The organism is Fibrobacter sp., assembly GCF_017545445.1.
Lineage (GTDB): Bacteria > Fibrobacterota > Fibrobacteria > Fibrobacterales > Fibrobacteraceae > Fibrobacter.
Genome location: NZ_JAFWOM010000067.1, coordinates 57,672 through 115,342, shown reverse-complemented (window position 1 = coordinate 115,342; position 57,671 = coordinate 57,672). Strand labels below are relative to the sequence as shown.

The following is a 57,671-nucleotide window of genomic DNA, read 5'->3' as shown; positions in this document are numbered from 1 at the left end:
TGATGTTCAAATTTAAATAGCTGGAATTTAGGTAGTCCGAAAGGTGCATTATATTCGTTATCTCTTTTTTTACTAGAAAATTCTTTGCATATTCGCTTTGATACAGGTGCAAAATGTTGTTGCTTATATAAGGATGTCCTTTAATTTCGCTAAGAATTGTATTGACGATTCGCTTAATGCCGTTGTAGCCAAACGTAGATAGGGATTTAAAAAAACAATGATCCATGTAATAATTGTCAACGCTCATCCACCAGATGCATTTTTGGACATTCTTATACCAATTTAAAAATTCAGGACGTGTTTCAGGAACAACGACGATGTTTTGTGGCTCGTCGATTATTTTCTTTGCATCGGTAAATGAATCAACATAGCATTTGAAAGAATCGTTTATTTTTAAATCTTTGTTATCGATGTCATAGTATGCGATTTCCGCGTGGCCATTAAAATCATTGATTTGCTTTACCAACTGATGTGCCAGTTCTGGCCCACCTGATTTGATGTATGATGGGCATAATACGTAAATGATGGTGTTATTTGTTATACGAAGCATTAGTTTGTTTCTTTAATGAAGTATGTTCTGAGCCAATTGTTGATGTCGTACTGATTTGCAATGGATTCATCAATTTCATGAAAAGGCTTGCTCATGAAATCTTCTATGCCATCTAAACAGGGATTGTTTATGTCAATGATGAATATGTTGTCGGGATGATAAAAATCGTATTCTTTTAAATCTTTACAAGTGGTTAATAATTTTTTCTTGAAGAATAAAGCTTCTAGAGGTCTTAATGTTAAGCCTGTTTGATTGTATTTTGTAGCAACGACGTCAACGATACAACGGCTGCTTGCAGCTTGCCTTATATATTCTTCAAAGGTCACGAATTGCTTTGGCAAATCCTCGTATAGCTGGAAATTGACTTTATATTGCCTTTGCTTTAGATTTTCTTCTAATTGTTTCAATATAACATCGCGCCCTTTTGTTTTTCCAAGGAAGAAAAAATCGCTATTGATTGTGGATTGTGTAATGTTCCAATTTTTCCTATAGACTTGCGTTGTTAAATACATGTTGTATTTTTTTGCATCAAATGGATTCATCGTAAAAAAACGAATGCCGATTTTTTTTGCCTTGTTTATGAAAAATATTTTTCTGCTTAGGTGACTGCTTTCTTCTACGGGCCCCCACGAAAAGCAATATTTCGATTTGGCTTTAAATAATTTGCTTATGATGTACCAATGTTTGGTGTAGTCGGAACTCCAGAATAAAAAGGAATGATTGGTGTTTTTGCAAAGATCTCGAATTTCGTTATATTTTTTTTTATTCGTCATGCATAACAATGCTAATGAATGCATTTTGAAAAAAAGAAAAAACATTGAAAGAATTCTTACTAAAATATTTCTGTTGTCTTCAATTACTATGAATTTGACGTTTGGCAAGTTACATCCGTCGCGGATTACATTTAACATTGGCGAAAAAGGAAATGTAAAAACAATTAATTCTTCCGGCATGTTTCTATCTCCTTTTTATTTCTTCTAAAAAATGATTCCATTTGTCAAATATCGGCTGGGCTTTGAACTCTTTTAATTTTTCTTTGCCGTTCAAAATGAATTCTTCTGATATTTTTTCGAATTCTATGAGTTGGTCCATTTTTTCGGCAATGGCGGAAGCGTTACCGACGGGAACGATGAATCCGTTTTTCCCGTCATTGATGAGGACGCGGGCGCCTCCCGGGCTACAGTCTGTGGATACTACAGGAACTTCCATTGCAAATGCTTCCATTATGACGTTTGGAATGCCTTCGTAGTCCGACGTTAGAACTAGCATTTTTGTATTTCCAATTTTATTGGCGACATCGACTACATCTCCATGGAATATAACGTTGCTTTCGATATTAAGCGTCTGTGCTAGCGAACGGATTTTTTCAAAATCTGGCCCACTTCCGTAAAAAGACAAAGTATAATCGGGATGCTTTTGTAAAAAAATCTTGAAGGCTTTTAACATGACATCTTGACGTTTTTGCACGATCATCATTCTTGCGATATGCACGATTTCTTTTTTTCTATTTGCGAATGAAATGGGCGCAAGATTTTGAATTTTTTTGTCGAACGGGTTGTGAATAACGACGCTTCGAGAACTTAAGCGTTTATAATATTTTTGTACGGCTTCTGTTTGGAATACGCCTCCATTAGAAAAATTACATATGAAAGCAGAAATTTTTAGAAGAAAAGAAGTCTCTGTATAGGGGTCGCTTCTTTCGCTGAAAATTGTTTTTAATGGCAAACCTAAAGCTGCAAGCACTGTGAAACAGCCTGCATTGCATCGCCAGGATATTGCAATATCTGGCTTTATTTTTTTCATTTGCTTACGAATGTTCGGGACGGAGAAAAGGTATTCTTTTAATTTGGTGCTAGGAACTGGGTCTTGGGCGATATATGTTACGGTCGGATGTAAATAATGTTTGCAATCGCCGCCGAAGTACGAATAAATATAGATATCATGACCTTTTTGCAACAATGCGTTTGCAGTCAATGCAAGTTGCTTGCCTGCACCACCAATAATCATGTCACGAATAACAAAAAGAATTTTCATTTTACGAGGTTGTTTTGTTGTCGATGGTATTAGATTGCATACAGCAAATGATAACGAGTTCTAACCAGAAAATAGAGAACGATAAATATCCTACAGAGGTGCACATGCCAAATAGAATTACCCAAAGGCTCAATTGCATTTTTATTTTTCTTCTTTTTAAATATTTTATGATAAAGAATAGCCAGCCTATAAACAAGGCGCACCCTAAAATACCGATTTGTCCTAAAAGCGTTAATGCAAGTCCCGAGCCGTTTGATGCTCCTAATCCAATACCGCAGCCGCTCGTTTCTTTAAAAATTTTTAAACCAGACATCATGATTTGGGTTCTGACTTCGGCTGATTCGGAACTTGTTTTATAAATGGTCATGTCGTAAACGACGTCCAGCAAATTTAGTTGAAGTGCGGTCCAGTAAAGGATTGCTCCCATTACGATTAATGTGATGATGAATTTTACGTTACGTTTTGTTATGAGGTAAATCAAGAATCCAAAGAGTATGCCGAAAAAACCTGTCGAGGCTACGGTGAGCAGCAAACAGATGAGAATAACTGTTAGAATAATGGCCTTGTTCTTTATTTTTAAATAAAAAACATTCCACCAAAAAACGGCCAAAAACAACCCGCAAATGGAGGCTTCGATAAATAGAGAGGTAAATCTCAGTTTTCCGCCTACGGATTGAGATAAGTTGCCAAGATCATAAGAGGTGTTGTTGAAGAAGAATGTTTCGGGGAACCATCCTCCAAAATTATCGGCAATATATTTCCATATCCCGATAACGACGATGAATATGATGGATCTTTTTGTCAGGTTCCTTGAAAAGTTTTTCTTTAAGTAATTTTTGTGTTTTATGATGGAAATAAGTCCACCCATGTTTAGCATAAGGTAAATCCATTGAATGCATTGTTTCATTGAAAAATGATACGGCACCATTCCTTTGGCAATTGCGGTTTCCATGCCGCCTTGCTCATAAACCATGACATTCCCTTCAAAGAAGTATTTTGCAAAAAAGGATTGTATGATGATAAACGCAATGAAAATGAACGACATTGTTTGTATATTCTTCACATCTTGCGGAACTTCTTTCTTGAGGTGGAGTCCCTTGATGATGAGAAGTATCGGAGCAATGAGATAAGGCATGAATCCCGTGTTGCCGATAGAAAATACAGCTGTTGTTTGAAACAGGTAGGAAAAAGCAAAAAGTGCTGCGACTGCTTGGTATGACCGGCAAAAAGCAATGATTGCGCAGACGATGTAAATGATGCCGAAAGGTGTTATTGCAAGGGCGCTCATTTCTGCATTCCTTCGATAATGTTATTGAATACTTTATTTGCGCTTTGATTCCAAGAAAATCGGCTGATGTTGCGTATGCCCGATTCTATTAATTGGTTTCTGTGTTCTGTGTTTTTTACGAGGTTGTAAATTGCTTGAATCCAATCATCGATGTTGTGCGGATGGACTAAGTCCGCAGAATTGGCGAGAACCTCCGGCATGGATGCCGCATTGGAGGCTATCACGGGGCAGTGGCATGCTTGTGCTTCTAGGACGGGAATACCGAATCCCTCGTACAGAGACGGAAACAGGAATGCGATGGCGTTCGAGTAAAGCTCTACGAGTTCGGCATCGCTTACGCGCCCAAGCAACTTTATTTTGGGGTTGCTTGTTAATGTATCCAAGTTTATGCTTGAAAAACTTCCACTTTTCAAATCGCCTACAATAAAAAGCTTGAGGTTGCCCATTTCTTTGGAAACACCTTCGAAAGCTTTCACGATCATCTCGAAATTCTTGCTTTCCTTTACCGATGAAACTGCAAGCAAGTAATTTTCTTTGGTTAATTTTTCGTTTGACTGTGGATGGAAACTGTCGTTGACAGCGTTGTGAACAACAGTGATTTTTTCATCTAAAAGATGATAATAGTTGCAAATTTCTTTCTTTGAAAATTCGCTGACTGTAAAAACATGCTTGCTTGATTTAAGTACTCGTGGGATGATGGCTTGATAAAACAAGCGAAAAGCTATCGAGTAGGTCTTTGGAAAACGGATGTATGTGATATCGTGCAGTGTAGAGATTTTGTTGCTGTAAAAAACGGGTGCAGTGTTACAAAAATTTAAAAGGAGTGGGCTTCCTTTTTTCTTGAGATGCTGGGGCAAGTCGAACTGTTCCCACAAATGCCCAGTATGTGAGCCAATGATTTCTACGTCGAACTCATTGGCTTCCGCTTCTTGTAAAATGTTATGCGGTGCGAAAAATTTAATTTCGTTTTTATTGCAAAGTAATTGTAACCCTCTTGATATTTCAAGGGCGAATCGCTGGACTCCGGTGATGGGCTGTGTAAGAAACCTTGCGTTTACTGCAATCATAGCTATTCTGCCATCACGGTTGCCAGGTTGCTTTTAAATTGATTGAAAAGGAATTTTTCCATGATTCGCAAATAAGCTTTGGGACCGTAATAATTTTTCTTGTCCGTACTTGATAGTTCTTTAATGGCGTTTGCAAATGCTACCGTATCTCGATTGGGGACTTCCAATCCCGTTTCTCCGTTTAGAGATACGTAGTTTACGCCGCTTCCGGGAATTGTGTATGTGACGGTTGGGAGACCGAAATACATGGCTTCTGCAAGCGCGATTCCAAATGCTTCGTTTTTTGTGATGGAGGAAAAACAGAAAATGTCTGCCGCAATGTAATAGGCTTTTAGTTCGTCATCTGTTAATTTTCCGAGAAACTTTACGGAGGGGCAATTTTTGCTTTGCCGTTGCAATGCTTTTTTCTGTTCCCCGTCACCGATGATATAGAAAATGTAATGATTGTCGAGTTTTTGGGCCGATTTAATTAAATAGTTGAACCCTTTATAGGGGACCAGACGACCGACGGACAGGCAAATGGTCTTGCCCATATTTTCTTGTTTGATTTTTTCTGCAATTTCTTTTGCTTTGGATGTTTGCGTCAAACGGGTTTCGTCTATGCAATTAGGGATGATGACGCATTTAGACTTGAATTTGGATAAGTACTTGCTTCCATCGATATAGTTTGGGCTTGTGGCTATGATCTTGTCGGCTCGCTTCAGCAAAGCCATGTTCTGGAAATGGAAAATCTTACCTAGGATTTTTTGGCGGATGATATCCAGATGCCAATAAAGGATGAGCTTGGTTTCTTTAGGAATGTTCCGCAGCAGAATGCTTGCGAAAAAAGGATTCGGATAATGAAATATGATATAATCGGGCTTGAAATATACTAGCAAGTCCTTAAATCTCCAATTCATTTCCAAAGAGATGGACTGGGAGAAAATTTTGCATTGGCATTTACACCGAATAACTTCGACGTTGTCAATTATCGTCGGATTTTCGTTTTTTTCGTGACCGAAACAAAGAACCTTTTGCTCAAATTTTCCCTGTAATGCGCGCACAACATCTCTTGCGACTTGTTCTATGCCTCCGATAAAGGGATAGTAGTATTTTGATATATGCAGTACTTTTTTCACGTGTGAAATTCCGATAGTCAAACCTCTTCAAAACGCAAACCTTGAAATGAATGATTTGCGCTTTCTCCTAATCCTAACACCCCCTACTATAATATAGTATTACTTGTATTGTAAAAAATTCAATTATTGTTGATTTTTTTCTATTAAATTGTTGTTGTGTTCTTTTTTTGTTCCCAAATTTTGCAAAAAAATGCCGCATTCGGGGAGAATGCGACATATACAGTTTCTAGTAAAAGAAGCCTTATTTTTTGTGAATAAAGTCCTACACTATTAGGCTTCGGTTTTGTAATACTTGGCGTACCATTCTGCGAATTTCCTTAACCCTTCGCGGAGCGGCGTGGCGGGCTTAAAACCGAAATCCTGTTCCAATGCGGTCGTGTCGGCGTAGGTCACTGGCACGTCGCCGGGCTGCATCGGCACGAGCTCCTTGTGGGCTTCGAAGTCGTAGTCGGCAGGGAGCACATGCGCACGGACGAGCTCTTCTTGCAGAATCGTCACGAAGTCGAGCAAGTTTTCCGGGTGGTTGTTGCCGATGTTATAGACTTTGTAAGGCGGCAACGGGAGTCCGTCTTCGCCGTTTTTCTTTTCGGGGGCGTGCTGCATCACACGGACAACGCCTTCGACGATATCATCGACGTAGGTGAAGTCGCGCTTGCACTTGCCGAAATTGAAAATCTGGATGGTCTTGCCGGCTTTAAGCTTGTTTGTAAAGCCGAAGTAGGCCATGTCCGGGCGGCCCGCAGGACCATACACGGTAAAGAAGCGAAGCCCCGTGCTCGGGATGTTGTAGAGTTTGCTGTAAGCGTGAGCCATGAGCTCGTTACTCTTTTTGGTGGCGGCGTACAGCGAAACCGGATTATCGACCTTGTCGTCGGTGGAATACGGAATTTTCTTGTTGCTGCCATACACGCTGGAGGAACTTGCATACACGAGATGCTCGACTTCAAAATGCCTGCATGCTTCGAGAATGTTGTAGAAGCCGATGAGGTTACTCTGAATGTAGGCATCCGGGTTCGTGATGGAATAGCGAACGCCAGCTTGGGCCGCGAGGTTCACGACCACCGCGAAATGATACTTCTCGAACAAATTGTCAATTTCCACTTTGTCCGCGAGGTTCGCTTTGACGAAAGTCCATTTTTTGCCAGTCGAGGTTGCGAGTGCTTCGATTTCTTTGAGGCGTTCGTACTTGATGTTCACGTCGTAGTAGTCGGTGATGGAATCAAGCCCGACGAGTTCTGCGCAGTTGTAATCGCTCAGCAACTTCTTGCAGAGATTGCAACCGATAAAGCCTGCGGCCCCCGTGACGAGAACGGCTTTCCCGTTGAGATTAACGTTTTGGTCCAGCATGATTTTTCCTTAGCGTCGAAACCTTAGCAACCGATAGCGCTGTATTCAAAACCTGCTTCGGCGAGTTCCTTCGCGTCGTAGATGTTGCGGCCATCGATGATGAGGGCATTCTTCATGGACTTCTTCATCACGCCGAAGCTCGGCATGCGGAACTGCTTCCATTCGGTCACGAGCAGCAAGGCGTCGGCATCGAGCAATGCTTCGTACATGTCTTTGCAGTAGGTGACGATGTCGCCCACGCGGCGCTTGCATTCGTTCATGGCGACCGGGTCAAATACGCGGACCGTAGCACCGGCCTTCGTGAGCTTGTCGATAAGCACGAGGGCGGTCGCTTCGCGCATGTCGTCGGTTTCCGGCTTGAACGCGAGACCCCACATGGCAATCGTCTTGCCCTTGAGGTTAGCTTCGCCGCCAAAGCGCTTCGCGAGCTTGTTGAAAAGAACTGTTTTCTGGTATTCGTTCACGTCTTCGACTGCCTTGAGAACGCCCATCTTGTAGCCGTTCTTTTCGGCGGTCTTGATGAGGGCCTTCACGTCTTTCGGGAAGCAGCTTCCACCGTAGCCGCAGCCCGGATAGAGGAATTTGCTACCGATACGGGTGTCGCTACCGATGCCCTTGCGGACCATGTTCACGTCTGCGCCCACGAGTTCGCAGAGGTTCGCGATGTCGTTCATGAAGCTGATGCGGGTCGCGAGCATGGAGTTCGCAGCGTACTTGATCATTTCGGCGCTCGGGATGTCCGTGAAAATCACGCGGAAGTTATTGAGCATCATCGGGCGGTAGAGGCGGGTCATGAGTTCCTTCGCCTGTTCGCTTTCGACACCCACGACAACGCGGTCCGGCTTCATGAAGTCCGTGATAGCGGAACCTTCCTTGAGGAATTCCGGGTTGCTGGCCACGTCAAACGGAACGTTCACGCCACGCTTGTCGAGTTCTTCCTGGATGGCGGCCTTGACCTTCTTGGCTGTGCCGACCGGAACCGTCGATTTCGTCACGAGAACAGTGTATTTCTTGATGTTTTGGCCGAACGTGCGTGCCACGGCGAGCACATACTGCAAGTCTGCGGAACCATCTTCGTCTGGAGGCGTGCCCACGGCGCTGAAAACCATTTCCACATCGTCAAGGATGCTAGCGAGGTCCGTCGTAAATTTCAAGCGGCCTTCACGCTGGTTCCTAAGAACCATTTCGTCGAGACCCGGTTCATATATGGGAATTTCACCTTTCTGGAGCGATTCGATCTTAGCTTGGTTCACATCAACGCAAGTGACGTTTACGCCCATTTCGGCAAAGCATGTGCCACTTACGAGACCCACATAACCCGTTCCAACAATTGCAATATTCATAAAGAAATCCTTGATGAAATGTCTGTTTTGTTAAATCGACGAAAAATGTAATAAAATGATAAAAAGGTGGCTTGCAGTTGGACTGTAAATGTTGGGTATTCGTTGTTGGTCGTTAGTCGTTGGTCATTAGTTGATTGTTATCACAAAAAACGCTGCCCCAAATGATGAGGCAGCGGTTGATGGTTGAACGAATTTACTTTATTAGTTTTCGCCGTTGCGCATTTCGGTTTGCTCGCGGTCCATCGTGTAAGTCAAGTATTCCCTGAAGTCACGATTGATATCGACTCCTTCAAAATCGATACCGTTGTTTTCCAACACGAATATGGCACTCGGGTTGTCGATCCAAGCTTCAATACCGATGCTGTCGAGCACTAATGATTTGTCACCAGGCCCTTTGGCAACATATTCAACTTTGGATTTTTCGACCCAGCCTTTTCCGCAATTGCCTTTGACGAAAACTTTTGTGTCGGTTTCGCTGAGAATCGTAAGTTCGTCGTTGAAGTTAGCCGTGCAGACTACAGAGCCACCATCTTTATGAGATGTGACATCGAGGTCGCCCCGTTTTGATTTAACGACTTTTGCTGCGAATGATGAGGTGACCATAACCGCAAGCGTTACGGCCATCATTATCTTGATGGTTTTCATGATTGCCTCCTGTTACTTGATTTTTAGAGACGAACAACTGTCTCTATTGCTTAAATTACAAAGTAAAGTTTACACAGAGTAGTAATTGTATAATTTAGTTTAGAATAAAAATTAATTTGTAATAAAATAGCTGCCTAGAGTGGGCAGCATCTAATTAGGGGAACGATTTGTTCCCGCTATCTTTTGAGTTAAACTACAAAATGAAAATTGCGCAGACAAGTGCCGCGCGAAAAAATTTGGAATACATGGGGGAGGCTGCGTTCACCTAGATTGTTGGCTTATTCTTGCGTGGAGATATTGCAATGAATATAAGTACGCTGGCAAGTAACAAGAACGGATAGAACATATAGGGGATGAGGTTAAACGCGCTGATGTTTGCGTTCGGGATTGCCGTCGAAATAGCCGCAAGTGCTACGAGCATCTGGGCACCATATGGCAAAATGCCCTGCACTACGCAACTGAAAATATCCAAGAGCGAAGCTGTCTTTTTCGGCGAGATTCTGTATTCGTCGCCCATCTGCTTTGCAATCGGGCCTGCCATCACGATAGCGACCGTGTTGTTTGCTGTTGCAATGTCAAGTGCGCTCACCAAGAGGCCGACGCCCACTTGACCGCTGCGGTGTCCCTTGAACACTTTATGGATAAAGTCTAACAGAGCCGCAAAACCGCCGTGAATGCGGATGAGCCCGCACAAGGCGCTCACCAAGACTGCCACGAGAATTGTTTCGTACATTCCCGAAATGCCGTTCCCGATATTCTGCAAAAGGCCTACCATATCAAGCGTGCCGGACCCCACCATAATGATGGATGCCGCAACAATGCCGATGAGCAACACCGCAAAAACGTTGATACCCGTGAGCGCGAGCGCCAGCACAAGAACATACGGAATAAGTTGTACGAGATTGTAGGAATTTTCGGCAACCGTATTAGCCTTAGTTGCAAAAGAAATTGCCGTGATAATGATAATCGCAAGAAGTGCCGCTGGAGCTGCCACTAGGAAGTTCACGCGGAACTTGTCCTTCATCTTGCAACCCTGCGTCGATGTAGCCGCAATCGTCGTATCCGAAATAAAGCTCAAGTTGTCGCCAAACATCGCGCCGCCAATCACCGTCGCTACGCAGAACGGGACGCCAAAGCCCGCCATCTGAGCGACCTCGACAGCAATCGGTGAGACCACCGCAATTGTGCCCACGGACGTACCCATCGCCGTAGAGACGAACGCCGCAACAACGAACAGCACCACCACCGCGAATTGCGCCGGAATGAAATTCAAGAGCAAGTATGCCGCCGCCGAAGCGCTTGAACGCCCGAGAATCCCCGCGAAAATGCCTGCACAAAGGAAAATCAGAATCATCAAGAAAATGTTGCGGTCGCCAAGCGCCCCCGCCATCACGTTCATCTTGTGGTCGAAATTCAGTTTGCGGTTCTGCACGCACGCCACGAAAATTGCCACCAGGAACGCCGCGACAATCGGGATGTTGTAAAATCCCATCGGGATCTTGAGGACGTATTCAAACGTGATGCCGAGCCCCAGATAAAGCACCAGGAACACGGCGATGGGCAAAAGGGCAATCGGGTTGCCCTTGATCTTTTCTTGTGAGTTTTCGTTCTGCATGTAGGATAAGATAGAAAAGTTACTTGCCGCTTTTGGTCAAGGCAATTTCAGCATTGCTATCTTCGTCACGCGATGGTACCAACTTTGGTCAGCACTTTGCAAGACATGCATCAAAAGGGACCCGTAACAATTCATTTTTTAGCCATATAGCCTCCATTAGTCGCAATTTGCGACCGGTTGATTATTTCCCATTTTAGGTTGTGGCTATTTCGGCATTTGTTGATTCCCTCGCTTTTTCAACTTCAATTTGTTTATCACCTTCGACACCTCTAGCACCACATCTGTGTATTTAGTTTTTTTAGTGTCAAAGCAAAGCGTTTTATCAAAATCGGTAAATTTGATACAGGTGCCAGTACTCCAATAATAACTCACATTTTCGTATGTATTGCTAATTTCTTCAAAAAAATCTACAACCTTTTGCGCATTATTTTTTTCTTTTTGCAACGGTGTGAAAATCCGCTCCAATTTATCGTACAATTTTTGTTCATCTTCATTGAAGCCGCTTTCGCCATCAGCATATTGGCCCCAGTAATACATCCATATGGTGAGTAAAACTCAATTCCAGAAATTCGGAGAAATCCAAATCGTTCGCCATTGGCGAACGATTTATATCAAGAAGTTCAAAAATCGGTATTTTTGCCGATTTTTCGCTATTTTCGGCATTTTCCAATTCGCCAGCCGTCGGCTGACGATTTAAAACGGGGAGCCATTGCTCAAAGAAAATTCTCATTTTTTTGATGTTTGATGCCGAGAAGCCTCGCAATCCAGGCATTTCTCGCCTAAGTTGGGCACTGATTGTATCAATCGCCCCTGTTCCCCAGGTTCCCTTGCGGGAATTCTCGGAAACGAACTTGCCTACCGCATAATACAGCGAAAGCATCTGCTTGTTGGCGGCCCGAGCCGCCTCCAACTGACTTTCGAGAATTGCGGACTTAATCTGCTGAACAGCTTCATTATAAAAAGGGCTTATTTTTTCCATTATAACCTCCTAGCCATTTTTTAGACGCATGGAAAATTTTCCAAATGCGTTAAAAACGGTTTTAATTGCGTCCACACTGCGGACACAATCTTCGTTTGTTGATGTTTGATTTGGGATGCTCTTGCGATGCTGTTGGCGAGGGTATTCCTCGGCGTTACTTGGCATGGCTTTCGCCACACACTCGAGCAGGCTGTTTCTCCTGCCAGCGCAACGACCGTTCGGCTTTATGCCTCACTCTCGCATCCGCCCTTGATTAAGATCAAGGGCTTGATGCTCACACAACATCACCCACAAGAAAGTGGATGCGCCCCATCGCGGATGCACGTACGGGCCAAAGGCCTATGCCGACGGTCACGGGGATTGTCGTAATACAAGATTAAATATATAAAGGGGTCAGAGGAAAGTCAACACCGTCTCTCGTCACCCACATCTGGACTCGATTTGGACAGCGATTGGGTGGCCGACAGCTTGCAGAGAGGCGCATTGACCGATGTAATCAGTGAGTATAAATTGTACACGAGAAACCATCCAAATAGAATAATTTTCAATATGGAGGAAATATGTCCGGCGGAGCTTTTAAATACCGCGAAATGTACATCGAGGAAATCGCAGAGTGCATCAGAAACATATACGTAAAACAGAAAGACAAAAAGTGGGTTGCATGGGCACGGAACGAAGACACTTACTTTACCCCGCACACAAAAGAAGTCCTAACCGTGTACAAGAAAGCCTATAAGACCCTGCGTGTAGCGCATATCTACGCAATGGCTGTTGACTACCTAGAGGCTGGTGACTACAGCGACGAGGACTTTTTATCGAAAGTCAACACGCAACTTGAAAATTTGGATAAAGAATTGAAATCTGGGCTGGAAAACATTGATGAAAGCGAAATCAGCCATGATGGATATGAGCTGCCAAGAATATATTGGGAAAAAGCGGATTAAGCATGGGCGTTCCCCGGCTCCCGCCGGGTCGGGCTATATTTTAACGCGCTCCGGTCGGCCCTGACGGCCCACCCGCAGCACTGTTAAAACGGAGCCGCGCCAGCGCGTCTCCGCCCTGTAATGACCGTTCGGCTTACGCCTCACTCTCGCCAATACGACTCGTTAATACGAGTCGTGTTTGGCTCACAGGGTCACTATCCCTAACGCGAATGCAGGGCGAGTCAGTCTTCTTTGCACGGAAGGTAATAGTATTCGTCTAATGGCGACTTCTGAATTCCAATTCGTTCTAAATTGCAATCACCAAGAACAGCTCCAGTCAATTTCCTTCCGTTGATGGTTCCCGGCAATTTATACTTTTCGCCAATCTTTTTCAATTCAAATACATCGCGTCTTATGGAATATGCGAACAAACGCTCGTTGAATTCTTCAATTTCATCGTTCGCAAAAGTCGCCTCAGGCAAGTTGACCTCGCCTATTGGGAAAATTTCCTTAGGAGTGATATGGAAATATTCGCAATCCGAGTTTATCTCATCAAACACTTCCTCGTCCAAACACTTGAACGTATCTTCTGGTGCGCGAAGATCCCTTTCCAAGGCTAAAATCAAGCATCTCATGTCATCGGGCTTGAATATTTTCCCGAGAAGTGTTCTAAAATGTTTATCGACAAATTGTTTCTCGGTCAAACCATTACTAGGCCATACCGCCCAAAATACGTATTTCTCGTTTAGCAATTCCAGAAAATTCTCGCGGAACTTTTTGCGGGCGTCTCGTTTGAATTCTTCGCGCAATGAGGAACGCTTTGATGTGTAAGCCTTCAGCACATACAAGAAGTTCACATTGTACACTTGCAACAAAAGCGTGTCACGGTCAAAAAGGCGGTTTTCAAAGTGACGGTTGCGCAGGTCCCAAAGAGATTGCCTGTCGTTTGAACCGATTACATTGCCATCATCATCGACAAGTTGATAGTTCTTTGAATCTTTCTCGTTTTTTATCAACTCTTCCGAAGTATTATTTCTGAAATATGGTTCACGGAACTGCGGCGACTCCTTGTCGATTCCATTTTCGCCTTTCGGCAGATATCCGCGAATAAAGAAGTTTGGCGTTACGGAGTAACCTTCAGTTAGTTCGTCGCGATAACGCAAGCCTTTGAAATTCGTACCATCTTCCAACAACTCGCCGATGTTGTACTGAATGATGTTCTTCGCATAGGTAAACTGCTTATATATGGAAGAACCCTCAATTTTTTTGCCTTCGCTATAATACTTGCTATCACCAATGAACCAGATTTTCTGTTCTTCATCAGCAAATATGAGCTGGCGGTCTTTGTATAAATGATCGATGATTTTGCCGTCTTTCTGGTCCTTCAAATATTTCATGCCATTGGGCAAATCATCCCCAACCAGTTTGTCAATCATCGCCTCGAACACGTTGTTGTACTTGCTCGTGAGCAGGTATTCGCTGCTGTAATCGCTTGCGCTGAAGTTGCCGCCCCATTCGAAGAACGCCTTCACGATGTTATAGAGTTTCAGGAACTTGTCGGCAAAATACTTGTGCTTTATGCGGCGCAGTTCCACGAGGCCGCGGTGACCCAGCAAGCGACGGAATTCGTTCACGCGCATGGGGACGTAGAATTCCGAATGCGGCATCTTGAAGCCGAAAGTCTCTTCGATGTAGTGCATCGCCGAAAAGTACAGCACCAGCAGGCGGTCGTCCAGGTCGAAAACTTTCTTCTTGTTTTCGAGTTCCATGTAGATGGGCGCGTCACCTTGCATAAAGGGCTGCGTATGCGCCACCGTGCGACGCCAGTCGATGCGGTTGTTGCCGCTGTGCTTGTTCTTGGCCGTGAACACAAACAGATTCTTGTTTTCGGCGTAGAACAGCTTCATCGCATTCATCACGTCGATGAGAGTCGGGGCAGCGGCATCGCTACCGAAACGGTGGACGTTCGGAGATTCTATAGCTCTGTCATTCGGATGCAGTTTCTGGTATTGCGCAATCGAGGAGCAGACCCACATCGAAAGATTTGCGAGGAAATCCTTGGGCGCATTCTCCAAATCGCAATCTGGCGAAACAGGCAGCCCGAACGCCTTGCCGCCCTCTTCCAAGAACACCTTGGGCAGCACAAAAACGATTTTATCGTCAGAGTTCTTCGCGGAGCCTTTTGCGGACTTGTTATAAAGATACCCTACGCCGTCCAGCACGAAATCGCCGGACTTGCTTTTTGTAACAAAACCCTTCGGCAAGACCCAATTACCGCCCTTCTTTTCTAGCGGAAGGACATCTTGCAGGAATTTTTCGCTATAGGCAAACTGTTCGAACAGGAAAATCATGCCTGTCAACTCTAGAAAATCAAGCTTTCATAGCTGCGGAGTAAACGGCCATTTCTTCGTGTACGGACTGGATGCTGCCATCAAGATAGGGAATACCCATATCCCCGTACAAGTTAATTAGCGTTTCTTTCGATATGCCAAGTAGTTCTGCCGCGCGACCATGGGAGATTGTCAAATCTTGTATGTAGGGCAAAAGGATCAACGCATTACGAAGTAATTCGCTGCGGCAGCCATTTGCCTCAACGAACGATTCCATCTCTTTGGGAACCTCAAATGCCAATGTGCCCATAGTCATCTTGAACTCCTATATCACCAATATAATATACAAAAAACGCAAAAACAAGTCACATATCAAGAATTATCCTTGCTGAGCCCCGTCTTTGTATTCAATGTCAAGATTCGCCAGCATTTTCTTTAGGATTTCAACAAAGTCACTGTTGAAAAGACGCTGGAATGTGACATCGGGGCCCTTTTCGGGATATGCAAAATGGAACACCAGCTTTGAATCAAGTTCATCCTTATAGACGGAATCCCACAGATAGAACAGGACTTTGGAACGGAATTCATCAAGCGTAATGTAATCTTTGTTCTTGGGCTTGATGAAAAATTCGCCCATCTGTTTGTCTTCGCTCTGCGTCACCTTGTAAATGTCTGCATTGACCTTCTTTAAGAAATCAAGCCATTTGAAGTTGAAACCGGTATCGCCGACGATAAAATCAGCTTCGGCTTTTTCATAATTGATGGGCACATATTCCCAGTCAAAGCGGCGCTTGAATGCACTGTCCATGGGGAACAGCGACTGGTCGCTGGTGTTCATGGTTGCGAGAATGTTCAGGTTCGGCGGGAGCTTGAGCTTGCCATCGCCGACCTTTTCTTCGTATGTCGGCCAAACAGATTTCAACCCGTTATCATTTGTCTTGAGCCATTCCGCAAAATCGCAATCGGCATCTATAGAATATTGCGAGAAACCATCTGCATCGCGGTCAAGTAACTGGAAAATATCGCCGAAAATCTGGGCACAGTTTCCGCGGTTAATTTCTTCGATAACGAGATAGACTTGAATATCTTTCCCGCTGTCATTCCCGTGTCCTTCACTGTCATTCCCGCGAAAGCGGGAATCTCCTTTAGCCTCGAAATAAAGATTCCAAGCAGCCGCGTAAGCCTTTGCGAAAACCTGCGGAACAAAGGAATAAGTGATTTTTTCATCTACATCCGATAATTGTAATCGAGCTTTTACTGCTGCAGACAGGTATGCGCTTTTATATTGGTCAGGTCCTATTTCAGAAAGTCGAACAATTTCATTCATGTTCTTTTCTTTCAAGGATTTGGCATATTGTAATCCGAATAATGTAATAGCCGTCGTTTTATCAATTTCTCCATCACCATTATTAGGAAAGGCTTCTGCTAGTTTCTTCGCAAGCTGTTCCTTAGATAACAATCCGTTGTCAAAATTTTGAACTTTTTTAGGTTTGTAGGCACCTACAAACTGTGCGTAATCGTAATCAGGGTGGAACGTGGTGCGGAACACCTGTTGATTTTTAACAATCTCATTAACTTTGAAAGACTTGCCAGTGCCAGGAGCGCCGAAGAAAATTTTTTGTTTTGTCATATAAACCTCAACTTCTACTGGTGGTGGTTCTGGCGGAGGATTACTATTTCCTTTATAAACTTTATCATAGTACTCTTGATAAACATCAAGCATGTTCTTCAAGTCTTCTTGAAGAATCTCCTCAGATGGAATATTTTGTTTTGAATACTTCTTATAAAAAATTGTTCCCTTCTGGTATTTTTTCCCAAGATCGGTTATATCGTTTCCAAGATTGATATTTTCATCTGATAAAAAACTGTGCTTGTTAAGTTGTGCTGATATACGATCTGCGTTATTACGAAGTGCTTTAATAGTTTCTTTCGTGGTCGAATCTTTTCCCGCTTCTGTAACACCCTGATTGAGTGTCAAATACAATGAATTCCCATCTGAAGATAGCAGATAAACAATATACACGCCGTTTTGAGCGCTTAAGGTGATATCTTTTCTGAAAATTGCCAACCAGGGAACTTTCGCCCAATTCCCTTGACCAACACTTCCTTCAACTTTATAATCTTCTTTGTTTACTAAACCTGTTTCATAAATTTTGTCACAGGCAGAGACGCATATAGATTTATAAACTTCAGCACCCTTTCCAAAAGGGACATTTTTCTTTTGGATATAATCGTTTAAAAAATAATTCAAGATTTCCGTTAATTGCTGTGCCATAATTTTACCCCTCGATTTCCATCAATACAATCGGAGCTTTCTCACCCATACTTGGCAAAGCCCCTAAAGTGTTGAAGTCAATAAATTCTGCGGCTTCTTCGTAATCCATGCCATCAGACAGCATCAGCGAGCGAACCATTTTTTCGTATGCATAAATGACACGGCCATCTTCGCTAACGCCAACAACGGCATCTACAAAATCAGGCTTTTCAAGAACTACGCTATCCTCATAGCCGTGCTCGCAAAGATATTCCTTGAGAGAATCAAGCGTGAGCGGAGGAAAATCGGCATTCTCGATTTGCTTGACAAAATCACTCGGACTTAATTCGAAGAAATTGGCGAGTTTTTCAATAATTTCGAGAGAAACATTACGGCGGCCGTTTTCAATGTCGCTCATATAGCGACGGCCCACACCTGTTTCAAGAGCAAGTTTTTCCTGCGAAACACCTTTCTGCGAACGCAGAGCGCGAATCGCTTTGCCAATATTATTTTGAAGAGACATAAAAAATTCATTTAAACAGTTCTCTTCAAACATATAAATAGTGCAGTTTTTAACCACGCCATATAGTGCACATTATTAAAAATTCATTCAATATTGCATCAGATAAGTTGTCCAAAGATCAGACAAGAAAAAAAAGAATTCATGTCGGAACCCACGAATATCTGAAATCACCGGGATTGGACCTGATTTAAAAGCACATGTTTGGCCGTCTGCATAATGTTTTTTGAACACGCCAAGATTGTGTTCTATATGGCGTGGCGTTTTTTCTTGTGGATTATACGTTTCAAAAAGAAAGTTGTACAAAAGACAACCAAAAGGCAATGATCATGACATTTAACACATTTGAACAGCAATTTGTTCCTTTCTGTGAAACTCCTGGAATTAAAAGCGGCAAGGCGAAATCGTATTATAAAGCAATTAAATATTTAGCCGAATATCTGAACATGAATGCAATTAACAATGAGAACGCTCGAATAATTCTCAGTAAAGAAAATGAAGTACATGACAAAGCAAGCAATTTTTATTTACAATTGCTCAATTGGCTAATTCTTCAAAAAAGAGGATCTTATTTAGCCAATGGCTATATCAGTGCAGCCCTCCCTTTATTTCGGAACTTTGTTACGCAACAAGGCCTTGTATAAGCCGAATCGTAATACCAAGCGTCATTCCCGGATAATGCATTGCAAAATACCTTTTTTAGCTTTTTTGGCAAAAAATAAATTATCAAAAAATTGCCATCGGAGGGGAATTATGATTAATTCTATTCCCCTATCCTCTCTGGCATGTGTCGCACGCCGAGGCCGCCCGGAGATTTTATCCACTCGGATTCTGGCCAGAGTCTGAATTCCAGTACGGGGATGCCTAGGAGTCCTTCGTAGGTGGCGACGTCGCCCGTCACGATTTCGCCGATAATCATGCCGCATCCGTTTGTCTTGTCGAACAGTTTTTCGGCCTTGGCGCGGTTTCTCTCGAGTTTTGCGAGCGCGGTTTCGCGGTCTTTTGCGGTTGCTTTCTTCAGGAATTTACTCCACAGTTTTTCCCACCGGGCGATGTCGTTTTGCAGGTCGTCTTCATGGGCGCGAGATTTGGAGACTGCGACGGCGAGGCGCTTGTTCGCAAACATTTTTGCGTTTGTCCTCCATTCAAATGTCTTTACGCCGGTAAGCACTAGCTGGACGTACGGCGAGCGGATGACGAAGTAGTGTGACGGTTTACCTTGCATTTGGCGGGTCTCTGGAGAATGTTTGACTTTGTTTAAAATACTCTAATGGTTGTCTGCGGTCAAGCGGGGCGTTGCGGGGCCGGCGTCTGAGGCCCCGCAGAGGGGGTGACCGGAAGACGGTTTGGACGCGGATTGGAAAGGAGATCCCCGCCTTCGCGGGGATGACAGTCTGCGGAACCCGCGGACAAAGCGGCTGCAGGCAGGGGACAACTGTGCAAGGCGAGTGTCGCGACAGACCGCTTGCGGGCTGGCATGATCGAGCCGAACAGTTGGGACTTTAGTCCCACCTTCCCCCACCAAGTAAAAAGGCGGCGTCATTCTTCCATCAGTACTATAACGTCGTCCTTGTCGAAGTCGGTGTCGAAGGCTTGCCGGTAGCTCGATTCCAGCGCCTCTCCGGGGGTGCAGTTTTCCCTGAACAGGACCATGCCGCTGTCCTGGCATTCCATGTCAAGCTCGCCGTCGGTGTCGATGCATTCCGGCCGGAACGTGGACCATAGGCAATAGTCGGTGAACCCTTCCCGGATGTCTTCTTCGAGCAGGTTGTCGCCCGTGCCCGCCTGGACTTTCAGGAACGCCATTGCGCTCTTGACCCATGCGAGTATCGCGCCGCCGAACGTGTCGTTTTCCATAAGGCCTCCACCCCGAAAGATAGATAATGTTCGTGACAGAAAATGACATGGTAAATAAGTATATTGTTACGTGAAAAGTTCACCAAATGTGAATTTTGGAGGAATTAACGCTTTTTTTGACCAGATCGTAACAATTACTTGACTTTTTTGCCGAAATTAGGTATATTAATAGTGAACTGGTCGAAAGACCCAGGTTCAACCTAACTAGGCGGGCAGACTGACCCGCCATTTTTATTTGGAAGCGTTCGTGAACAACAGCCTTAGCATTTTTGTGGATGAAAGCGGAGATTTTGGTGCCTACAACCATATTACGCCCTATTACATAATCACGATGATCCTTCATGACCAATCTATGGACATCTCCGAGCAGGTCCGCAACCTAGATGCGAAGGTTCGTTCCTTGGGTTATGGTGAAAAATTTGCTATTCACACAGCTCCGCTGATTCGCCGAGAAGAAATTTACGCAAACGAACCTCCAAATAAAAGGAGAGCCCTTTTTGCAAGTCTCTTCTTTTTTGCGATGAGATGCCCGATTCAATACAGAACATTCGTCTTTGAAAAGAAATTATTTGATGATGCCTTCTTGCTAGAAGGGCAAATGGCTAAGGTTTTATCTTCGTTCATTCGAGACAATCTTGCTTTTTTCCAAAAATTTGACGACGTTGTTTTATATTATGATAACGGGCAAACGGAGTTGAACCGTATCTTGAATTTTGCGATGTCAACGGAGCTATCGACTTATTCGTATAGAAAAGTCTTACCTATTGACTACAAATTGTTCCAAGTAGCGGACTTGATTTGCACTCTCGAACTGCTTGATTTAAAATGCGAACATGGCGAGTTATCCAGATCGGAACAACTGATATTCCATAGCAAGCGTGAATTGAGAAAACAGTTCATTAAGCCTCTTCAAAAGAAAATGTTCCCCGCCTAATTTAACCCCCTCGAATTCGAGGGGTTTACACGGGCTGCGCGAGGACAATAAAAATCACTCAAAATGTTTCACATATTTACGAAGCACCCATAAGCGTGACAGCGGCATTTCCAGGACGCAGTTTGTCGGCGTCTACTCGGAAGCACTGTTCAACCAGATAACGAAGAACAACATCGAGGCCCGCAGCCTAAAACGGAAAATCCGCGAGCTTGTCAAGGAGCTAAAAAAGCTAGGATACGAGGAGGGTGAACTTTCCGAAGCCGTCAAAAAGAACATCGACCTCGCCAAGCGCAACATGGTGGATTCCATCTACAAGCAAGCAAGGCTCGAGGGCATGGCCGTCACGTTCTTAGACACCGAGACCGTTGTCGAGGGCGGGCAGATAAGTAACCTCTCTGTAAGCGATGTGCAAAAAATCAACAACCTGAAACACGCATGGCAGTTCATCCTTGACGAGGGCGTGGTAACCGCCCCCTCGGACTACAACATCCTTTGTTACATCAACAAGCTTGTAGAAGAAGGCTTCTATTACACGGCGGGCACCCTGAGGGACGTGCCCGTGAGTATCGGCGGAACCGCATGGAAGCCCGAGATTCCTATCGAGAGCGTGGTAAAGGACAATTTGCAAGAAATTCTCGCCATCGAAGACGTGTACGAGAGGGCCATAAAGGCGCAGTTGTACATTTCAAGAGGCCGGCTTTTTATCGACGGGAACAAGAGGTCCGCGACACTCTTCGCGAACCACATCCTGATTTCCAACGGTTGCGGCATCATCGTCGTGCCCGAGGAACTGGTGCCCGAGTACAAGAAATTGCTGATTGCCTTTTACGAGACAAACGACAACACGGACCTATTCAGATTCCTTTTCGATAACTGCCTGTTGAAACTCAAATAAAGCGTGTCACCACGAACTTAATAGTGAACTGGTCGAAGGACCCAGGTTCAACTTAATTAGGCGGGCAGACTGATCCGCCATTTTTATTGGGCGTTTTTTAGGATTATGACGTCATTCCTGTCGAAGTCGGTGCCGAAGGCTTACTGGTAGCTCGATTCCAGCGCCTCTCCGGGGGTGCGATTTTCCTTGAACAGGACTATGCCGCTATCAGGCATTCCATGTCGAGTTCGCCGATGCCCTAACCCACGCAAACATCGCACCGCTGAACGTGTCTTTTTCCATAAGGCCTCCGCTGCCGAAAGATAGATAATGCGTGTGACAGAAAATGACGGACTATGATAGGCGACAAAGGGGTCGAAATCGATCCCCCACCAAAAAAACATTTTCTTGTTTTCCCTTGTTATTAAGCCCCGTCTTTGGCGTTTCGTTCAAGGAGGGAGTTTGAGTTAATTCAATCCGTCAACAATGACTACCCAACGTCCGTCCTTGCGTCCTCCTTCTCGGCGCAAAAGCCCAAGTTCCTGAAGTCTGGATATGTTGGATATGGTACCACCTTCGGAGATGTCTTTCCCAGAGGCAATGTAATTCTTGCGTGTCGCCTCGGGATGGAGGCAAAAGAACACTAGGATATTCATCTGGAAATCCGTTACAGTGATTCCCCGCGTTTCTAGACTTTTTTGTATGGCCCTTTGTATGGTTTCGGGATCCTTTTGTATGGTCTTTTGTATGGTTGCTGTTGATTTCCAAAATGTGATGTGAACCCCATTGTTGTCCACCAAGTATTCCGGTTCTTGCAATCCCTGCTTTTGGCAGAAGCTAACCATGCGATGAACCCCGGTCCCCCAGCTTTCCAAATACGTTGCTTGGTAAAGGACCTGAGCGATGCGAACGTTGTAAGGGAACGATTCGTGCGACTCCTTGATGTTATCCGGAGTTAAACCTCAAAATGAATTGCGATCAATTGATGCCCTTCAATTTCAGGAACCTTGATATACTGTACTTTTGCGTCTATAGTTGGTTCAAGAGCTGCCAATGCCTAGGCAATATCTCGCTGTGTACTGTCATTGACAATCTGGCCTGTCACTTTGAGCGATGTCGGAGCAACACCGAATATTAGCCATCCCCCTTCTGTGTTGAGGAAAGCGCAAGCGGACTGCATGCCATCTTTTAATTCGCCTGTTGATTTTTTCAACTCAAGGCAACGGTGCTCATCATTTTTTATAAGTTGTCTAATTTCGTCAATTGTCATAAGGATTCTTCTTGGTAAATAATACAAAAGTATAGAAGTGCGATTGTGAAAAAGTACGGCTATTTCAAGGCAACTTATGCTTGAAGTCAAGCTGGGCGTTGCGGAGCCGGTGTCAGTTCACAGTGGGGGTTGTGGAAAATGACGGGATTAATATGACTGAAAGGACCATTTTTTACGAGGTCAAATTTCAGCAGTCCTTGGTACCGCCCCTTCGAATATGACTTCTTCGCGATTTAGGACCTTACTGAAAATCGGCATGTCGATGAGGCGTATTTCGCTGCGGATAATCAGTTTTTCAGGATTGGCGCGACATTCATGTTTAGGTGGCAATTTTTCGATTTCGTCCTTGGGTAGCCTGATTTCGAAGGTTTCTCGCCTTGCGTATGTTCCGCGTTTGAAAAATATCGGGTAATCGTTCCAGTTGATACCTTTCGACATCAGCATGTCCTGCATCTCGGAACCGTTCTTGTCTTTCAGTTGCGCATGAGAATAGACGGATCGTGCTGCCATGGAGATTGAATTCTTGGTAGCATCGAATTCACGCCAAAGGATGGTGTTCGCAGCTTCGGTCCTGTTCGGTACATTCCAGACACGACAATCGAAAGTCGCCATTCCCTTATCCGGGAAATATTTCGCGATTTCTCGATTGAACGCCACCGTTGCCACGCTTGCGATGACGGAGGTCAGTTTCGAAACTCTTCCGCCGAACAGAGGTTCCTTGACATCGGACAGAACAAGACTGATTTCATCGGACTGAACATAGCCTATCAACGCATCTGTTTCGTTGACAAGATACTTCATCGTTTCAATCATCGCATTCGACATGCCGATATCGTATGGCCGCTCCATCCCCCGCGTAAATGAGTGAAACGCCCGCCCGTCAACACGCACACAAATCGGAAGGCCTGGAATAAGGATTCGATTGGCTTCAATTCCTTCGTATAATTTCATCCGATCGCCCATTTTGTCCATCATGTGGAAATGCTCCTTGTTATATTTTCCTATGAATATATCTTGTTTGCTACCGTGATGCAAGTGGGCTCTTTGCTGACATTTTTTCATTTCAACATACTTGCTACTGATTCTTTTTGTATCTTATCACAAAAACTAAGGAATCGAAAATGATCGGCTTAAGAAAAAATTTTGCGATGAAGCTCTCTGCTTTTGTAGTGTCTGCGGTTCTCATTGCTGGTGCATCCGGTAACGCATTTGCGAAGGGCTCGCCTTCTGCAGACGAAGATATTAAAATCGTTAAAATCAACGATGACAATTTCGAAAAGGAAATTCTGCATTCCAAGAAACCTGTGATTCTTGAAGTTTCGTCAACGAGCTGCCCGCCGTGCCTTGTCATGATTCCGACGCTTATCGGTATTGCAAAAAATTACAGCGATATCAAGATTGCGTCTATCGGGATTGACGAGCCTAATATCGAGAAAATCAAGAATACGCTCCCGATTCAGGCGTTTCCGACGTTCTTTTTCATCAAGGATGGTCGCATTATAAACCAGCGCGTGGGCGTTATCAAGGAGCCCGAACTTCTGAGCGCTTTGGATTACACGCCGAAGCCGAATGCGACGCAAAAGGCGAAGAGCAAACCGAAAAAGAAGAATGCGCACAAGAATCTTGTCTGCAAGGTGGATGGCCAGTTCAATGGACTCAAGAATCTTGTGACGATTTCGTTTGTGTTCGGCGATTCAGAAATTGAGAATGTTGATATCGTGACGGATGTGTTTGTGCCGCCGGAGCAGTTCGACAGGCGCGACCAGATGATGGAACATATCCGCGCGAGTGGCAAGGGCGAGGTGGCCCCGACGATGACGGGTTTCCAGATGCATATCGACAACGATTGCCGATTCATGAAGGCGATGGACATGAAGCGCACTTCGACTTACGGCGAAATGCGCGCTGGGCTTGAGTTGCAGGGATTTACTTGCAAGTAGTTTTGTCAATCCGACAATAAAAACGCTCAAATTGCTGTGGAATACCCCCTTTATGGGGGTATTTTTTATTGTGGTAAAAAGGATGTGGTATGAAAAACAAATTTCTCTTTTTATTTTTGGCGGTTTCTGCTTCTCAGGCCGCGGTGAATTTGGGTGTAAGTCTTGGCGATAGCATCAAGCCGGTGACGCATGTGGCGACGGGTTCGCTTTACGGCCTTACCGAGACTCTTCCGAGCAATATCGAGCGTGATGTCGCTCCGCTCAAACCGAACGTGTTCCTTTCGCCGGCGCGTAGTGGTAACGGTCGCCAACAGCCGATTGGCGGGGCTTTCCTTGTGGCGCCTCGTGTCGAAAGCATCGGTGCCAAAATCCAAATTCGCCTTGCGGATGTGCTGCCGGGATGGCCCTACAAGTTCCAGAATATGGACCATTGGAAAAACGAAGTGAAATCCGTCATCAACGACAAGCTTAAATCAAACAACAAGAATTTTGACGGTTACGAAATCTGGAACGAGCCGAATGACACTTGGAAATCGAATATCGACTTCAATTCCGGTCTCTGGAAACAGACTTACGATTTGATTCGGCAGATGGACCCTGGTGCAAAGATTATCGGCCCTTCGTACTCTTTCTACCATGCTTCGCAAATGGAAGCGTTTATCAAGTATTGTGCACAGAATAACTGCTTGCCCGATGTCGTGAGCTGGCACCAGTGGGGGAGTGGTGGCTTTGTTGGAGCTGTCGAAACCTACCGCGCACTTGAAAAAAAGTATAACGTGACTCCGCGTCCGCTGAGCATCAACGAATATTCTTCGACGGAGCATTCCGAAGAAGGTTGCCCGGGTTTGTCGGTGCCGTTTATTGCAAAGTTTGAACGTCACGGCGTCGAAAGCGCAATGATTTCCTGGTGGTTTGTACCGCTTCCAGGTCGTTTGGGGAGCCTTCTCACCAAGGACAATGAACGTGGTGGCGGCTGGTGGCTTTATAAGTGGTATGGCGACATGAGCGGTTACATGGCTAAAGTGACACCGCCGAACGACAAGAGCGATGGCGTAGATGGTTTTGCCGCTCTCGACAAGAAGAAGGGCTTTGCAAGTATTGTGCTTGGCGGCAACACCAAGGGCGATGTGAATGTGAACATTTCGGGCATCCCTGCAGAATTTGGCAGTCAGGTAAATGTCTCTGTAGAATATGTTGTATGGGAAAACAAGGATAAGGCTGTTCCATCAACGAATCTGGTATCTGATAAGGAATACGATGTAAACGACGGCAAGATTACGGTACCGGTAAACATTACGAATACCAAGTATGGCTATCGTGTGTATATCACGCCGATTATTCCGCAAGCCCCTTACAAGGATACGGCTATGGAGATTCCTGGTAAAGTCGAAGTCGAAAATTACGATGTAGGCGGTTCGGGCAAGTCGTTCCTCGACAAGGACGATGACAACAAGGGCGGCGAGTATCGCGAAGACGCTGTCGATATCGTAAAAGCGGTTGATGGTTATGCCATCGGTTACACGCAAGAAGGCGAATGGCTGGAATACACAGTGAATATTGATCGTGAACAGGAATATGCTTTACAAGTTCGTTATGCGACTACTTCTGAGAATACAGGAATGAAATTGTATGTTGATGACAAGGTAGTAATTGACAATATTGCTTTTGAAAAGAGCGCGGGTTGGGATTCTTATGAGACTCTTGATGCAGGCATGGTGAAACTCCCCAAGGGCGAACATGTGCTCAAGATGGAAATTGTCGGGAACTATGTCAATATCGACTGGTTGGATTTCAAGGACCCGACGTTAACGTCATTGAATCATTCGCGCGGCGTGCACTTGAATGTTGCCGAAATGGAATATCATGTGTTTGATATGCAAGGGCGGCTTGTCACAAGGTTCATGGCTACGGGCACCGCTGATTTGCAGGCGAAAACTCGTATGGCGGTCAATCGTTCCGGCGTTTATTTGGTGAAACCGCGTTCTAGCGGGCAGATGTTTAGCGTTTCTGTGAAGTAATTGTTATTTGGGTAATTTGTGCAGTTTGCTTAAATAACATTGTCTGCACAATAAATGAAAACCGGTTCGCTTGAGCCGGTTTTGCTGTTTAATGATTTTCAATAAACCACTGGAGCATGGCTTTGCAGCCTTCGTTCACGTCTTGCCAGGTAGCTTCAAAATCGCCGGTGTACCAAGGGTCTGCAACGTCGCGACTTTTACCCGCCCAGTCCATGAGGAGAGAAATCTTGTGCGTGCTGGATTCGCGAACATCATGGTTCTGCGCAGGTTTCCGAGCATCCCGATACTGTGCGGACTTTCGAGCGTCTTGAAACTGTGCTAGTTCGCGTTCGTAAATGTCACGGGGTAAAATCCAGCGGAGATTCCGCAGGTTATTTTGATCCATGAGCACGATGTAGTCGTAATGGTTGTAGTCAGCGACGGTCATCTGGCGTGCCGTTTTCCCGCTGCAGTCGATGCCGTGACTGGCGAGCATGCGCCTTGCGGGCGGGTACACCGGATTTCCGATTTCTTCGGTGCTTGTCGCGGCGGAGGCAATTTCAAAGTCCGTGGCGGAAAGTGCTGTGTCCGTCTCGACTCCAAATTTTGTGGACGAACTAATTTTGCGCTTTCCTACTGCTGGCAAATCGCGTACCAGTTTTTTCATGACAAATTCTGCCATGGGGCTTCTGCAAATATTCCCATGGCAAACAAAGAGAATCTTGATCATGCGTTATCCTTAAAGCTGCCCAAAATTTTGTAGAGCGTGTTGTATAAGGTTTTCGCTTCGTCCGGCGATAAATTCACGCAACTTGCCATGGATTTTGGAATGCTTTTCGCCTTGCTTTGCAACAATTCGCCTTCGTCAGTAAGACAAACGGAAAGACAACGCTCGTCGGATGTTTCCCGAGTGCGTTTCACGTAGCCTTTGGCTTCTAGTTTTTTCAAAAGCGGAGTGAGCGTTCCCGAGTCGAGAAAAAGCTTTTTCCCGAGTTCGGTCACGTTGCACTTTTTCTCTTCCCACAAGACGAGCATTGCGATATATTGCGTATAAGTGAGTCCAAGCGGTTCCAAAAACGGCGTGTAGCGTCGCGTGATTTCTTTGGAAACCGCATAGAGCGGAAAGCACAGCTGGTTTTCGAGTTTAAGTTGCGGGCAATTCATGAAATGTCCTAGAGTAGTTTTTCGACGCAGGCACGGACATCTTCCATCTTGGCGGTTGGCTCAAAACGGGCGACGACGTTTCCTGCGCGATCGACGACGAATTTAGTAAAGTTCCATTTGATGTCGGGATTGTTCTTGTAATCTTTGTCGATGCTCTTGAGCAAGAGCGCCATTGCGGCGGCTTTCACGCCAAGCCCAAAACCTTCGAAACCTTTTTGCAATTTCAGATAGGTGTAAAGCGGGAGTTCGTTTGGACCGTTTACGTCGGATTTTTTCATTTGCGGAAATTCCGTGCCGTAGTTGAGCGTGCAGAATTCGTGGATTTCTTCATCGGTGCCAGGCGTTTGACCTTTGAACTGGTTGCAAGGAATGTCGATGACTACGAAACCCTTGTTGTGGAAATCGGCGTACATCTGTTCAATCGGCTTGTAATGCGGGGTGAATCCGCAGCCGGTCGCCGTGTTCACGATGAGCATGACTTGGCCCTTGAATTTAGAGAGTGGAACTTCGTTGCCTTTACCGTCGAAAAGCGTGAAATCGTAGATGTTCATGTTGTTTCTCCTTTAATTTAATTTTATACAATTAAATTTTATAAAATTAAATTAGAAAAGTCAATAGTTTTTGCTATAAAAAATTTTTATATGCAGAATTTTTGTGATTTTAGGCAATTTTTGACGCTAAATCTTGTTATTTCTACATTTTACACCATGAAATCTATAGAAGTTGTCGCAGGTGTTATCGTAGATGATGGACGCATTTTCGCCACGCAGCGCGGTTATGGCGACCAAAAAGATGGCTGGGAGTTTCCGGGCGGCAAGATGGAACCGGGCGAAACGCCTGAACAGGCGCTCGTTCGTGAACTCCAGGAAGAGCTTGCTGTTAAGGTGAATGTTGGCGAAAAGATTTGCACGGTGGAGTACGATTATCCGAAATTTCACCTGACGATGCATTGCTTTTATTGCACGCTAGCCGATGGTTGCAAGCCGAAGCTCTTGGAACACAAAGATGCCAAATGGCTTGACCGCGAAACTTTAAACACGGTCAACTGGCTCCCCGCTGACGTGGAAGTTGTGAAACATCTATAGCATCACCGTCATTTGCGAGTGACGCAATCCTGCTGCTCCGTCATTCTGAGCGCAGCGACGGGATCTATTATTTCTTAATGTCATCCCGCACTTGTTGCGGGATCGCCATCTTGTCTAGCGTTCCTTAACAAGGTCACGCGCAAGTTCAGTCCCTTCGATAAGTTCGCCTAAAAATTCGCAGTAGGGCGTCGGAATCCCGTGAGCCTTCCCGAGCTTAGTGATGGTTCCGCAGAAATACGCGTTCTCCGTTTTGCGTCCGGCCTCGATATCCTGCAGCATGGAACACTTGCCGAGCGGCGTGTAGTTACATGTGAGGCGCAAGTTTTCTTCGAGGTCTTCGTTCGTGAGCGCAAAGCCTTCGGCGTTTGCCACCTGAATGACTTCGTTCCCAATTTTTCGCACAAGTGATTGCATTACCGGGAAGTTGAAACCCGCGAATGTGGATCGGCAAATTGCTCCGATGGAATTGAAAACCGTGTTCATCAAGAGCTTTTTCCACATTTCCAGACGGATGTTTTCTGGAATCTTGTGCGTAATATGCGCCGCTTCAAAAAGTTGGTGGACGGCCTCAACGCGTTCGGAATGGCGGTTGTCTTTTTCGCCAAAGAGGATGATGCCTCGGCCAGCGCAGTCGATGTTTCCGCGCTTGTTGATGGACTGCAAATTCACGATGAATCCGTACAACGTCTTTTCTGCACCGTAAACGCGCTCGATTTCTGTTTCGGAATGCACGCCGTTCAAAAGCGAAAGCAAAGCTGTGTTCGGGCCGACTGCATTTTTGGCTTCTTCAAGCGCTTCGTTGAACTGCAAATTCTTGGTGGCGAAAATCACAAGGTCAACGACCGGGACTTCATCCGGCGTGACAAAGTTGAAGTCCGCCTTTTTCCCGTTGATGACGATTCCGCTTGCCTGGTAGCGCGCTTTGCGTTCGGCGTCCATCACGCAATAAAGCTTGTTCCCGAGAACGCTCAAGAGCTGTTCTGCCACAACGGCGCCGACAGCCCCGAGACCCACAACTGCAACACTTTTGATTTGATTCATGGTGTGAAATATATCAAATTCTAAAGTGTTTGACGGCGTGGGAGATGCCCGTTCGGTGACGGGCATGACAGGCTCGAGTGTGGGCGGCAAGTGATAAACTGGTATGATTTTATTCGGCTACAGCGGTAAACAGGGGGTGCAAAATTTTTTGGCGGTTTTGGGCGCGAGCGATTTATATTTATGGTATGAAAAATTTGAAGTTTGCGATTCTTGGGTGCGGTCACATTGCAACAAAGATGGCGGCTGCGGTAAAAACTTTGGAAAATCAGGGGATGGGCGTGGAATGTTACGCCGTTGCCTCCCGCAACTTGGAAAAGGCGACTGCTTTTGCCAAGGAATATGGATTTGAAAAAGCATATGGCAGTTACGAGGAACTTGCGGCGGATTCTTCAATCGATTTGATTTATATTGCGACACCGCATTCGCACCATCATGAATTTGCAAAACTTTGTATTGAACATGGCCGGAACATCTTGGTCGAAAAGGCGTTTACAGCAAATGCGAAACTTGCTGCAGAAGTGATTTCGCTTGCGCACGACAAGGGTGTTTTTTTGTGCGAGGCAATGTGGACGCGATTCTTGCCTGCGCTGGAGACCATCCGCAGTTGGATTCGCGATGGTCGTATTGGGAATGTGGAAACCGTTGAAGCCGATTTCTCGATGAAACTTAGCGATCGGGAGCGAATGCATGACCCGGCGCTTGCGGGGGGCGCACTGCTTGATATCGGCATTTATAGCCTTACGTTTGCGGATTTGTTCCTCGGCGAGCGTGTTGATGCTGACGGAAAAGTTGTCCGCAATGAAATTGCATCGATGGATTGCAAATGTGTCAAGTTCAAGACGGGCGTGGATGCAAGCGACTGGATAAATCTCACGTACGAAAATGGCCAAAAGGCTTATCTCAAGACTTCGATGGTCTCGCCGACGCATAACGAGGGCGTGATTTACGGAACGGCGGGGCAAATCCGTGTGCAAAACTTGAACGACATGGTAAAGCTGGAATTGCTCGATGATGCCGGGAATGTTGTTGAATCTGTTGAGCCGCCGCGTCTTTGCAACTGTTACGAATACGAAGTCCTTGCATGCAGGGAAGCGATTGAAAATCCCGCGCAGTTCCGGCATGAAATTTGCAACCACTCGGCTCCTCGCTCACTCTCAAAACAAATTATTTGGGAACGCCCGGAAATGACGCATGCGAAAACGATGGAATTCATGACGTTCATGGATAAAATCCGCGAACAGTTTGGCGTGTGTTTTCCGTTTGAAATTTCTCCAGCCGAAACATGGAACCGCGACGGCGACAAGTCTATTTTGCAAGTCTTTGATATCGAAACTGGCGAAGCGAAAGTTCTTAAGGAATTTGATGGCGTGATTGAAGCTCCGAACTGGAGTGCGGATGGAACGTTCCTCACGTACAACAGCAATGGCCGCATTTTCAAGTTCGAAATAGCGACTGGCGACGTAGTAGAAATTGAAAGTTATTTTGTCGATAACTGCAACAACGACCACGTTCTCGACCCGGATGGCAGCGGCATTTACGTAAGCCACCACACAAAAGAAGATGGCCTTTCGCGCATTTACAAGATTCACTTTGACGGACGTTTGCCGCGTTTGGTAACGCCGCTTGCTCCAAGCTATTTGCATGGCATTACACCGGACGGCAAAACGCTTGCGTACTGCGCAGAACGTAATGGCTCGTATGACATTTATACGATACCTGCGGTTGGCGGCAACGAAACGCGGCTCACGACAGCGTTTGGACTGAATGACGGCCCTGAATACGATTGCAATGGCGAATACATTTGGTTTAATTCCGAACGCTCCGGGCGCATGCAGGCTTTCTGCATGAAGGCGGATGGCTCCGGACAAACGCAAATGACGCATGACTTGCATTGGAATACTTGGTTCCCGCATATTTCGCCGGACCGTCAAAAGGTTGTGATGGTCGCTTATACGGAAACGGATGTTCGTCCGGGTGAACACGTCCCCAACAAGAGCGTAGAACTGCGTCTAATGCGTCGCAATTCCAGCGACGGTCTTCAACGCGATAGAAACGGCGCTTGTGAAAATGATGCTGCAAACTGGGGTGAACCCGAAACCATCCTCAAGCTTTTTGGCGGACAAGGAACAATCAATGTCAATTCCTGGGCACCCGACAGCAAACGATTTGCTTTTGTAAGTTACGTTCACGGCGACGATTTATCCAACTAAACACCCCTCCTCGGAACTGAAACGATCTTGCGCAAGCAAAAAAAGCCCTCGCGAATACTCGCGAGGGACTTTTACGTTAAATGAATAGCATCGTCGGGAATTGACTGGATCCTGCTCCTACGAACCTAATTCAACTAAGGCACTGAAGTGCCAAGTTTCATATATCCCCTTACAGGGTCAGGATGACGGAATCAGGTCCCTGAGCTAGCCGAAGGGCCATATTGCTCAGGATGAAGGAGTGGTGTGACCTTCCTACCGCCTACTGGCTACTTCCTACGGCCTACCGCATTTACACATTCTTCACACAACGGATGGATATCGCGTCTGAACGATACACGCCTTCGATATCGATGGAATTGTCGGTGAGGCCGAGGCGGAATGCGTTCGATTTGCCGTATTCGTCCTTGCTCCAGAATCGAGCGCGTCTGCCAAAGTGGTTGAACGTGCCGTTGTCAAAGCGGTAGCCGGCAGGCAGAGCGAAGAATCCGAAGGAATCGTAACCGGGTTCGAGCCAGAAACATGTGCTACGCAGTTCTCGGCCGTTGGATTTTTCGCTAAGATGGCTTAAAAGCTGTTCCCATTCCTTGTTGCTTGGAATGTGCCAACCTTCGGGTGCAATTCCCTGATAGTTCGGGTCTTTCATCTTGCGGTACATTTCAATATCCTTGGCCGGAGACTGTTCGCTAAATTCAGGCGGAATATCCAGAGCGGAAGTCCAAGTGTAAAGGCGACCAAACTTCTTGACGTTCGACTCTTCGTTATCGGGCGCGTAACTGTCTTTAGCTTTGAAACGCAAGTTTTCGGCCATCCAGATTTGGTCGCCGATTTGGATGGTACGGTAAGTTTCGCCGTCACGAGCGTCCGTGAACGTACCGTAGTTGTATATTTTTTCGTTATGGGCAAGGCAATCTTCGTAAGGGGTCGTATTCTTGGCATCGGGCGATTCTTTTTCGTTGGCTTTTTTGACGTAGCGTCCTAGGAAGAATGCAGAAACTGCAATGATGACGAGTACAATTATATTGAAGATGACGAATGATATATGCATGTTGACCTCCATATGCTTTAATGTATAATCTTTCTTGATGGAATTGATAGGTTTAACTTATATTATTTAAACGGGAAAATCAAAGGAGTAATGAATAAATTTGCCGCAAGGATGATAAAATTCATCGGAACCCCGATTTTAACAAAATCTGTAAAACGATAACCGCCGGGACCATAGACGAGCATGTGCGTCGGGGAACCGATGGGTGTTGCAAAACTGCTGCTCACCGAAATCATCAAAGCGATGCAGAACGTGAGCGGATTGACTCCGAGGGTTGTCGCTGCGCTTATGGCTATGGGGCAGAACATAGCCGCAGTCGCAGTGTTGCTAATAAATTCTGTAATAAAGGTCGCGACAACGCACATAACCCCAAGCGATATGTAAGGGTTGCTCCCGCAGAGGTTTAAAAGGTTATTTGCAATCATCTGCGCGACGCCCGTAGTTTCCAAAGCTTTCCCCAGGCAGATACTGCCCGCGAAAACCATGAGGATTTCCCAGTTGATGGAGTTCATCGCTTGTGAACTCGTGCAACAGCGGAAGATAATCATGGCGGCAGCGGCGAGCAAGCAAGAAGAAAGCAACGGCAGTATATTGAATGCAGAAAGAAGGACCATTGTAACCATGATGGCCGCCGAGATGGCCGTTTTCTTGCTGTATTTTTTGACGAGACCCGCATTTTCGAGAACGCCTTCCAGATGCTCGTTTTTCAAGTGCAAGTTGTTGCAAATCCATTGGAGCTGATCTGCTTTGCCCGAAACGATGATGGCATCTGCACCCATGATGATGGAATCGGGTGTGGCGACTTCGACTTCGTTGTCAAAACGGCGGATGGCGAGAATTGAATTCTTGTCTTTTTCGAATCCACGTGGGTTGTTCTCGTAGATTTCTTGCAGTGTCATTCCGATGAAATTGTGTTTCGAAGGCACTCGGAGCTCCAATGTCAAATCGTCATCTTCGACACTGCTTAAAGGCGACTTCCGTTCGGGTAAAAGCTTTTGCATGGCGATGATAGACAAAACGCCCACGGCAAGGCAGAACAGGCCGCAAAGCGTTGTCGAGAATATGCCGAGCTGGATTCCGGTGGTATCGTTGTAAAGCCCCGAAATGATGATGTTTGGCGGCGTGCCGATCAATGTGCAGATGCCGCCCATTCCAGAAGCGTAGCTGAGCGGAATCAAAAGCTTGGAAGGCGAAATGCCAAGCTTTTTAGACCATATCTTTACGATATTGATAAAGAGCGCAACGACAGTCGTGTTTGTCAATAATGAACTCAAAAAGGCGACGGGGAGCATGACGCGTGTAATTGCACCCGTCAATGTTTTGGGAGAACCCATCAAATGTTTAACAATCCAGTTTAAAACGCCGGTATGGTTGAGGCCCGCAATAACGGCATAGAGGACTCCGATAACGAGGACGGAAGGCGAACTGAAACCGCCAAAAGCGCCTTTGGCATCGACAACTCCGCTCACGAACAAAATGGACATGGCGGCAAGAAAGATGATGTCTGTACGCAGTTTTGAAAAAATCATGGCTGCAAAAAGCGCGAGGACTACAGCTATTGTAAACCACGCGTTTCCTGACAGCCCCAATAATTCAAAAGAAAGAAGCCCCTGTAACATTTTTTCTCCTTTTGACTTGAAAATGTATAATAATATTACAGGAATTTCAAACGGCTTCTTATTTCAAATTGGAATGACTCGTTCTATCCTTTGCTTTTGGCGATGCCTTTGATGATTTGCACTACGGCTTGCATGCCTTCGACGGTCACATGTTCGAAAGGCCCGTGGTAGCCGTAGCCGCCTGTGCCGAGATTCGGGCAAGGAAGCCCCATGAAACTGAGCTTTGCTCCGTCGGTTCCGCCGCGGACGGGGTCGCTAACAGCGTGGATTCCGATGGATTCGATAGCGGTGCGTGCCCTGTCCAGAATTTCGGGCGTTTTCTCGATGACTTGCAGCATGTTGCTGTAGGAATGCTTGAGCTCAAGTTCGACGATTGAGCCGCCGGCACGGTTTTCGCTAGCTTTGGCAAATGGCGTACCGCCGAATTTTTCGTTGAACTTTTCCGCAATTTCCTTGAGGTAATTTTGGCGGTCTTCGAATCGCGTCTGGTCGTGGTCGCGGACGATGTAGCTGAGCGTCGCTTCAGTCACGTCGCCTTGCATTTCGGTCAAGTGGTAGAACCCTTCGCGGCCCTCGGTCGTGGCTGGCGTTTCTTTTTCAGGAAGTGCCATTGCGATTTCGGCGGCCATGAGGCTTGCGTTTTTCATGATGCCTTTTGCCTCACCGGGGTGGACTCCTTTGCCATGGATTTTGAACGTGGCACTTGCGGCGTTGAAGTTTTCGTACGCGATTTCGCCTTCGTAGCCGCCATCGACGGTGTAAGCGTATTTCGCTTTGAAATAATCCAAGTCCAAGCGGTCGGCCCCGCGTCCGATTTCTTCGTCAGGCGTAAAGCAGACCCAGATATCGCCGTGCCCTGAGAGATTCTCGTAGCCGCGACTTTCGGCGTGGCGGTCCGTTTCGGCGAGTTCTTCCATGGCGGTCACGATTTCTGCAATGCCTGCTTTGTCGTCTGCACCGAGGAGCGTCGCGCCGTCGGTTGTGATGAGCGTGCGGCCCTTGAGCCACTTGAGCGTCGGGAAGTCATCGACTTTGAGCGTTGCTCCCGAGCCTGCGAGCAATACGTCGGCACCGTCGTAATCTTCGATGATTTGCGGTTTCGGGTTCTCGCCCGAAAAGTCCGGCGAGGTGTCCATGTGGCTGATGAAACCGATTGGGGTGTCTTTTTCACGCCCTGCGGTAGCCGGCAAAAGCCCATAGACGTAGCCGTTTTCATCCATTTTCACTTGCGAAAGCCCGATATTTTCCAGTTCTTCGACCAAATATTTTGCGAGTTCAAGTTGCTGAGGCGTGCTCGGACAAGTTTCGCTAGATTCATCGGATGTGGTCGTATAACTGATGTACTTTAAAAAACGTTCTTGGATATTCATAATGAGCTCCCCCAAAAAATTAAAATAATTGTTCCTTTTTACACATATAAAATTTATCTTTTTTTTGATGATAAAGAAACCATTGGGGTGACATTTTTTTCGATTTCGCTGTTATAAATGGAGGGACCATGACTTTAGAAGAAGCCGTTTTTGCACGCCATTCCGTGCGTAGGTACAGTTCTACACCGCTTAGCCAAGAGCAGGTGGAAGAATTGCATGCCCGGATTGCGAAGTTGAACGAAAATTTCGCGCTCCACATGCAACTTGTTTTGAATGACGATGTGGCGTTCAGTGGTCGCCTGGCACATTACGGCTCGTTCAGAAACGTCAAAAACTACATTGCGGTTGCCGGGCAAAAGACAGTTGCGGGTTGCGAATCCTCGTTCGATGAACGCGTAGGCTATGCGACTGCGGATATCGTGCTTTTGGCACAGACTTTGGGGCTGAATACATGCGTGGTGGGGCTTACGTTCAAGAAAACGCCGACGATTGAAATCGACAATGGCGAAAAGCTGGAACTCGTGATTGCGATTGGCCATGGCGAAACGCAGGGCGTGCAGCACCCGATGAAACCTGTAACGCGGATTGCTCCCGATTACGACTCTGCCCCGGATTGGTTCAAGAAGGGGATCGACTGCGTGATGCTAGCGCCTTCGGCTTTGAACCAGTTCAAGGCCCGGTTTACGGTAGATGAAAGCGGTCGCGTGACGGCGAAACACCGTTTGGGCTATTTTGCCAAGGTGGATCTCGGTATTTTCAAGTATTTCTTTGAATTGGGGTCGGGCAAAGAAATTTTCCGCAAGTCGATGCAGACTTTACGAAGTTCTGACTCGGTTTAGCACTGTCATTCCAACCGCATTGCATTGTCATCCCGGCTGAATCGCTTTGTCATCCCGGCCTTGTGCCGGGATCGCCTTTTTGTTGATAGAGAATAATTCAAAATTTTTAAATTTTATGGTAACACTTTTGACCTCCTCTGGTGTTACATAAACGTGAAAAGCCTAAAAACCTTAGATAAAGCAGGATTTGCGAAGATTTACGAGACGTACGCGCCTATGGTCTATAGGCGTTGCTTGCAACTCCTTCAAGATGACGCAGAAGCGAGCGATTTGATGCAAGACGTTTTTTTGCGGATTTATTCTGCGACGGAGCGTCTGGATTTAGAATCGCCGAGCAGCCTTTTGTGGAACACGGCAACGAGACTTTGCCTGAACCGCATTCGCGACAAGCGTCGTCGTGGACTTGACGTAGATTCTTCGAGCCTGCTTTTGAATATCGCATGTGCCGAAGACGAATGTGACGATTACGAAACGAAAAGCAAGTTGGCAAAACTCTTTTCGAAGGAACCCGAATCTAGCCGCACAATGGCGGTGCTCCATTTTGTCGATGGTATGACGCTCGAAGAAACGGCTCGTGAAGTCGGGCTTTCGGTAAGCGGAGTGCGCAAGCGTTTGCGTGGGTTACAGGCCAAAGTTAAAACTCTGGAGGTAAAGTTATGATTCCCGATTGGAAATTAGAACGATTCCTGACTGGCGATTTGCCGGATGAAGAAATGAATATGCTTCGCGAACTCGAAGTAACTGACGTGGTGTTTGCAAATCGCGTAAAAATGCTCCGCGAAGACAACAAGGCGATTTTGAACAAGTTGCCGTTCAAAACGTTGGCCGGGAAGTTGGCTGATGTGCCAGAAACTGCGGATGTTCTTGAAACAGCGAACGTCGCGGACTCTGCACAACATGCGAATGCTGCGAGAATTGCGCCGCGCTTTACGCTTATGAAATTTGCGGCTGCGGCCATGTTCATTTTTGCAGTGGCCTTGGTGGCGTTCATGGCGCAGCGTGAAACCGTCGTGGCTGGTGGAAATGCAGCCGGAAACGGCGACGATGTTGCTGCTGTCGATGGTTCGCAAATTACGCAGGTTGCATTTGCCGAAACCCAGTCTGATACGCGAATTAAGGGACTTGACGCTCGCATGGAAGTCTGGAAAAAGACGGATGCTGGAATCGTGCAGTTGCAGGACCTCGATGAAGTCCGCGAAGGCGACGAAATCCAGTTGCGTTACGCAGTGCCAGAAAAATGTTTCGGCCTCCTTTTCAGCATGGATGGCAATGGAGCCTTGACGCTCCACATGGGCGATGGCGTTAAAGCGATTGAGCTTACTCCCGGTAAAATGAATTCGCTCCCATTTGCTTACAAATTAGATGACGCCCCTTACTTTGAAAAATTCTTCTTCGTGACTTCTCCGAAGGAATTTGCGGTCGAAGAAAATGATGTCGATAAGTTGCTCAAGAGAAGCGATGTAAAGGTGATTGGTTTTACTCTCAAAAAGGCGGGTAAATAATGTTTATGATATCTAATAAAACTTTTGGCGTGCTTTCTGCAATGTCTTTTGGATTTATTTTGGCGTTGTTGCTTTTGGCATCTCATGCCAATGCGGCTAATGTGACGAATGCTACGGAATCCGCCCGCATCAACCGCTATGTGATTGCCGTAAGCGCAAACAACGGCGGTTCGGGCCGCCCGATGTTACGTTATGCAGAAAGCGATGCACGCTCTTTTGCAAAAGTGCTCAAAGAAATGGGCGGCGTGATGCCGCAGAACGTGATTCTCGTGAAAGAACCGTCTGTTGAAGCATTGCAAAAGGAACTTTCGAATCTCGATGCTAAAATTTTGCAAGACAAAAAATCCAACGGACGCGACGAGGTGCTTGTCTATTACAGTGGACATGCGGACGAAAACGGCCTTCGCTTGGGTAATGAAACTTACACATGGAAAGATTTACGCAATCGCATTGACGCTCTCAGCGCCGACGTGAAAATTGCCGTGATTGACGCTTGCGGTTCCGGGGCCATTACCCGCGTGAAAGGCGGTAAGGCGGTGCCCGCGTTCATGGTCGATCAGAGCAGCGACATGAAAGGCTATGCGTTTATCACAAGCAGCACGCAAGATGAATCGAGCCAGGAAAGCGATAAACTCAAGGGATCGTTCTTTACGCATTCGCTGGTAAGCGGACTTCGCGGAGCTGGCGACTTGAGCAGCGACGGGAAGGTGACTTTGTCCGAAGCGTACCAGTTCGCCTTTAACGAGACGCTGCAAAAAACCGAAACGACGATGGGGGGCGCTCAGCATCCGAGCCGCGACATGAATCTCGCCGGTACGGGCGACGTGGTGATGACGGATTTGCGTACGACAAGTGCGGGGCTTGATTTGGATGAAGGTGTATATGGACGCTTGTACATCCGCGATGAAAATGGCGAACTCGTGGCAGAACTCAACAAGAAGCGGGGCCATGCAATGAGCCTTGGCCTCCCGGCTGGGCGTTATGCGGTGAACCTCCAACAAGATATTGATTACATGGGCGCAACTGTAATACTTTCGAATGGAAAACGCGAAAAGATGACGCTCGAAAATTTCAAGAGCGTTATGGCGGAACAGACGGTGCTTCGCGGTGAACTGAAACGCAGAGGGACTTGTGAAAACGGAGACGCTATCGCATGTTCCCTGGATTCGCTCGACCGCAATGGAAGGTATCGCACGACGTTCAATATCATCGATAGCGATAAAGAGCCGCGTAAAGGTTTGCAGGTAGGCTTGCTTGTGACACGTACAAGGGATTACATGCTCGGTTCTCAAATTAGTTTGGCTGCAAATATCACTCAAAAGGAAATGCATGGTTTGCAATTGACGACCGGAATCAACATTGCTAGACATCGTTTTGAGGGAGTTCAGATTTCGACAGCCTTGAACTATGCCGGTTCTTTCGACGGAGTCCAGGTCAGTTCGGGTGTAAACCTTTCAAGACAAAAGTCTTCGGGCGTTCAAGCCGGTATCGTGAATTTGGCTTTAGACACTTTGGACGGCGTTCAAGCCTCGGCAGGTATCAATTATGCCAAAGTAACGAAAGTGCAAGCGACAGCAGGCATCAACGTGGCAGAATCCGCGAATGTGCAGGCTGTAGCTGGAATCAATGTCGCGTCAAAATCGAACGTCCAAGTGACGGCGGGCATCAATGCGGCCAAGGAGAGCGATATTCAAGTGGCCGCTGGCATAAATGTATCCCATGAAAATAATAAACTTCAAGTAGGCGTTATCAACTACGCGTCTAATGAAAAAGGCCGCCAATGGGGCATTGTCAACATTTGTGGAAACTGCGAAAAATCTCCAGTCGGCATCATCAACATCGTCGGAAACGGAGTATGGAGTGCAACTCCTTACATCAACGAAATGGGTGCGCTCGGCGGCTCAGTGCATTTGGGAACTGCTTATTTCTACTCCAATATCGAATGGGCGGGATTCTTCAAGAAAGGCTCTGGCTTCAGCAAGTTTGAAAAATTCTACGAAAGTGGATTCGGCATAGGAACTCAATTTGGAAAGTACGGAAGCCACTTTGAATTAGAATACACGTTCTTTAACGTTTATGACAAATTTGACCTTGACGAACGAGACGATTTCAAGACAGGATTCCACCATCGCGGAAGAGTGGGCTATGTGTATCAGTTGTTCCCGTTCTTTGGCATTTCAGTCGGCGCAACGCTGAACTTGACGAGCGAAGGATACTTGAATAAACTCTTGCTCAAGCCGCTTGCCGATTACCACGATGATGTGAGCTACAAGAATCATAAAGGTCGTTGGTGGCCGGGATTCTATGCAGGGCTGACCGTAGGCCGATTCTAGTTTGGATGCTGGACAATGACCGTTGGCCTGTAGTCATTAGTTATTGGTTGTTAGAAAAGTCATCCTATTTAGATAGGGTGATTTTTTTGTTTGCGACCTTAGCCTTTGCGTGGGATGTCATTTTCTTTTACCGTAAATTTTTAAATTTTTTCAATTATGTGGTAACACTTTTCGCTCGTTAAGGTGTTTCATAGGGGAAAGGAATTGAAATTGTAATGAAATTTATGTTGAGGATAATTTTTTTTGTATCGGTTGTGGTGGCGATTGCCGCTGCCCGTGAAAGCATTGTTTTTAACGGCGTTGTGCAGGATTCCTCTTTTGCAGTGGGCGAAAAGCTGAATGTCGAAATCCTTGAAACGGGCGAAGCGTTACAGACGACTGTGGGTACGCCTTTTAGCGTTGTGCTCCCGGAAGATACGCTTTGGAACGTATGTGTGACAAATTCGGATACGGCGGGAGCCGAAAAGGAAAAATGTTATGAATTGATTTATCTTGGTAGCGATAGCACGTTCAGCATGACGCTGGGGGAAATGTTTGTGGATTCTATCGTGCCTGCGGCAATCCAGAATGACAGTAGTAACGTTGCCTCAGCCGATTCTCATTTCACTTCAGCATCCGTCAATTCTTCGTCATTGCAAGCCGAAGATGCAGCAACCTCTGATAGTACTTCTGCTGTTGATGTGGATAAACTTCTTGCCGCAGACAGTTCTAACTCGAAAATTACCGAACTCAAAAAAGTCGTGGTGCAGCTGCGTCGCCGCCCTAAACGTAAACCCGGCGAATCTGTTGTCTCTGCAAAGTCCATCAAACGCATGCCGGGCCTTGCCGAAGCGGATGTCATCAAGAGCATCCAGGCGCTCCCGGGCGTTGTCGCGAGTTCTGATTTCAGTTCCAAGATTTACGTGCGTGGCGGTGCTGCCGACCAAAATTTGTTCTTATTCGATAATGCGGTTGTTTATTCGCCGGTGCATTTCTTCGGCTTGTTCAGCACGTTCCTCGTCGAAGGCATTGACGACGTGCAGTTCTACAAGAGCGGATTCCCGGCTCAGTACGGCAACCGCTTGAGTTCTGTGCTGAAGATGGATGGCCGTGCAGGAGGTCAGGATTCTGTGGAAGAATGGTTCAGCAAAACAAGCGTAAAGATTAGCACGTTTGCGGCCCAACTCCATACCGAAGGACACAAGGGCCCGGCCCGTTGGGTGCTTGCTGGCCGCACGACTTACATCGGCTATATTCTCGATTTGTGCAATGCCATTGGGCTTTTGGACCTTGACCTCGATTATGAATTTACGGACTTGCAGGGAACGTTCATATTCGATTTCTCGAAAGATACTCGCCTCAAGTTCAGCTATTACATCGGTAAGGACAAATTAGAATTTGACCCGCTTTACATGGACTGGGGAAACGTTGCAATCCCGCTTGGTTTCTATCACCGTTTTAATGGCGACTGGGATTACAATGCGACGTTTGCTTACAGTAAATTCTACCAGACGATGAAGGTTAGCGACCTCATGTCGATTGAAATGTTACTTTATACATTCTCAGGAAAGCAATGGTTGAATTTCCGAGGCATCGAAAATCATACGTTTACGTTCGGCTACGAACTGGAATACGATTACGAACGTTATCAGGAATCAATGGCATCGATTTCGGTTGCTGATATCGAAAAGACGTTCCATCATGTCGCTTATGTGCAAGATGCGTGGAAAATTTCGCCGGATTTCTTGCTGCAATATGGCCTGCGATTCAATTATCAGACGGCTTCGAAACATTTTGGCGTAGAGCCGCGAGCTTCTGTGACGATGAACCTCGACGATTCGAAAACGCTGGAACTTTATGGCGGCTACTATTTGCAATACATGAATTCAATTGTCTATACAGACCAAGAAACGTTAAACGAATTTTATTATCCGGCAACGACGACTACGGACGGCAAGCATATCAAGCCCGCGTCTTCGTGGCTCTTTGCGACGGAGTACAGCCAACGTGACCTCTTTGAAGGCTATGATTTTACAGCAGGCATTTACTACAAGACGCAAAATAACTTGAACACCTTTACAATGGTGTCGGATAGCAGTGAAGAAACTTCTTCCAAGTCCTTCGTGATTGCGGATGGCTTTGGAACAGCAAGTGGCTATTCATTCGGTTATGAACTTTCACTCCGCAAAGATAAAGGTTGGTGGTTCGGCGGAATCAACTGGAGCCAAAGCATCAGCGTGATGCGAGCAAACGACGGCACTAAGGCGTATTTCCCCAGTTGGCATCAGCCGTACGCATTAAAACTGGATTTAGGCATCAACTGGAAAGGCGACGAAGACGCTCTGTGGAAACACAAGAAAAAAGGTCGTTATTTCCGCTCGTCGCTCGCACTTAAATATTCATCGGGCATGCCGATTAGTGAATACAAAGGATATTATGTATCGCAAGATTTGGGACACCAAAAATATACGGATGAAGTTGTTGTGCTTCCGGGTAGCCGCAATGCAGGTCGCCAAACGGATTACTTCCGCATAGACTTGAAGGCAATAGACATCGGACGCGAAGGCAAGTGGAACTTTAGCTGGACGATTATCAACTTGACGAATCACGATAACATGTTCTTTACTTTCTATGATACGCGCAAGAATCCTCCGAAGAAAACAAAAATTACTCAGTTCCCCTTTTTACCGATTATGCTGAATTATGAATACTATTTTTAGAGTGATTAGTGGTTGGTGGTTAGTGGTTGGTTTACTGCTTGCTGCTTGTGATTTCCATGGCCCATGGGAATACTATCCCGAAGAACGCGAAGTCTATACAGGCATTTATACGTATGGTTACGTGATGGCGCATGGAAATCCCTATGTCTGTTTTTCAAAGGTCTACCAGCTTGAAGAAACTTCATCGCAGGATTTTGCGTTTTACGATAGCGCAAATGTTTCAGTTTCTGGTCGCTTTGTGACGGGTGAAAAATTTGAAAGAATTGATACAACTGCGGTTCTTGAACCAAAATCGTCGAACCCGAATTGCTTTTATACACCTTATATGTTTTACGGAATTTCTGGCGAATCATATGAGCTAAGCGCCTCCTTTAAATGGGATAGCGCTGGCCATGCGGTGCAATCGACCTATAAGGCTATCGCAACGATTCCGAATCGGGTGACAGTCAAGGGCATGAATGTGCCGCAACAGAAGGGTGGCTATGTGTGGCAAGAAAATCGCAGTGAATCTAATTTGTTCTATGTGAGTTTTTTGGAATATCCGATGGATATGGAATTTGTGAAGGCCGCTTTGGATTATGATAAAACTGTACGAGGCGTACTTTCGATTATGAATTACGACATAAGAGATGGTGAATCGCAAAATACCACGATGAATCAGATGTTCAAAGGAATAAAAGATGCTGATGAAGAAGGGTATCGAGGAATTGCAATGCATGATCCTTTAGAAACTCAACAGAATCTTGGATTTTCATCAAACAGGATCGTGGCAGGGATAAAAAATCTTGACACACTTTATCTTATGAATATGATGCTCCCGATAGGCTCGATCTCGGTAGATCTTTATTCGACTGATGATGCATATGTTGATTATATGGAAAAGGTAAAACAGTCTGTATCGGATTCACGTGTTGTTCCAGAATCAAATATTGAAAATGGAATGGGCGTGTTTTGCGGAATGGCAAAAACGACAATTAACATAGAAGTTAGTGGTGATGCTGTTGGCTTTTCACACATGGCTTGGAGCAATTGCAAGGACACAGAGGGCGATAATGCCGATAGTTGGGATTCTCGTGGTTGTAGACTTTATCAGGATGTTACTTGCTCTGGAATGTCGAATGAAGATGTTTATTTATATGGTTTGCAAAAAGCTAATGAAATGGTGTCCTTGCTTTATCGGGATTCTGTTTATAATAGGAATGTTAAAACGTGCTATGCATCCAACGTAAAAGCCGCAATGACGCTTGATACTACCAAGTGGTCGCAGTTTTTGCCGGATACAATCAATGCAGAAGAAAAGTCTAAAGCGTATGATGAAGGTTTAAAACGTTACTGCGTGGCAAATAATTTCAAAAATAATAACCTTGCGAACTGTTCTCAACTTCAAAAGGATTGTTTGGAACGCCCGGAAAAGAACGAATGCAAAGAATATCTGTGGCTTTGGTGTGCCGACCGTGATTGGAATATGCAGGATTACGAACAGTGCCGCTCGGCTTTTGTGAGCCGTTATTATCTTCAGGAATTAAAATCAAGTATTCTTCATCGCGAAGTGGAAAATGTATGTGGAGATAGAGAAATTGGATTATTAGAAATTCGTGATGATGGTACGGAGGTGACAAAATCCGTGTTCCGTACCCAGATATGTGAAAATTGGTGCAAAGTCGAGGACGATCAAGTAAAATGCCAATAATTAAATCCATTTCAAAAAAATCTTCAAACACGGTGACACTTTTGAAGCGTTCAGGTGTTTAAATAATGTAATTTAGAGACAACCTATTTGGAAAAATTATGAAAAGATTGAATATATTGCCTTTTGCGGTTTTAGTTTTCTCGCTTTCGGGCATTGCTTTTGCAGATTACGAGTCCGAAATTCGCGACTTGAAAATGCAAAAGGAAATGCTGAATTCCGAAATCCAGACATTGAATACGAGAATTGCGGCGACGGATTCTATGCTACGTGCTGATGTTTCGCGTCATAAGTTGCTGGAACAACGCTATAAGGCAGATTCGGAACGCCGCCTTGCAGAAATTGATAGCCTGAATGCAAAAATCCGTAAAGTGGCTGCAAGCCTCCAGCAAGAACGCAACAAACAGGCGCGTGCAAAGAACAAGAGCGAAAATGTGGCCGCCAAACGCCGTGCATTGCGTTTGGAACTTGCCAAAATCAGCAAGCAGTTGGAAACGCAAATTTCGCAGACGCTCCCGTGGGAACGCGAAAGCAGGCTGGATCGTGCAAAGTCCTTGACGCGTGAAATCGAAAGCGGCAATGTGACCGAAGAAGAAGCGTTTTCTCGCCTCAAGTCTTTGCTTGGAGAAGAAATCAAGTTCGGCGACGAAGTCGCGATTGTCAATAGCCCTTTGACCCGCAAGGATGGCGAAATCGTGAACGCTTCGATTCTCCGCATTGGTAACCAGTGGATGGTCTATGTCGATGAAAACGGTTCTGTTTACGGCCGCTTGGAACGCAAAATCGAAAATGGTAATGTTGTTTATGAATGGAATGAAAATTTGAATCTGGAAGAACGTGCTGCTGTGAAATTGGCAATAGAAGTGAAGCAGGCGAAAAAGCCTCCTCAGATTGTAAACTTGCCTGTAAGCCTTTCTGTTGTGGGAGGGGGTAAGTAATGAGATTTTTGCAATCAACAGCCGTCATCCTTATGCTCGCGTCCTCAGCTTTTGCGTGGCCGTGGAGTAGCGACAAGAAAAACGCCGAAGACGAAGCCCGCATCAAGGATTCCTTGTTGCAAGTCGAAGTCCGCAATTTGCAACGTGAAGTCGAAACGCTCACCCGCATCCGCATGCAAAAAGCAGATTCGCTTGAAAAGCTCGATGCCAAGCATTGGAGCAATCGCTATGCGGAATCGCAGATGACCGAAGAGCACCAGAACAAAACGCGTGAACTCGATGGCCGCTATTCCAAGCTTTCGACGGATTTGGGCCGCGTCACCGAAGAAGCGATGTCGAGCAAGAACGTCACCGAAGAAGCGGAAGAAAAAGCCAAGGGCGAAGAAATTTCTTTTGATGCTTTCAATACACAAGTGAAACTCTCGATTGAAAAGACGCTTGGCGATGTTGCCGGCGATTACCCGGTCGGAATGAACGCTCGCCTGTTACGCTTGAAGCAGGCAAATATTGAAGCCGAAAAGAAGGTGCCGAATACGATTGCTGCGGTGCAAGGCTTCATGGATGATTTGCTGAAACGCCACGAAGTCACTTATACGCAATTCTACGGTGCTGAAATTTCGCAAGTGGGTTCCCGCCCGGATGTGAACGTGAATCGCTTACGCATGGGAACTGTGTTCCTCGGCGAAGTCGCAAACGACAATGGCAACGTGCAGGCCTTGATGCGTTCAGGTGCACTGCAAGGCAAAGTTTTTGAATGGAACGCAAATTTGCCGACGGAAATGGCCGCAAATATCAAGCAGGCCGTGAATCAGGCGGGGACATTGTCAGGCTCTGCGGCAAGTGCGTCGCAGTCAGCAACAATCGCGATTCCTTTGGATGTCTTGCAGAACAAAGCCATCAAGAATTCTATTTCTGATGTCAAGGAATTAACTTGGACGGAAAAATTCAAAGCGTTCTTCAAGAAGGGCGGCATTGTGATGTATCCGTTGGCATTAGTCGCGATTATTGCTCTTCTGCTTTTCCTTGAACGTCTCCTGGTGCTTTCTTACCGCGGAAAGATTGGCCGTCGCTTTATCAAAAAGCTGGACTTGCTTGTCGCCGAAAAGAAATATGACGATGCCGCGATGCTTTGCCTCAAAAAAGAAACGAGCCTTTCGATGGTGCTTTTCTCCGTCCTGAACAAGGTAAACGACACTCGTGAAAATGCGGAACGCTCCTTGCAAGAGGCTTTGCTCCGTGAGCAGCCAAAACTCGAACGCCGTATGGGTCTTTTGGCCGCGATGGGCACAATCGCTCCGCTCTTGGGACTGCTAGGAACAGTGACGGGCATCATCACGCTCTTTACTGTGATTACCGAAGTCGGAACAAATGATGCCCGCGTGCTAGCGGGCGGTATTTCCGAAGCACTTGTCACAACAGAAATGGGTCTTGTCATTGCAATCCCTGTGATGATTCTGCATGGTCTCCTGAGTGAAAAAATTGAAAAGATAACGAGCGAACTCTATGTGCAAAGCACCTCGCTTATGAATAAAGTCTTCGGAAAGGAAAAAGTTGACTGATTACTTATAAGGTCCCTGTGGTTCGGCAAGCTCACCAACCTTGACGAAAAATAAGGTCCCTGAGCCGGTGCACTGAGTTTATCGAAGTGTTGCCGAAGGGCCGAAGTGAACAAGAGAAAAAGGAATTTTTAATATGAGTAGCTATATGTATATATTAAAATGTTCGGATGGTTCATACTATACTGGAAGTACAAGAGAATTGGAAAAGCGTGTCATGGAACATAATTCAGGCTTAGGAGCAAATTATACAAGAAAACATCGTCCTGTAGAACTTGTTTATTTTGAAGAATTTCAGAGAGTTGATGATGCATTTGCGAGAGAAAAACAGGTTCAAGGTTGGAGTCGGGCAAAAAAAGAAGCTCTGATTCAGGGGCGGTTCGACAGGCTCACCGACCTTTCTAGAGAAAAGCAGAGGCATTGATTTTATCGAAGTGGCTATGCGGAAATGAATATATGACTAACACGTACTACATATTCATAGAATCCTTGCGGAACACTTACGAGGCGGGCGGCGTGGTGATGCTCCCCATCCTCTTGGCAGGTGTCGTCGGGTTCTACTTCCTTTTTGCGAGCTGGATGCGCATTGGCGGTGATTCTTTCAGGAATGACGTCCACAAAGTCGTGAGACGCATGCAACGTGATTTAAACGGCGAAGGTTCTGTCTCAAAAATTGGTGACGCACACGGAATCGCGAATGCCCCTGCAAAAGAATACTGCGAAGCGGTGGCTCTCCAGAGGCTCCGCAAACGTGGCGGATTCCTCTCAAGAGAATTTTCGTATGCGATTGAAGTGGCTCAGAAGAATTACGATGAATTTTGCGATTACATGCAAGTGCGCATGATGAAAAGCGTACGCTACATGGAGCAGGGCAATCACATCATTTCGGTGATGGCCGCTGCCGCTCCGCTTTTGGGCTTGCTTGGAACGGTAACAGGTATGGTCTCGACGTTTGAAGTGATTACGTTATACGGCAATCAGAACCCAGTGCTGATGGCGGACGGCATTTCGGAAGCTCTGATTTCTACACAAAGCGGACTTTTGGTGGCTTTTCCGCTAACGCTTTTGAAACAACGTCTTGATGAACGCATTGAAATGCTCAAGCAAGAGATGGAACTTGGTGCAACGGTGATCGACAACTATTTTGCGACCGTAAATTGTCATTGCGAGCCGTAGGCGAAGCAATCTAAAGGATTTGTTATGGACTTTAATTTACCGAGAAGAAAACAAAAAGATATGGGCATCGAGATGGGCCCGCTGATGGACATCGTGTTCATCCTCCTCATCTTCTTTGTCGTAACGTCGTCGTTCACTCGCGAAACGGGTGTCGATGTGACGAAACCGCAAGCGCAATCGGCAAGCCAGCTTGAAAAAGAAAACTTGCTCATTGCGATTACGCGTGAAGGAACGATTCACATGAATGAACGTCAGGTGGATTTGGCAAGCTTGCAGGATATTTTGAAGCAATCGCTAGCAAAAACGCCCGACCGCGAAGCCGTAGTGATTGCGGACAAAGAAGCAGAAACAGGTGTACTCGTCCAGGTCATTGACATGTGCAATTTGGCGGGTGTGAAAAAAGTCTCCATCGCGGCACAAGCAGAGTGATGGCTAGTAGGCAGTAGGAAGTAGACGGTAGGAAGGAAATGCTGTTTAAGAATCGCTTTTTCAAAGAAGATGATTGCGTCATTGCGAGCGTAGCGAAGCAATCCAATAAATTCTTGAAATAGCACTTTGTCATCCTGAGCCCGTTCGACAAGCTCAGGGTAAACTCCGTCGAAGGATCTAGGAATTAAATGAAACTTGTTAAGAAATTATTAAAGCGTTTTACAATCCTTCTCGCGGCAATCCTCGCGAGCGTGGTGCTCGTTTTTTCCGTGACGATGGCGAATTTGTTCTTGAACGGCAAAGTCTTCCATGAACGCAAATTCGTCAAGACCGAAGTCGCTGTGAAGAAAATCGAAGAAGTCGAAAAGAAAGTCGAGAAAAAGCACACGGCTCGCAAGCCGAACCGCCAAAAGTCCAACTCGCGTTCTCCCAAGGCGGGGCCGCGTTTTGCGATGAACCTCGGTGCGGTTTCGGGAACGGCTGGTGCTGCAATTAGCGATGAACTCGTGGCCGATTTTCGTGGCGGTGCGATGTCTGCGGGGAAAGGCGATGTCGATAAAAAGCCCGAAAGTCGCTCTATGGCGAATTTCCAAGTGCCGCCGCAAATCCGCGATCGCGAAATCGACGCTATGTTGCGTCTCAGTTTCTGCGTCGATGTGGGCGGTCGTGCTTATGATATCAAGGTGATTGAGGAATCGCCGGCAGGTTCGGGGCTTGCGCAAGCGGGTAAGGACGCCATCGCCAGCATGACGTTCATTCCCGCTGAAAAAGACGGCAAAGCAGTCGCCTTCTGCGGCATGGAACAACCCTTCGAAGTGAAATTTAGAGATTAGTGGTTAGTGATTAGTGGTTAGTAAACAGTGATTAGTAAACAGTGGTTAGTAGAAAGTGAGATGTGGTTAGTAGGCCGTTGGATGCGTGTTGTTGAAATAAGATTTTATGTCATCCCCGCGAAGGCGGGGATCTAGTGAGGAATTTGATGAATATGTTTTGTAACTTGAAAAAACTTTTTATAGCAAGGTCCCTGAGTGGTAAACCGAATCTGCCGAAGTGTCTAAACGAGGGTTCGCGACAATCCTTTCGTCTATCGTCTATCGTCTTTCGTCTCGGCATTGTCGTCTTTTTACTTGCTTCCGTTTCCCTTGCGGCGCAGTCCTCCTTTGATTTAATGGAACGCGCAAACGCTCTTTATCGCGATGGCAAATACAAGCAAGCCATTACACTTTACCGCAAAGCCGAAACTCGCGGAGCAGACCCCGTAGCGGTGAGTTTCAACATCGCAAATAGCTTGTACCAAATGGAAAAATATCCAGAAGCGGCAGCAGCTTACCGCAAAGCTGTTGACTATTCGAGCGGCTCTTTTGTCCCGGCTCTGTTCAATATGGCTAGCGTCTATTTCCGCCTCAAGCAATACGCGGAATGCATTGCCGTTTATCACCGTGCATTAAAACTTGACCCGGACAACATTTCTGGCTGGCTCTACCTCGGCGAAGCCTACAATAAAACCGGCGATAAAGTCGGCGCATTGCGTGCCATCGAGAACGCTTACCGCCTCGACAAAAATGATATCAGCATCGTCTATCAGCTCTCCGAAGCAAACATCGCGTTGAATGACTTTGACCGAGCCGTTGCCGTAATCCGCGAAGGATACACGCTCCATCCCGAAGAATCCGATTTCCTCGTCTATCTTGGCGATGTCTATCGCTTGAACAAAAACTTTGAAGAAAGTGCCAACGCCTACCGCGAAGCCCTCAGCGTAAAAATCGACGATACGCAAATTATGTACAAGCTCGCCGATGTCCTCGCCGAAGACAAGAAACCGTATGTCGCGATGGAAATATTAAACAACATTTTGCAAATTAAGCCAGATTTTTCGGATGCCGCAATATTCCTCGGAAACCTCGCCTACGATTCTAAATTCTATGACCGTGCAGAATCCGCTTACGAACTCGCTGCCAAAAACGGAAACGCCGAAGCAGTTTTCGGCTTCAAAAACATGGCCTACGATGCCCACGCCCAAAAACGCACCGACGAAGCCGTACGTTTGTTGAAGCTAGCGTTGACCTATTATCCAACCGATGCTACCTTGCAAGCCGATTTGCTTGAAATGGAAAATGCTAAGTAAATTCGCCGCACTTTAATTCAAAAACAAGCCCATTAATTCTATTATTGCAATAAAAGGAGCTTGCGTATGACAATCCGTGCTAATGTAAAACCCAACAACCCCTCCCGTGCCGAAATTGAACTTGCCCGCATCGCCTCTTTGTTAAGCGACGATTGGTTTGTGTGGATGAACCGGCATCTGAATTTTGACATTCCTGAAACCGGTTCTATGGATCGCGAGGTGGATTGCGTCTTTTACCATCGCAAGCATGGATTGCTTGTCGTCGAATGCAAATCGGGAAAAATTGCGACTAGTCGCAACTCCCACGATGGCGAAATTGTATGGCTCCAGAGCGGTAAACCGATGGACAAAAAGCCGCGAGATCAAGTCGAAGGCTTGATTGCACCCTTGCATGAATACATGAAGCATTTGCTGCGGAGTCCTGAAGGCAAAGACTTTTACAGAGTACGCGTCCAGTGGGCGGTGTGCTTTAGCGACATGGACAATCTAGAGCAAATTCCCCTTGCGGAAATTCCGAGGAAACGAGCACTATTGCGGCCCGACCTGCTCGATGTCAAGCATTTCGAAAAACGTTTAATTGAAATTCTGGAAATTCCCGCGGAAGCCCGTAACGGTCGTGCATTTGCCAATGATTTTTTGGATGAAGAAGCTTTCTTTGCGCTGCAAAATTTCTTAGATGGTAATGGCGAGCGTGTAGAAGAAAGTGATTTGCTGCGGGAAGACAGTTTCTATAGCGAACAAGCTACCGAAATGCAGCAGATGATGATGGAATCTATTTCTAGAAACCCTCGCATGCGTATTGAAGGTGTGGCCGGTTCTGGAAAATCGCGGATGGTCGTGTGGGAAGCGTTACGCCTTTCTCGCATCGGGAAAAGTGTTGCGATTGTTTGTTATAACGATTTGCTCGCCGATGAGCTTCAAGGTGATATGAACGAAGTGCTGGAACGCGACCGTGCTGCGGTTGTCGCCAAGTACGGCAAAGACGGCGGTGTGAGTTTCGCCCCTGTGGAGGTTCACGCTTATTCGGAATGGTGCAAAAAGTATGCGAAAGCAGTGAAAATTCTACCCAAGATGGGAAAGGATGCCGCCCAGTATTACGACAAGGATTTGCCGCAGGCCTTAAAGCAAGCGACAAAGATGATGCGTAAAGACAAGAAAATGCGAGAAAAGTTTTTCTTCGATGCCGTCATCATTGACGAAGGGCAAGATTTTGCTTGCGAATGGATTGACTCGCTGACGGAACTGTTACGCGACTCACAACGTGGAATTATACGTTTCTTCTACGACCCGGCACAGCGTTTGTTCGGCACGCGTAACGGCATTGATTGTGAGTTTGTTAACAATATGCCGGTGATGGTTCTCAATCGAGGCTTCCGCAATACTTGCAAAATTCTAGAGTGGGTGTATAAAAATACGGGAATCCGAGTGCAATGCTACAACAATACTCCGCAAGGGAAACCGGTCAAGGAATTCCGCTATACGAATCCTGCCGAACAAGAAAAACTGCTTGTCGAATGCTATGAAAATTTAGTGAGCCATTACAAACTCTCTTATTCGGACATCCTTGTCGTTTCCATGTGCAGTGAACGCACGTCGGGAATCCGCAACATCAAAGATGAACGTTTTGTCTGGAATAAAGTGGGCGGCAAGAAGTTGATACGGGACAAAGTGAATATCGTAAGCACTTACCGCATTAAAGGCTTGGACGCATTGGCCGTTATTTTGGTCGATGTCGAAGAGCCTGCGGAACTCAGCAAACGCGAAAATTGGAAACGTTGTCTGCTCGTAGGCGCAACGCGAGCGAAACAATTGCTGTCCGTCATCCGGAAAAAATAGTCTATTACAGCCCCATTACGCATTGCCAATAGCCATTGACCACCAACTAATGATCAATAACTATTGACTAATAACTAACAACTAATGACTACTTTCTCACGTATTCCTTGTAAGGAGCACCGCCACATTTCATGGTGCTGTCGCGAATGTCGGTCGTGACGATTTTCGTACTTTCGGAAAGTTCTTCGCAGAACTCGAAAAGGAATCCCACGTATCTGTCAAATGGCATGCGCTCATAGTCACAGTTGTCGTAAACGTTCGTCAGAGAAATAGAGTCTTTCGTTATTTGAGTAATGACATGCACTGTGGGTGACGTTTCATCCAAAATCAGCATGTAAAGCGAGCACCCTTCAGAACTCTTGAGAGTTCCTCCTAAACGTTTCGCTGTTATAGGGTAAATGTCATTTGCGGCATCAAGTTCTTTCGAAGTTATTTTGTGCAGACCACCTGTCAGGAAAATAGGAGCCTCGTTGGGCTTGGAGCAAGTGTCTTTTGTAATGTCACAAGATTCGTATATTACATTATACGCAAGAACATTACGGTCAAAGGATAATTTTGATTCGCTGTTTCCGTTGTTGGTTTTGTTTGCATTGTAGATTTTGAGATAGTCGTCAAGCGAACTCGTCAAAGTTGTATCGATGTTGAAATGACCGCCGCCACCTCCGTCTCTTGTTGAAGATGAAGATGCAGCAGCAGCTCTGTTCGAAGACGATGCCGGGATAGGAGAATAACCCATATTGTCATCTGCCGATGAGTACCGCGGTGACGGAGCGTCAGTCCTAGCGCTGCTCGATATGGGATTGTTGTGCGGAGAGGGCTCGGTGTCTTGAGACGAGGAACTGACGTTCTCATGAGGTGCAGAATATGAATCTTGCGATGAAGAGCTTCTGTCCAAATAGCACAATTCAGAAGAGCTTGAAGATCCTTTGTTTGCAGATTGGTTGGGTTCCTCTGCTGTTCCGGCGAGGTTGTCTGATGAGCAGGCAAATACGCAAAACGCGACAAGAGTCGCAGTGCAGGTTGCTAAACATGTTTTTAACAGCTTAATCATTGCCGTCCTCCTTGGCGTTACGAGTAAGCGGGAATAGCTGTAAATTTAATCTATATACCTGATTAATGTTCTTGTCTCCGGCGGCGATGCTTACGATTTTTCGACGGCATTCGTCGAGTTCTTTTACAATTTGTTCGTAAGAATCTTTCGAAATCCCCATCGTGACACCGCTGAAATTGCGTTCTGCTCGTGCGAGATCCAGCGAATTTGCTGCGATTTTGGCCATTTCGCGGTGCATTTCGCGGATGGCGAGTCGAGTCGCTTCGGGAGAACCTTTGATGGACGTTTCGCTTTGGATGTAAGTATTTTCGGCGGTCTTTTTTAAAAATCCGGCCTTTACCAGAAAATCAAGAGATTGCTTGACATCGTAGGCGGAAACGTTCGTATAGCATTTCTTGGCGAGTTCGCCCGGGGTTGCTCCCGGCATCATCGGGGCAAGTTCCCTCAAGACAGGATTCTTCCAGGACTCGTAAAAATCGAACAGGTCGCTTTCGATGACCCTGACCTTGTGCTCCTTTGCGATGGCGAGCATCTCTTCGTAGGCGGCTTTCTTTTTCGAATCGTCGGTCTCCTGCCCGAACTTGACCATCGCCCTGAAGTAATCCATTTCGAATCCGACGAGTCCCATCGCCTGCCCCGTACGTTCTACGCCGATACGGCTGAGGTTGCTTTTGCCGTCACAGACGACTTTCATGTATGATGACGACGTGAAACCGGCACTTTTCGAAAATTCACGCCACGAAAAAACATGGCGAAGTTTGCGTTCTTCGTAAAAGTCTCGCATGTACTTGCGAAAGTCGGAGTATTCGATAATCGGTTTCATCAATGATAAATATAGATTGAAATAGGCGAAAAAGCAACTTTTTCATGCAACAAAAAACCGTAAATATATATATAAATAGAATATTTTTATCGTCGTTCAGTAAAAAATGTTCTATATGAAACGCTAGTGTCTCAAAAATCACTTTTTTTCACAATGTGTAGAAAAAAAGAACGATTTTAAGGAAATAATATATTGATATGGGGATGTATATAGAAGAAATTTTTGGAACTGATACGGCTTTTAATGCTAGTATTTTTACCGAAGAAACAGAACTTGAGAATGTTTGGAAAAAGCCCCGTTTCAGTCCGTAAATAACGGGGTTTTACGGAACGTTTACGGACGGTTTTCGATAGAAAAAGGGTCGTTTCGGTTCGTGGTTTACGTGAAATAGTCTTTTCCCTCTGTGTGGTTTTCGATCTTTTCGAAAAGTTCTTTTTGAGGGTAACGAGTGTAGTGCTCCCCCCCCCCTATTGGTTGGATCAATGGAAATACAAAATTCAAATCATTTAATTAAGTATTGACAAAATGTAAATACAAATATATATTTAAAACGTGAACATAACCAAGCACGCCTTTGAACGCATGAACGAACGTGGAATGACCCCAGAAATGCTCGCTTCGCTCATGGACGGCAAAATAGCCGTTGTTCCTACACGTGATGAAAAGTTCCTTGTCGTTGGTTTGGCTGATGGCGAAATGTGGACTGTTGTAATGGCTTCGGACTTGTACACGGTCGTTACTGTAAGGCGTTCTCACAAAGAGGAGGTTGATTTATGGACTTCAAAATAGTTGATGATACGATGTCCAAAGAGGAGCTTGAAGCTCTCGAAAAGCGGAACTATTCCAAGGACTTGAAAGAAGCCAGGAAAAACGGCTCCGTGGTTGTCGCTGATGGGTGGGATAATGCGGTTAAGGCCATCAAGGCAAAAAGGGCTTTGGACGCTTCTAAAACGATAACTATACGTGTTCCCGTCCGAGTTATCGAGCGTTACAAGAAAAAGGCCGCTTCGGTGGGAATAGGCTATCAAACGCTCATGAAAGAAATGCTTGAAGCCGCCCCCGTGTAACTGGTTTGTGTTTTCAATGTCGTTTTAACTTGCTCCCGTTCGTTTACGGGGGCTTTTTCGTTGGCGTTTTGTTGTGCTTGCTCCTTTTGGGCTTTGTCCGTTTGCTGGAATTTCCATTTGAGGAAAAAGAATTTAAGCGGCTTTAAAGCGGCTTTTCCAAGTGTGCGTTATCCCGCTTTGGTCTATCTGTATGCGTGTGCGGTCGTTGTCCGTTGTCTGGGGGCTTTGCTTTGTGGTTGGCTTGAACGAAGACGAAAAAAGGAATTAGATTTAAAACGCTCCCCCTATAGCGGTTTGTTCCCTCTGTGGCACATTTTCGATAGTGAAAATCAAAGCGAACGACTAAAAAGCGACTATAAATAATTCAAATACTGAAATAAACACTTTTTATAAAAATAATATATTTTTTGTAGCATGAGCGTTTTTGGTTTTTATGTAGAAGTCAATCTTGGGTGCGTTTGTATTCTGGCGCTCCTGTTGTACAGTATCAAGAGACTTCCGACTCCGCAGTTGAAATACACTCTTTTCCAGAACTTGATCCTTTGGCATATTATTTATTTTATAAGCGACTCGGTCTGGGCGCTTGTAAACGACAGCGTTCTCCCGAAAAATGTATTCAGCGTCCTCGTCGTGAATTATCTCAATGTTGTCATCATACCCTTTGTCGCTTACAGTTGCTTTATTTTTGCTGAAATCGGCACTCGAACGGACATGACGCGCAAGCAAATTGAACGTCTCCAGTTAGAACTGCTCATACCGATTGTCTTGCAGGCAATTGTGCTGCTTGTTTCATTTTGCTGGTCTCCCGATTTTTGGCTGGACGAGCGATTGGAGCCGATTGACTTTTATTATTTTATTTTGTCCTTTACGCCCATGTGTTATTGGGTTGCGGCGACTGTTCGCGCACTGCTCCGTGCAAGAAACATCCAGAATCGCCCGAATTTTCGAACGTACTTGATCGTGGCAAGTTACACGCCCGGAGTTTTGATTGCTGGCGGAGCGCAGGTGATTTTCTCGTTGACGACACCGATTTTTTGCTTTTGGTGTACTTTTATTATTTTATTTGTTTATTTGCATCTGCAAAATCATTTGATATCGACAGATTCTTTGACGATGCTCAACAACCGCAACCGTCTGCATCATTTTTTGCACCAGCAACGCGACGAGAAAGACTCCTTTGTAATCATGGTC

55 protein-coding genes and 2 pseudogenes (2 of these 57 cut by a window edge) are annotated in these 57,671 nt (G+C 45.9%); 27 read left to right on the top strand and 30 right to left on the bottom strand.

Annotated features, from left to right (window positions below):
- From IKG78_RS07645 to IKG78_RS07590, 12 genes are all read right to left on the bottom strand, one after another.
- On the bottom strand, positions 1-550 hold the 5' portion of the coding sequence (locus tag IKG78_RS07645; protein ID WP_290941838.1) for a hypothetical protein. Its footprint begins 467 nt before the window's first position; 550 of the gene's 1,017 nt are visible here — the first part of the coding sequence; its start codon is at positions 548-550; the stop codon falls past the left edge of the window.
- Positions 550-1,503 (bottom strand): hypothetical protein, encoded by a 954-nt coding sequence (locus IKG78_RS07640; protein WP_290941831.1) that lies wholly within the window; start codon positions 1,501-1,503, stop codon positions 550-552. The genes IKG78_RS07645 and IKG78_RS07640 overlap by 1 nt, the downstream gene beginning before the upstream one ends.
- Before the next feature lie 4 nt (positions 1,504-1,507).
- Entirely contained in the window at positions 1,508-2,584 is a 1,077-nt protein-coding gene (locus IKG78_RS07635; RefSeq protein ID WP_290941828.1) for a glycosyltransferase, read from the bottom strand.
- A gap of 1 nt (position 2,585) precedes the next feature.
- Complete coding sequence (locus IKG78_RS07630; RefSeq protein WP_290941824.1) at positions 2,586-3,629, bottom strand: hypothetical protein; 1,044 nt, start codon at positions 3,627-3,629, stop codon at positions 2,586-2,588.
- 239 nt (positions 3,630-3,868) lie between these two features.
- Positions 3,869-4,939, bottom strand: coding sequence for a glycosyltransferase family 1 protein (locus IKG78_RS07625; protein ID WP_290941823.1), 1,071 nt, complete (start codon positions 4,937-4,939; stop codon positions 3,869-3,871).
- 2 nt (positions 4,940-4,941) lie between these two features.
- On the bottom strand, positions 4,942-6,057 hold the full coding sequence (locus IKG78_RS07620; RefSeq protein ID WP_290941822.1) for a glycosyltransferase: 1,116 nt from the start codon (positions 6,055-6,057) through the stop codon (positions 4,942-4,944).
- Positions 6,058-6,327: 270 nt separating this feature from the next.
- On the bottom strand, positions 6,328-7,404 hold the full coding sequence (locus IKG78_RS07615; RefSeq protein ID WP_290941821.1) for an NAD-dependent epimerase/dehydratase family protein: 1,077 nt from the start codon (positions 7,402-7,404) through the stop codon (positions 6,328-6,330).
- 23 nt (positions 7,405-7,427) lie between these two features.
- Entirely contained in the window at positions 7,428-8,747 is a 1,320-nt protein-coding gene (locus tag IKG78_RS07610; RefSeq protein WP_290941820.1) for a UDP-glucose/GDP-mannose dehydrogenase family protein, read from the bottom strand.
- Positions 8,748-8,948: 201 nt separating this feature from the next.
- Positions 8,949-9,392 carry a hypothetical protein gene (locus IKG78_RS07605; protein WP_290941819.1) on the bottom strand — a complete coding sequence of 148 codons (444 nt, stop codon included), beginning with the start codon at positions 9,390-9,392 and terminating at the stop codon, positions 8,949-8,951.
- A gap of 265 nt (positions 9,393-9,657) precedes the next feature.
- Positions 9,658-11,007, bottom strand: coding sequence for a Na+/H+ antiporter NhaC family protein (locus IKG78_RS07600; RefSeq protein ID WP_290941813.1), 1,350 nt, complete (start codon positions 11,005-11,007; stop codon positions 9,658-9,660).
- Positions 11,008-11,211: 204 nt separating this feature from the next.
- Complete coding sequence (locus IKG78_RS07595) at positions 11,212-11,544, bottom strand: hypothetical protein (protein ID WP_290941812.1); 333 nt, start codon at positions 11,542-11,544, stop codon at positions 11,212-11,214.
- Positions 11,519-11,986, bottom strand: coding sequence for a DUF1016 N-terminal domain-containing protein (locus IKG78_RS07590; RefSeq protein WP_290941811.1), 468 nt, complete (start codon positions 11,984-11,986; stop codon positions 11,519-11,521). The genes IKG78_RS07595 and IKG78_RS07590 overlap by 26 nt, the downstream gene beginning before the upstream one ends.
- A gap of 560 nt (positions 11,987-12,546) precedes the next feature.
- Here IKG78_RS07590 and IKG78_RS07585 point away from each other — a divergent pair.
- Positions 12,547-12,930, top strand: a complete 384-nt coding sequence (locus IKG78_RS07585) for a hypothetical protein (RefSeq protein WP_290941810.1) — start codon at positions 12,547-12,549, stop codon at positions 12,928-12,930.
- Between the two features lie 221 nt (positions 12,931-13,151).
- On the opposite strand, the gene IKG78_RS07580 is transcribed toward IKG78_RS07585, so the two are convergent.
- The 4 genes from IKG78_RS07580 to IKG78_RS07565 all read right to left on the bottom strand — a co-directional run bounded on the left by IKG78_RS07580 (position 13,152) and on the right by IKG78_RS07565 (position 18,016).
- Entirely contained in the window at positions 13,152-15,260 is a 2,109-nt protein-coding gene (locus IKG78_RS07580) for an LlaJI family restriction endonuclease (protein ID WP_290941809.1), read from the bottom strand.
- A gap of 19 nt (positions 15,261-15,279) precedes the next feature.
- The gene (locus IKG78_RS07575; protein ID WP_290941808.1) at positions 15,280-15,555 is read right to left on the bottom strand and encodes a hypothetical protein; all 276 of its coding nucleotides are present in this window, start codon (positions 15,553-15,555) and stop codon (positions 15,280-15,282) included.
- 63 nt (positions 15,556-15,618) lie between these two features.
- Positions 15,619-17,514 (bottom strand): DUF3578 domain-containing protein, encoded by a 1,896-nt coding sequence (locus tag IKG78_RS07570; RefSeq protein WP_290941807.1) that lies wholly within the window; start codon positions 17,512-17,514, stop codon positions 15,619-15,621.
- Between the two features lie 4 nt (positions 17,515-17,518).
- A complete protein-coding gene (locus IKG78_RS07565; protein WP_290941803.1) occupies positions 17,519-18,016 on the bottom strand; it encodes a helix-turn-helix domain-containing protein in 498 nt (165 codons plus the stop codon).
- Between the two features lie 269 nt (positions 18,017-18,285).
- Here IKG78_RS07565 and IKG78_RS07560 point away from each other — a divergent pair, with 269 nt between their 5' ends.
- The gene (locus tag IKG78_RS07560) at positions 18,286-18,657 is read left to right on the top strand and encodes a hypothetical protein (protein WP_290941801.1); all 372 of its coding nucleotides are present in this window, start codon (positions 18,286-18,288) and stop codon (positions 18,655-18,657) included.
- A gap of 119 nt (positions 18,658-18,776) precedes the next feature.
- Here the strand turns inward: IKG78_RS07560 and IKG78_RS07555 are convergent, their stop codons facing one another.
- The gene (locus IKG78_RS07555) at positions 18,777-19,238 is read right to left on the bottom strand and encodes a hypothetical protein (protein WP_290941798.1); all 462 of its coding nucleotides are present in this window, start codon (positions 19,236-19,238) and stop codon (positions 18,777-18,779) included.
- Between the two features lie 314 nt (positions 19,239-19,552).
- Positions 19,553-19,870: a hypothetical protein gene (locus IKG78_RS07550; RefSeq protein ID WP_290941795.1), complete on the bottom strand. Its 318-nt coding sequence runs from the start codon at positions 19,868-19,870 to the stop codon at positions 19,553-19,555.
- A gap of 247 nt (positions 19,871-20,117) precedes the next feature.
- On the opposite strand from IKG78_RS07550, the gene IKG78_RS07545 reads away from it, so the two are divergent.
- On the top strand, positions 20,118-20,804 hold the full coding sequence (locus tag IKG78_RS07545) for a DUF3800 domain-containing protein (protein ID WP_144265039.1): 687 nt from the start codon (positions 20,118-20,120) through the stop codon (positions 20,802-20,804).
- A 295-nt stretch (positions 20,805-21,099) separates the two neighbouring features.
- Complete coding sequence (locus tag IKG78_RS07540) at positions 21,100-21,699, top strand: Fic family protein (protein WP_290941789.1); 600 nt, start codon at positions 21,100-21,102, stop codon at positions 21,697-21,699.
- Positions 21,700-22,145: 446 nt separating this feature from the next.
- Here the strand turns inward: IKG78_RS07540 and IKG78_RS07535 are convergent.
- The 3 genes and pseudogenes from IKG78_RS07535 to IKG78_RS07525 form a co-directional block, all read right to left on the bottom strand.
- A pseudogene (locus IKG78_RS07535) lies at positions 22,146-22,625 on the bottom strand (ATP-binding protein); the annotation flags it as partial.
- A gap of 110 nt (positions 22,626-22,735) precedes the next feature.
- Positions 22,736-22,948 carry an ATP-binding protein gene (locus tag IKG78_RS07530; RefSeq protein WP_290941786.1) on the bottom strand — a complete coding sequence of 71 codons (213 nt, stop codon included), beginning with the start codon at positions 22,946-22,948 and terminating at the stop codon, positions 22,736-22,738.
- Positions 22,949-23,128: 180 nt separating this feature from the next.
- Positions 23,129-23,899 (bottom strand): tRNA(His) guanylyltransferase Thg1 family protein, encoded by a 771-nt coding sequence (locus IKG78_RS07525; RefSeq protein ID WP_290941784.1) that lies wholly within the window; start codon positions 23,897-23,899, stop codon positions 23,129-23,131.
- Positions 23,900-24,069: 170 nt separating this feature from the next.
- Here IKG78_RS07525 and IKG78_RS07520 point away from each other — a divergent pair, with 170 nt between their 5' ends.
- Both IKG78_RS07520 and IKG78_RS07515 read left to right on the top strand, forming a co-directional pair.
- Entirely contained in the window at positions 24,070-24,888 is an 819-nt protein-coding gene (locus IKG78_RS07520; RefSeq protein WP_290941780.1) for a thioredoxin family protein, read from the top strand.
- A gap of 89 nt (positions 24,889-24,977) precedes the next feature.
- Positions 24,978-26,906, top strand: a complete 1,929-nt coding sequence (locus IKG78_RS07515; protein ID WP_290941778.1) for a cellulase family glycosylhydrolase — start codon at positions 24,978-24,980, stop codon at positions 26,904-26,906.
- 88 nt (positions 26,907-26,994) lie between these two features.
- Here the strand turns inward: IKG78_RS07515 and IKG78_RS07510 are convergent, their stop codons facing one another.
- From IKG78_RS07510 to IKG78_RS07500, 3 genes are read right to left on the bottom strand one after another with little or no spacing between them, the layout of a single operon-like run.
- The gene (locus IKG78_RS07510; protein WP_290941775.1) at positions 26,995-27,615 is read right to left on the bottom strand and encodes a low molecular weight protein-tyrosine-phosphatase; all 621 of its coding nucleotides are present in this window, start codon (positions 27,613-27,615) and stop codon (positions 26,995-26,997) included.
- Positions 27,612-28,049 carry a MarR family transcriptional regulator gene (locus IKG78_RS07505; RefSeq protein WP_290941772.1) on the bottom strand — a complete coding sequence of 146 codons (438 nt, stop codon included), beginning with the start codon at positions 28,047-28,049 and terminating at the stop codon, positions 27,612-27,614. The genes IKG78_RS07510 and IKG78_RS07505 overlap by 4 nt, the downstream gene beginning before the upstream one ends.
- 8 nt (positions 28,050-28,057) lie before the next feature.
- Positions 28,058-28,600 (bottom strand): glutathione peroxidase, encoded by a 543-nt coding sequence (locus IKG78_RS07500; protein WP_290941770.1) that lies wholly within the window; start codon positions 28,598-28,600, stop codon positions 28,058-28,060.
- A gap of 156 nt (positions 28,601-28,756) precedes the next feature.
- Between IKG78_RS07500 and IKG78_RS07495 the strand changes: the two genes are divergently transcribed.
- Complete coding sequence (locus IKG78_RS07495; RefSeq protein WP_290941767.1) at positions 28,757-29,134, top strand: (deoxy)nucleoside triphosphate pyrophosphohydrolase; 378 nt, start codon at positions 28,757-28,759, stop codon at positions 29,132-29,134.
- A gap of 114 nt (positions 29,135-29,248) precedes the next feature.
- On the opposite strand, the gene IKG78_RS07490 is transcribed toward IKG78_RS07495, so the two are convergent.
- Entirely contained in the window at positions 29,249-30,175 is a 927-nt protein-coding gene (locus IKG78_RS07490; RefSeq protein WP_290941765.1) for a 2-dehydropantoate 2-reductase, read from the bottom strand.
- Positions 30,176-30,360: 185 nt separating this feature from the next.
- Between IKG78_RS07490 and IKG78_RS20310 the strand changes: the two are divergent.
- Together IKG78_RS20310 and IKG78_RS20305 are read left to right on the top strand one after the other, a co-directional pair.
- Positions 30,361-30,717, top strand: a pseudogene (locus IKG78_RS20310) (Gfo/Idh/MocA family oxidoreductase); the annotation flags it as partial.
- Between the two features lie 705 nt (positions 30,718-31,422).
- Positions 31,423-32,385: a transporter gene (locus tag IKG78_RS20305; RefSeq protein WP_366075012.1), complete on the top strand. Its 963-nt coding sequence runs from the start codon at positions 31,423-31,425 to the stop codon at positions 32,383-32,385.
- A 289-nt stretch (positions 32,386-32,674) separates the two neighbouring features.
- On the opposite strand, the gene IKG78_RS07480 is transcribed toward IKG78_RS20305, so the two are convergent.
- The 3 genes from IKG78_RS07480 to pepT form a co-directional block, all read right to left on the bottom strand.
- Positions 32,675-33,430, bottom strand: a complete 756-nt coding sequence (locus IKG78_RS07480; RefSeq protein ID WP_290941760.1) for a fibrobacter succinogenes major paralogous domain-containing protein — start codon at positions 33,428-33,430, stop codon at positions 32,675-32,677.
- A gap of 62 nt (positions 33,431-33,492) precedes the next feature.
- Positions 33,493-35,049: an SLC13 family permease gene (locus IKG78_RS07475; RefSeq protein WP_290941757.1), complete on the bottom strand. Its 1,557-nt coding sequence runs from the start codon at positions 35,047-35,049 to the stop codon at positions 33,493-33,495.
- An 83-nt stretch (positions 35,050-35,132) separates the two neighbouring features.
- Complete coding sequence (gene pepT / locus IKG78_RS07470; protein ID WP_290941755.1) at positions 35,133-36,419, bottom strand: peptidase T; 1,287 nt, start codon at positions 36,417-36,419, stop codon at positions 35,133-35,135.
- 128 nt (positions 36,420-36,547) lie between these two features.
- On the opposite strand from pepT, the gene IKG78_RS07465 reads away from it, so the two are divergent.
- The 14 genes from IKG78_RS07465 (at position 36,548) to IKG78_RS07400 (ending at position 53,539) form a co-directional block, all read left to right on the top strand.
- Positions 36,548-37,258 (top strand): nitroreductase family protein, encoded by a 711-nt coding sequence (locus IKG78_RS07465; protein ID WP_290941752.1) that lies wholly within the window; start codon positions 36,548-36,550, stop codon positions 37,256-37,258.
- A 153-nt stretch (positions 37,259-37,411) separates the two neighbouring features.
- Positions 37,412-37,918 carry a sigma-70 family RNA polymerase sigma factor gene (locus IKG78_RS07460; RefSeq protein ID WP_290941750.1) on the top strand — a complete coding sequence of 169 codons (507 nt, stop codon included), beginning with the start codon at positions 37,412-37,414 and terminating at the stop codon, positions 37,916-37,918.
- Positions 37,915-38,760 (top strand): hypothetical protein, encoded by an 846-nt coding sequence (locus IKG78_RS07455; protein ID WP_290941747.1) that lies wholly within the window; start codon positions 37,915-37,917, stop codon positions 38,758-38,760. Before IKG78_RS07460 ends, IKG78_RS07455 begins: the two co-directional genes overlap by 4 nt.
- 5 nt (positions 38,761-38,765) lie before the next feature.
- Positions 38,766-41,093 carry a caspase family protein gene (locus tag IKG78_RS07450; RefSeq protein WP_290941744.1) on the top strand — a complete coding sequence of 776 codons (2,328 nt, stop codon included), beginning with the start codon at positions 38,766-38,768 and terminating at the stop codon, positions 41,091-41,093.
- 224 nt (positions 41,094-41,317) lie between these two features.
- Positions 41,318-43,792, top strand: a complete 2,475-nt coding sequence (locus IKG78_RS07445) for a TonB-dependent receptor plug domain-containing protein (protein WP_290941741.1) — start codon at positions 41,318-41,320, stop codon at positions 43,790-43,792.
- Entirely contained in the window at positions 43,776-45,482 is a 1,707-nt protein-coding gene (locus IKG78_RS07440; RefSeq protein ID WP_290941738.1) for a hypothetical protein, read from the top strand. The genes IKG78_RS07445 and IKG78_RS07440 overlap by 17 nt, the downstream gene beginning before the upstream one ends.
- A gap of 98 nt (positions 45,483-45,580) precedes the next feature.
- A complete protein-coding gene (locus IKG78_RS07435) occupies positions 45,581-46,417 on the top strand; it encodes a DUF3450 family protein (protein WP_290941734.1) in 837 nt (278 codons plus the stop codon).
- Complete coding sequence (locus tag IKG78_RS07430) at positions 46,417-47,976, top strand: MotA/TolQ/ExbB proton channel family protein (protein ID WP_290941731.1); 1,560 nt, start codon at positions 46,417-46,419, stop codon at positions 47,974-47,976. The genes IKG78_RS07435 and IKG78_RS07430 overlap by 1 nt, the downstream gene beginning before the upstream one ends.
- Before the next feature lie 133 nt (positions 47,977-48,109).
- On the top strand, positions 48,110-48,397 hold the full coding sequence (locus IKG78_RS07425) for a GIY-YIG nuclease family protein (protein ID WP_290941729.1): 288 nt from the start codon (positions 48,110-48,112) through the stop codon (positions 48,395-48,397).
- Positions 48,398-48,429: 32 nt separating this feature from the next.
- On the top strand, positions 48,430-49,149 hold the full coding sequence (locus IKG78_RS07420; RefSeq protein WP_290941726.1) for a MotA/TolQ/ExbB proton channel family protein: 720 nt from the start codon (positions 48,430-48,432) through the stop codon (positions 49,147-49,149).
- A gap of 24 nt (positions 49,150-49,173) precedes the next feature.
- Complete coding sequence (locus IKG78_RS07415; RefSeq protein WP_290941723.1) at positions 49,174-49,578, top strand: biopolymer transporter ExbD; 405 nt, start codon at positions 49,174-49,176, stop codon at positions 49,576-49,578.
- Positions 49,579-49,766: 188 nt separating this feature from the next.
- Entirely contained in the window at positions 49,767-50,411 is a 645-nt protein-coding gene (locus IKG78_RS07410; protein ID WP_290941720.1) for an energy transducer TonB, read from the top strand.
- A 260-nt stretch (positions 50,412-50,671) separates the two neighbouring features.
- On the top strand, positions 50,672-51,703 hold the full coding sequence (locus IKG78_RS07405; RefSeq protein ID WP_366075010.1) for a tetratricopeptide repeat protein: 1,032 nt from the start codon (positions 50,672-50,674) through the stop codon (positions 51,701-51,703).
- A 66-nt stretch (positions 51,704-51,769) separates the two neighbouring features.
- On the top strand, positions 51,770-53,539 hold the full coding sequence (locus IKG78_RS07400; RefSeq protein WP_290941717.1) for an NERD domain-containing protein: 1,770 nt from the start codon (positions 51,770-51,772) through the stop codon (positions 53,537-53,539).
- Positions 53,540-53,627: 88 nt separating this feature from the next.
- Here the strand turns inward: IKG78_RS07400 and IKG78_RS07395 are convergent, their stop codons facing one another.
- The gene (locus IKG78_RS07395) at positions 53,628-54,590 is read right to left on the bottom strand and encodes a hypothetical protein (protein WP_290941714.1); all 963 of its coding nucleotides are present in this window, start codon (positions 54,588-54,590) and stop codon (positions 53,628-53,630) included.
- Positions 54,583-55,413, bottom strand: a complete 831-nt coding sequence (locus tag IKG78_RS07390) for a TIGR02147 family protein (RefSeq protein WP_290941710.1) — start codon at positions 55,411-55,413, stop codon at positions 54,583-54,585. The genes IKG78_RS07395 and IKG78_RS07390 overlap by 8 nt, the downstream gene beginning before the upstream one ends.
- Before the next feature lie 552 nt (positions 55,414-55,965).
- On the opposite strand from IKG78_RS07390, the gene IKG78_RS07385 reads away from it, so the two are divergent.
- From IKG78_RS07385 to IKG78_RS07370, 4 genes are all read left to right on the top strand, one after another.
- Positions 55,966-56,202: a DUF4258 domain-containing protein gene (locus IKG78_RS07385; protein ID WP_290941708.1), complete on the top strand. Its 237-nt coding sequence runs from the start codon at positions 55,966-55,968 to the stop codon at positions 56,200-56,202.
- A complete protein-coding gene (locus tag IKG78_RS07380; RefSeq protein ID WP_290941705.1) occupies positions 56,187-56,480 on the top strand; it encodes a hypothetical protein in 294 nt (97 codons plus the stop codon). Before IKG78_RS07385 ends, IKG78_RS07380 begins: the two co-directional genes overlap by 16 nt.
- Positions 56,481-56,597: 117 nt before the next feature.
- Positions 56,598-56,843 carry a hypothetical protein gene (locus tag IKG78_RS07375; protein ID WP_290941702.1) on the top strand — a complete coding sequence of 82 codons (246 nt, stop codon included), beginning with the start codon at positions 56,598-56,600 and terminating at the stop codon, positions 56,841-56,843.
- A 51-nt stretch (positions 56,844-56,894) separates the two neighbouring features.
- On the top strand, positions 56,895-57,671 hold the 5' portion of the coding sequence (locus IKG78_RS07370) for a GGDEF domain-containing protein (protein ID WP_290941699.1). Its footprint extends 354 nt past the window's final position; only the first 777 of its 1,131 coding nucleotides appear in the window; it begins with the start codon at positions 56,895-56,897; its stop codon lies off the right edge, out of view.

What these genes read in the sequence shown, in the direction of transcription:
- IKG78_RS07510 (WP_290941775.1), bottom strand. Translation starts at nt 27,615, where the DNA reads ATGATCAAGATTCTCTTTGTTTGCCATGGGAATATTTGCAGAAGCCCC.
- IKG78_RS07565 (WP_290941803.1), bottom strand. Translation starts at nt 18,016, where the DNA reads ATGTCTCTTCAAAATAATATTGGCAAAGCGATTCGCGCTCTGCGTTCG.
- IKG78_RS07480 (WP_290941760.1), bottom strand. Translation starts at nt 33,430, where the DNA reads ATGCATATATCATTCGTCATCTTCAATATAATTGTACTCGTCATCATT.
- IKG78_RS07575 (WP_290941808.1), bottom strand. Translation starts at nt 15,555, where the DNA reads ATGACTATGGGCACATTGGCATTTGAGGTTCCCAAAGAGATGGAATCG.
- pepT (WP_290941755.1), bottom strand. Translation starts at nt 36,419, where the DNA reads ATGAATATCCAAGAACGTTTTTTAAAGTACATCAGTTATACGACCACA.
- IKG78_RS07430 (WP_290941731.1), top strand. Translation starts at nt 46,417, where the DNA reads ATGAGATTTTTGCAATCAACAGCCGTCATCCTTATGCTCGCGTCCTCA.
- IKG78_RS07455 (WP_290941747.1), top strand. Translation starts at nt 37,915, where the DNA reads ATGATTCCCGATTGGAAATTAGAACGATTCCTGACTGGCGATTTGCCG.
- IKG78_RS07425 (WP_290941729.1), top strand. Translation starts at nt 48,110, where the DNA reads ATGAGTAGCTATATGTATATATTAAAATGTTCGGATGGTTCATACTAT.
- IKG78_RS07380 (WP_290941705.1), top strand. Translation starts at nt 56,187, where the DNA reads ATGGACTTCAAAATAGTTGATGATACGATGTCCAAAGAGGAGCTTGAA.
- IKG78_RS07540 (WP_290941789.1), top strand. Translation starts at nt 21,100, where the DNA reads ATGGTGGATTCCATCTACAAGCAAGCAAGGCTCGAGGGCATGGCCGTC.
- IKG78_RS07435 (WP_290941734.1), top strand. Translation starts at nt 45,581, where the DNA reads ATGAAAAGATTGAATATATTGCCTTTTGCGGTTTTAGTTTTCTCGCTT.
- IKG78_RS07625 (WP_290941823.1), bottom strand. Translation starts at nt 4,939, where the DNA reads ATGATTGCAGTAAACGCAAGGTTTCTTACACAGCCCATCACCGGAGTC.
- IKG78_RS07555 (WP_290941798.1), bottom strand. Translation starts at nt 19,238, where the DNA reads ATGCAAGGTAAACCGTCACACTACTTCGTCATCCGCTCGCCGTACGTC.
- IKG78_RS07475 (WP_290941757.1), bottom strand. Translation starts at nt 35,049, where the DNA reads ATGTTACAGGGGCTTCTTTCTTTTGAATTATTGGGGCTGTCAGGAAAC.
- IKG78_RS07615 (WP_290941821.1), bottom strand. Translation starts at nt 7,404, where the DNA reads ATGCTGGACCAAAACGTTAATCTCAACGGGAAAGCCGTTCTCGTCACG.
- IKG78_RS07520 (WP_290941780.1), top strand. Translation starts at nt 24,070, where the DNA reads ATGATCGGCTTAAGAAAAAATTTTGCGATGAAGCTCTCTGCTTTTGTA.
- IKG78_RS07525 (WP_290941784.1), bottom strand. Translation starts at nt 23,899, where the DNA reads ATGAAATTATACGAAGGAATTGAAGCCAATCGAATCCTTATTCCAGGC.
- IKG78_RS07590 (WP_290941811.1), bottom strand. Translation starts at nt 11,986, where the DNA reads ATGGAAAAAATAAGCCCTTTTTATAATGAAGCTGTTCAGCAGATTAAG.
- IKG78_RS07585 (WP_290941810.1), top strand. Translation starts at nt 12,547, where the DNA reads ATGTCCGGCGGAGCTTTTAAATACCGCGAAATGTACATCGAGGAAATC.
- IKG78_RS07410 (WP_290941720.1), top strand. Translation starts at nt 49,767, where the DNA reads ATGAAACTTGTTAAGAAATTATTAAAGCGTTTTACAATCCTTCTCGCG.
- IKG78_RS07400 (WP_290941717.1), top strand. Translation starts at nt 51,770, where the DNA reads ATGACAATCCGTGCTAATGTAAAACCCAACAACCCCTCCCGTGCCGAA.
- IKG78_RS07595 (WP_290941812.1), bottom strand. Translation starts at nt 11,544, where the DNA reads ATGTATTACTGGGGCCAATATGCTGATGGCGAAAGCGGCTTCAATGAA.
- IKG78_RS07530 (WP_290941786.1), bottom strand. Translation starts at nt 22,948, where the DNA reads ATGACAATTGACGAAATTAGACAACTTATAAAAAATGATGAGCACCGT.
- IKG78_RS07440 (WP_290941738.1), top strand. Translation starts at nt 43,776, where the DNA reads ATGAATACTATTTTTAGAGTGATTAGTGGTTGGTGGTTAGTGGTTGGT.
- IKG78_RS07640 (WP_290941831.1), bottom strand. Translation starts at nt 1,503, where the DNA reads ATGCCGGAAGAATTAATTGTTTTTACATTTCCTTTTTCGCCAATGTTA.
- IKG78_RS07495 (WP_290941767.1), top strand. Translation starts at nt 28,757, where the DNA reads ATGAAATCTATAGAAGTTGTCGCAGGTGTTATCGTAGATGATGGACGC.
- IKG78_RS07505 (WP_290941772.1), bottom strand. Translation starts at nt 28,049, where the DNA reads ATGAATTGCCCGCAACTTAAACTCGAAAACCAGCTGTGCTTTCCGCTC.
- IKG78_RS07570 (WP_290941807.1), bottom strand. Translation starts at nt 17,514, where the DNA reads ATGGCACAGCAATTAACGGAAATCTTGAATTATTTTTTAAACGATTAT.
- IKG78_RS07600 (WP_290941813.1), bottom strand. Translation starts at nt 11,007, where the DNA reads ATGCAGAACGAAAACTCACAAGAAAAGATCAAGGGCAACCCGATTGCC.
- IKG78_RS07635 (WP_290941828.1), bottom strand. Translation starts at nt 2,584, where the DNA reads ATGAAAATTCTTTTTGTTATTCGTGACATGATTATTGGTGGTGCAGGC.
- IKG78_RS07550 (WP_290941795.1), bottom strand. Translation starts at nt 19,870, where the DNA reads ATGGAAAACGACACGTTCGGCGGCGCGATACTCGCATGGGTCAAGAGC.
- IKG78_RS07500 (WP_290941770.1), bottom strand. Translation starts at nt 28,600, where the DNA reads ATGAACATCTACGATTTCACGCTTTTCGACGGTAAAGGCAACGAAGTT.
- IKG78_RS07395 (WP_290941714.1), bottom strand. Translation starts at nt 54,590, where the DNA reads ATGATTAAGCTGTTAAAAACATGTTTAGCAACCTGCACTGCGACTCTT.
- IKG78_RS07390 (WP_290941710.1), bottom strand. Translation starts at nt 55,413, where the DNA reads ATGAAACCGATTATCGAATACTCCGACTTTCGCAAGTACATGCGAGAC.
- IKG78_RS07515 (WP_290941778.1), top strand. Translation starts at nt 24,978, where the DNA reads ATGAAAAACAAATTTCTCTTTTTATTTTTGGCGGTTTCTGCTTCTCAG.
- IKG78_RS07490 (WP_290941765.1), bottom strand. Translation starts at nt 30,175, where the DNA reads ATGAATCAAATCAAAAGTGTTGCAGTTGTGGGTCTCGGGGCTGTCGGC.
- IKG78_RS07450 (WP_290941744.1), top strand. Translation starts at nt 38,766, where the DNA reads ATGATATCTAATAAAACTTTTGGCGTGCTTTCTGCAATGTCTTTTGGA.
- IKG78_RS07630 (WP_290941824.1), bottom strand. Translation starts at nt 3,629, where the DNA reads ATGTCGTTCATTTTCATTGCGTTTATCATCATACAATCCTTTTTTGCA.
- IKG78_RS07610 (WP_290941820.1), bottom strand. Translation starts at nt 8,747, where the DNA reads ATGAATATTGCAATTGTTGGAACGGGTTATGTGGGTCTCGTAAGTGGC.
- IKG78_RS07580 (WP_290941809.1), bottom strand. Translation starts at nt 15,260, where the DNA reads ATGATTTTCCTGTTCGAACAGTTTGCCTATAGCGAAAAATTCCTGCAA.
- IKG78_RS07420 (WP_290941726.1), top strand. Translation starts at nt 48,430, where the DNA reads ATGACTAACACGTACTACATATTCATAGAATCCTTGCGGAACACTTAC.
- IKG78_RS07445 (WP_290941741.1), top strand. Translation starts at nt 41,318, where the DNA reads ATGTTGAGGATAATTTTTTTTGTATCGGTTGTGGTGGCGATTGCCGCT.
- IKG78_RS07465 (WP_290941752.1), top strand. Translation starts at nt 36,548, where the DNA reads ATGACTTTAGAAGAAGCCGTTTTTGCACGCCATTCCGTGCGTAGGTAC.
- IKG78_RS07605 (WP_290941819.1), bottom strand. Translation starts at nt 9,392, where the DNA reads ATGAAAACCATCAAGATAATGATGGCCGTAACGCTTGCGGTTATGGTC.
- IKG78_RS07415 (WP_290941723.1), top strand. Translation starts at nt 49,174, where the DNA reads ATGGACTTTAATTTACCGAGAAGAAAACAAAAAGATATGGGCATCGAG.